At 66.1% G+C, this 56,983-nt stretch carries 49 protein-coding genes and 1 tRNA gene (1 of these 50 cut by a window edge); 20 read left to right on the top strand and 30 right to left on the bottom strand.

The features are described from left to right. Positions 1-119 precede the first annotated feature (119 nt). Entirely contained in the window at positions 120-293 is a 174-nt protein-coding gene (locus BHE01S_RS38560) for a hypothetical protein (protein ID WP_165822956.1), read from the bottom strand. Between the two features lie 104 nt (positions 294-397). Here BHE01S_RS38560 and BHE01S_RS37355 point away from each other — a divergent pair, with 104 nt between their 5' ends. Beyond that, positions 398-595 (top strand): hypothetical protein, encoded by a 198-nt coding sequence (locus tag BHE01S_RS37355; RefSeq protein ID WP_084069443.1) that lies wholly within the window; start codon positions 398-400, stop codon positions 593-595. Positions 596-620: 25 nt separating this feature from the next. On the opposite strand, the gene BHE01S_RS31350 is transcribed toward BHE01S_RS37355, so the two are convergent. The 4 genes from BHE01S_RS31350 to BHE01S_RS31365 all read right to left on the bottom strand — a co-directional run bounded on the left by BHE01S_RS31350 (position 621) and on the right by BHE01S_RS31365 (position 4,767). Then, on the bottom strand, positions 621-1,973 hold the full coding sequence (locus tag BHE01S_RS31350; protein WP_042270975.1) for an MATE family efflux transporter: 1,353 nt from the start codon (positions 1,971-1,973) through the stop codon (positions 621-623). Further along, positions 1,970-2,278, bottom strand: a complete 309-nt coding sequence (locus tag BHE01S_RS39380) for a DUF2288 domain-containing protein (protein ID WP_042270977.1) — start codon at positions 2,276-2,278, stop codon at positions 1,970-1,972. Before BHE01S_RS39380 ends, BHE01S_RS31350 begins: the two co-directional genes overlap by 4 nt. Before the next feature lie 658 nt (positions 2,279-2,936). Then, the gene (locus BHE01S_RS31360; protein WP_042270979.1) at positions 2,937-3,668 is read right to left on the bottom strand and encodes a peptidoglycan DD-metalloendopeptidase family protein; all 732 of its coding nucleotides are present in this window, start codon (positions 3,666-3,668) and stop codon (positions 2,937-2,939) included. A gap of 184 nt (positions 3,669-3,852) precedes the next feature. Next, positions 3,853-4,767: an aldose epimerase family protein gene (locus BHE01S_RS31365; RefSeq protein WP_042270981.1), complete on the bottom strand. Its 915-nt coding sequence runs from the start codon at positions 4,765-4,767 to the stop codon at positions 3,853-3,855. Between the two features lie 499 nt (positions 4,768-5,266). Here BHE01S_RS31365 and BHE01S_RS31370 point away from each other — a divergent pair, with 499 nt between their 5' ends. Then, the gene (locus BHE01S_RS31370) at positions 5,267-6,097 is read left to right on the top strand and encodes an undecaprenyl-diphosphate phosphatase (RefSeq protein WP_042270983.1); all 831 of its coding nucleotides are present in this window, start codon (positions 5,267-5,269) and stop codon (positions 6,095-6,097) included. Between the two features lie 114 nt (positions 6,098-6,211). After that, a tRNA-Arg gene (locus tag BHE01S_RS31375) sits at positions 6,212-6,288 on the top strand. An 81-nt stretch (positions 6,289-6,369) separates the two neighbouring features. Here the strand turns inward: BHE01S_RS31375 and BHE01S_RS31380 are convergent. After that, positions 6,370-6,855, bottom strand: a complete 486-nt coding sequence (locus BHE01S_RS31380) for a PH domain-containing protein (RefSeq protein ID WP_167337725.1) — start codon at positions 6,853-6,855, stop codon at positions 6,370-6,372. A 206-nt stretch (positions 6,856-7,061) separates the two neighbouring features. Continuing rightward, the gene (locus tag BHE01S_RS31385) at positions 7,062-8,645 is read right to left on the bottom strand and encodes an acid phosphatase (RefSeq protein WP_407669575.1); all 1,584 of its coding nucleotides are present in this window, start codon (positions 8,643-8,645) and stop codon (positions 7,062-7,064) included. 283 nt (positions 8,646-8,928) lie between these two features. Here BHE01S_RS31385 and BHE01S_RS31390 point away from each other — a divergent pair, with 283 nt between their 5' ends. The 3 genes from BHE01S_RS31390 to BHE01S_RS31400 all read left to right on the top strand — a co-directional run bounded on the left by BHE01S_RS31390 (position 8,929) and on the right by BHE01S_RS31400 (position 11,306). Continuing rightward, on the top strand, positions 8,929-10,347 hold the full coding sequence (locus BHE01S_RS31390) for a cytochrome-c peroxidase (protein ID WP_084069451.1): 1,419 nt from the start codon (positions 8,929-8,931) through the stop codon (positions 10,345-10,347). A 103-nt stretch (positions 10,348-10,450) separates the two neighbouring features. Beyond that, entirely contained in the window at positions 10,451-10,849 is a 399-nt protein-coding gene (locus BHE01S_RS31395; RefSeq protein ID WP_042270987.1) for an RT0821/Lpp0805 family surface protein, read from the top strand. 7 nt (positions 10,850-10,856) lie between these two features. Next, positions 10,857-11,306, top strand: a complete 450-nt coding sequence (locus BHE01S_RS31400) for an NUDIX hydrolase (RefSeq protein WP_042270989.1) — start codon at positions 10,857-10,859, stop codon at positions 11,304-11,306. A gap of 86 nt (positions 11,307-11,392) precedes the next feature. On the opposite strand, the gene BHE01S_RS31405 is transcribed toward BHE01S_RS31400, so the two are convergent. Further along, a complete protein-coding gene (locus BHE01S_RS31405; RefSeq protein ID WP_042270991.1) occupies positions 11,393-13,111 on the bottom strand; it encodes a glutamine--tRNA ligase/YqeY domain fusion protein in 1,719 nt (572 codons plus the stop codon). A gap of 150 nt (positions 13,112-13,261) precedes the next feature. Here BHE01S_RS31405 and BHE01S_RS31410 point away from each other — a divergent pair, with 150 nt between their 5' ends. Next, positions 13,262-13,825 carry an RBBP9/YdeN family alpha/beta hydrolase gene (locus BHE01S_RS31410; protein ID WP_084069455.1) on the top strand — a complete coding sequence of 188 codons (564 nt, stop codon included), beginning with the start codon at positions 13,262-13,264 and terminating at the stop codon, positions 13,823-13,825. Positions 13,826-13,840: 15 nt separating this feature from the next. On the opposite strand, the gene BHE01S_RS31415 is transcribed toward BHE01S_RS31410, so the two are convergent. Further along, positions 13,841-15,061, bottom strand: a complete 1,221-nt coding sequence (locus tag BHE01S_RS31415; RefSeq protein ID WP_042270993.1) for a CaiB/BaiF CoA transferase family protein — start codon at positions 15,059-15,061, stop codon at positions 13,841-13,843. 325 nt (positions 15,062-15,386) lie between these two features. On the opposite strand from BHE01S_RS31415, the gene alaS reads away from it, so the two are divergent. After that, positions 15,387-18,011, top strand: coding sequence for an alanine--tRNA ligase (alaS, locus tag BHE01S_RS31420; RefSeq protein WP_042270995.1), 2,625 nt, complete (start codon positions 15,387-15,389; stop codon positions 18,009-18,011). A gap of 82 nt (positions 18,012-18,093) precedes the next feature. On the opposite strand, the gene BHE01S_RS31425 is transcribed toward alaS, so the two are convergent. Further along, positions 18,094-19,035 carry a LysR substrate-binding domain-containing protein gene (locus BHE01S_RS31425; protein ID WP_042270997.1) on the bottom strand — a complete coding sequence of 314 codons (942 nt, stop codon included), beginning with the start codon at positions 19,033-19,035 and terminating at the stop codon, positions 18,094-18,096. Positions 19,036-19,132: 97 nt separating this feature from the next. On the opposite strand from BHE01S_RS31425, the gene BHE01S_RS31430 reads away from it, so the two are divergent. From BHE01S_RS31430 to BHE01S_RS31440, 3 genes are all read left to right on the top strand, one after another. Continuing rightward, on the top strand, positions 19,133-20,350 hold the full coding sequence (locus tag BHE01S_RS31430; RefSeq protein ID WP_042270999.1) for a YbfB/YjiJ family MFS transporter: 1,218 nt from the start codon (positions 19,133-19,135) through the stop codon (positions 20,348-20,350). A 93-nt stretch (positions 20,351-20,443) separates the two neighbouring features. Next, positions 20,444-20,974, top strand: coding sequence for an NUDIX domain-containing protein (locus BHE01S_RS31435; RefSeq protein WP_042271001.1), 531 nt, complete (start codon positions 20,444-20,446; stop codon positions 20,972-20,974). A gap of 52 nt (positions 20,975-21,026) precedes the next feature. Continuing rightward, a complete protein-coding gene (locus BHE01S_RS31440) occupies positions 21,027-21,467 on the top strand; it encodes an acyl-CoA thioesterase (protein ID WP_042271003.1) in 441 nt (146 codons plus the stop codon). On the opposite strand, the gene BHE01S_RS31445 is transcribed toward BHE01S_RS31440, so the two are convergent. From BHE01S_RS31445 to BHE01S_RS31455, 3 genes are all read right to left on the bottom strand, one after another. After that, on the bottom strand, positions 21,464-22,384 hold the full coding sequence (locus tag BHE01S_RS31445) for an ATP adenylyltransferase family protein (protein WP_042271005.1): 921 nt from the start codon (positions 22,382-22,384) through the stop codon (positions 21,464-21,466). The genes BHE01S_RS31440 and BHE01S_RS31445 overlap by 4 nt on opposite strands. Before the next feature lie 6 nt (positions 22,385-22,390). After that, positions 22,391-22,876: an adenosine-specific kinase gene (locus BHE01S_RS31450; RefSeq protein ID WP_042271007.1), complete on the bottom strand. Its 486-nt coding sequence runs from the start codon at positions 22,874-22,876 to the stop codon at positions 22,391-22,393. A gap of 199 nt (positions 22,877-23,075) precedes the next feature. Further along, a complete protein-coding gene (locus BHE01S_RS31455; RefSeq protein WP_042271009.1) occupies positions 23,076-24,338 on the bottom strand; it encodes an MFS transporter in 1,263 nt (420 codons plus the stop codon). Positions 24,339-24,775: 437 nt separating this feature from the next. On the opposite strand from BHE01S_RS31455, the gene BHE01S_RS31460 reads away from it, so the two are divergent. Next, entirely contained in the window at positions 24,776-26,458 is a 1,683-nt protein-coding gene (locus BHE01S_RS31460; protein WP_042271011.1) for a methyl-accepting chemotaxis protein, read from the top strand. 75 nt (positions 26,459-26,533) lie between these two features. On the opposite strand, the gene iolB is transcribed toward BHE01S_RS31460, so the two are convergent. The 7 genes from iolB to BHE01S_RS31495 form a co-directional block, all read right to left on the bottom strand. Then, positions 26,534-27,337, bottom strand: a complete 804-nt coding sequence (gene iolB / locus BHE01S_RS31465; RefSeq protein ID WP_042271012.1) for a 5-deoxy-glucuronate isomerase — start codon at positions 27,335-27,337, stop codon at positions 26,534-26,536. After that, a complete protein-coding gene (gene iolE, locus BHE01S_RS31470; RefSeq protein ID WP_042271014.1) occupies positions 27,334-28,248 on the bottom strand; it encodes a myo-inosose-2 dehydratase in 915 nt (304 codons plus the stop codon). The genes iolB and iolE overlap by 4 nt, the downstream gene beginning before the upstream one ends. Positions 28,249-28,278: 30 nt before the next feature. Next, positions 28,279-30,270, bottom strand: coding sequence for a 3D-(3,5/4)-trihydroxycyclohexane-1,2-dione acylhydrolase (decyclizing) (gene iolD / locus BHE01S_RS31475; RefSeq protein ID WP_042271016.1), 1,992 nt, complete (start codon positions 30,268-30,270; stop codon positions 28,279-28,281). Further along, on the bottom strand, positions 30,267-32,282 hold the full coding sequence (locus tag BHE01S_RS31480; protein ID WP_042271018.1) for a bifunctional 5-dehydro-2-deoxygluconokinase/5-dehydro-2-deoxyphosphogluconate aldolase: 2,016 nt from the start codon (positions 32,280-32,282) through the stop codon (positions 30,267-30,269). The genes iolD and BHE01S_RS31480 overlap by 4 nt, the downstream gene beginning before the upstream one ends. 35 nt (positions 32,283-32,317) lie before the next feature. Continuing rightward, positions 32,318-33,118, bottom strand: a complete 801-nt coding sequence (locus BHE01S_RS31485; protein ID WP_084069457.1) for an ATP-binding cassette domain-containing protein — start codon at positions 33,116-33,118, stop codon at positions 32,318-32,320. 22 nt (positions 33,119-33,140) lie between these two features. Beyond that, positions 33,141-34,304, bottom strand: a complete 1,164-nt coding sequence (locus BHE01S_RS31490) for an ABC transporter permease (RefSeq protein ID WP_042271022.1) — start codon at positions 34,302-34,304, stop codon at positions 33,141-33,143. A gap of 237 nt (positions 34,305-34,541) precedes the next feature. Further along, positions 34,542-35,603, bottom strand: a complete 1,062-nt coding sequence (locus BHE01S_RS31495) for a sugar ABC transporter substrate-binding protein (RefSeq protein ID WP_042271065.1) — start codon at positions 35,601-35,603, stop codon at positions 34,542-34,544. A 275-nt stretch (positions 35,604-35,878) separates the two neighbouring features. Here BHE01S_RS31495 and BHE01S_RS31500 point away from each other — a divergent pair, with 275 nt between their 5' ends. The 4 genes from BHE01S_RS31500 (at position 35,879) to BHE01S_RS31515 (ending at position 39,211) form a co-directional block, all read left to right on the top strand. Continuing rightward, on the top strand, positions 35,879-36,769 hold the full coding sequence (locus BHE01S_RS31500) for a MurR/RpiR family transcriptional regulator (protein WP_042271067.1): 891 nt from the start codon (positions 35,879-35,881) through the stop codon (positions 36,767-36,769). Beyond that, positions 36,762-37,784: an inositol 2-dehydrogenase gene (gene iolG / locus BHE01S_RS31505; RefSeq protein ID WP_042271024.1), complete on the top strand. Its 1,023-nt coding sequence runs from the start codon at positions 36,762-36,764 to the stop codon at positions 37,782-37,784. The genes BHE01S_RS31500 and iolG overlap by 8 nt, the downstream gene beginning before the upstream one ends. Before the next feature lie 25 nt (positions 37,785-37,809). Next, entirely contained in the window at positions 37,810-38,877 is a 1,068-nt protein-coding gene (locus BHE01S_RS31510) for a Gfo/Idh/MocA family oxidoreductase (RefSeq protein WP_042271026.1), read from the top strand. Between the two features lie 106 nt (positions 38,878-38,983). Then, the gene (locus BHE01S_RS31515; protein ID WP_042271069.1) at positions 38,984-39,211 is read left to right on the top strand and encodes a sulfurtransferase TusA family protein; all 228 of its coding nucleotides are present in this window, start codon (positions 38,984-38,986) and stop codon (positions 39,209-39,211) included. 74 nt (positions 39,212-39,285) lie between these two features. Here the strand turns inward: BHE01S_RS31515 and galU are convergent, their stop codons facing one another. After that, positions 39,286-40,167 carry a UTP--glucose-1-phosphate uridylyltransferase GalU gene (gene galU, locus BHE01S_RS31520; RefSeq protein ID WP_028214641.1) on the bottom strand — a complete coding sequence of 294 codons (882 nt, stop codon included), beginning with the start codon at positions 40,165-40,167 and terminating at the stop codon, positions 39,286-39,288. Between the two features lie 79 nt (positions 40,168-40,246). Beyond that, positions 40,247-43,114, bottom strand: a complete 2,868-nt coding sequence (locus BHE01S_RS31525) for a valine--tRNA ligase (RefSeq protein ID WP_042271028.1) — start codon at positions 43,112-43,114, stop codon at positions 40,247-40,249. Positions 43,115-43,363: 249 nt separating this feature from the next. Here BHE01S_RS31525 and BHE01S_RS31530 point away from each other — a divergent pair, with 249 nt between their 5' ends. Both BHE01S_RS31530 and BHE01S_RS31535 read left to right on the top strand, forming a co-directional pair. Further along, the gene (locus BHE01S_RS31530; protein ID WP_042271030.1) at positions 43,364-45,754 is read left to right on the top strand and encodes a UvrD-helicase domain-containing protein; all 2,391 of its coding nucleotides are present in this window, start codon (positions 43,364-43,366) and stop codon (positions 45,752-45,754) included. A 43-nt stretch (positions 45,755-45,797) separates the two neighbouring features. After that, complete coding sequence (locus BHE01S_RS31535) at positions 45,798-46,616, top strand: 5'-methylthioadenosine/adenosylhomocysteine nucleosidase (RefSeq protein WP_042271032.1); 819 nt, start codon at positions 45,798-45,800, stop codon at positions 46,614-46,616. Positions 46,617-46,635: 19 nt separating this feature from the next. Here BHE01S_RS31535 and BHE01S_RS31540 read toward each other — a convergent pair whose 3' ends face one another. From BHE01S_RS31540 to BHE01S_RS31565, 6 genes are all read right to left on the bottom strand, one after another. After that, positions 46,636-48,534: a propionate--CoA ligase gene (locus BHE01S_RS31540; protein WP_042271033.1), complete on the bottom strand. Its 1,899-nt coding sequence runs from the start codon at positions 48,532-48,534 to the stop codon at positions 46,636-46,638. A gap of 206 nt (positions 48,535-48,740) precedes the next feature. After that, a complete protein-coding gene (locus BHE01S_RS31545) occupies positions 48,741-49,376 on the bottom strand; it encodes a hydrogenase maturation protease (protein ID WP_167337726.1) in 636 nt (211 codons plus the stop codon). Positions 49,377-49,632: 256 nt separating this feature from the next. Beyond that, on the bottom strand, positions 49,633-50,496 hold the full coding sequence (locus tag BHE01S_RS31550; protein ID WP_042271035.1) for an efflux RND transporter periplasmic adaptor subunit: 864 nt from the start codon (positions 50,494-50,496) through the stop codon (positions 49,633-49,635). Positions 50,497-50,536: 40 nt separating this feature from the next. After that, on the bottom strand, positions 50,537-50,737 hold the full coding sequence (locus BHE01S_RS31555) for a DUF1656 domain-containing protein (protein WP_042271036.1): 201 nt from the start codon (positions 50,735-50,737) through the stop codon (positions 50,537-50,539). Then, entirely contained in the window at positions 50,727-52,973 is a 2,247-nt protein-coding gene (locus BHE01S_RS31560) for an FUSC family protein (protein ID WP_042271038.1), read from the bottom strand. The genes BHE01S_RS31555 and BHE01S_RS31560 overlap by 11 nt, the downstream gene beginning before the upstream one ends. An 11-nt stretch (positions 52,974-52,984) precedes the next feature. Beyond that, positions 52,985-54,613 carry an efflux transporter outer membrane subunit gene (locus tag BHE01S_RS31565; protein ID WP_084069453.1) on the bottom strand — a complete coding sequence of 543 codons (1,629 nt, stop codon included), beginning with the start codon at positions 54,611-54,613 and terminating at the stop codon, positions 52,985-52,987. 156 nt (positions 54,614-54,769) lie between these two features. Here BHE01S_RS31565 and BHE01S_RS31570 point away from each other — a divergent pair, with 156 nt between their 5' ends. Together BHE01S_RS31570 and BHE01S_RS38565 are read left to right on the top strand one after the other, a co-directional pair. Further along, positions 54,770-55,708, top strand: coding sequence for a LysR family transcriptional regulator (locus BHE01S_RS31570; protein WP_042271040.1), 939 nt, complete (start codon positions 54,770-54,772; stop codon positions 55,706-55,708). A gap of 156 nt (positions 55,709-55,864) precedes the next feature. Beyond that, complete coding sequence (locus BHE01S_RS38565; protein ID WP_165822954.1) at positions 55,865-56,008, top strand: hypothetical protein; 144 nt, start codon at positions 55,865-55,867, stop codon at positions 56,006-56,008. A 35-nt stretch (positions 56,009-56,043) separates the two neighbouring features. On the opposite strand, the gene BHE01S_RS31575 is transcribed toward BHE01S_RS38565, so the two are convergent. Both BHE01S_RS31575 and BHE01S_RS31580 read right to left on the bottom strand, forming a co-directional pair. Beyond that, positions 56,044-56,850: a metallophosphoesterase gene (locus BHE01S_RS31575; RefSeq protein ID WP_042271075.1), complete on the bottom strand. Its 807-nt coding sequence runs from the start codon at positions 56,848-56,850 to the stop codon at positions 56,044-56,046. Positions 56,851-56,880: 30 nt separating this feature from the next. Then, positions 56,881-56,983 carry the 3' end of an FAD-binding oxidoreductase gene (locus BHE01S_RS31580; RefSeq protein ID WP_042271042.1) on the bottom strand. 1,328 nt of this gene lie beyond the right edge of the window, so 103 of the gene's 1,431 nt are visible here — the last part of the coding sequence; its start codon lies beyond the right edge, outside the window; it ends in the stop codon at positions 56,881-56,883.

Consider the following 56,983-nt stretch of genomic DNA (forward strand, 5'->3'; position numbering starts at 1 on the left):
CGCGGCAAATAGAGGCCGGCTGATCATCCATTGAATGATGCAGCACCCCCCACAGCCAGTTCGACTGGCCGCGATGAGATTCAGGCAAGGGGCGCGCCGACGCGATGCCGACGCTGGGTTCAGTGCCTGCGGCGTACCCGGTCGAGCACGTGATGCTCGGCTAGCCAGTGATGCATCATGCCTTCGCCGTCGTGCTCTTTCCGGTAGGCACGCGATTCAAAAATCGATAGCCCAAGCAGAACCAGCAGACCCACAGCAAGACCGATCAGACCCGCAATAGTTTCGGCATCCATGGCAGCCTCCTGTCGATTGCAGCCATGTCCGTATCTTAGAACAGTGTCGCAACGGAACAAATAGCGAGTTCGGCCGCTTCGCTACCGGATGGAGCGTCGGACGGATGACCATTCGGAAAGGATTTGAGACGATGTACCGTGTTTATCTGGCCCTTGCAATGGCCGCTTTGCTTTCGGCGTGCGCCGACAACGCAACGACCCACCGCCATGGCACCCCGCCGCAGGATCCGCCCGATTACCATGGTGTGCCGACCGATGATCGGCCGCCAATGATGATAGACAACCCGTCGCCTGCTCAGTAAGCGCCGACGCCCGGCGCGAGCGCCGTCAGCGCAACTGCACAGAGACGGGCACGATCGCGCCGCTGATGCGGGGCAGCAAAGGCGAAAGCGTCAGACCGCGCGCGGCCATGAAGACGAGCAGGGCGATCCACAACCCATGATTGCCGAGCGGCCCGACCAGCGCCCAAGATGCGCATAGAAACACAGCCAGCGACACCGCCATGGCTTGCATGAGTTCGCGCGTGCGCGTCGCGCCGATGAAAACGCCGTCCAGCAAAAAGCCCCAAACGGAGATGAGCGGCGAAAGCGCGGCCCATGGGAGGAATGCCTGGGCGGCGGCGCGCACTGCCGGCTGGTTGGTTAGCTGCCCGATGATCCACGGACCGCAGGCCCAGTAGACCAGAGAAAAACCGAAGGCACCCAGCGCGGCCCAGAACAGATTGACTTTCACGGCCTGGCGGAACGCATGGCGATTACCTGCGCCGATCGCCGCGCCTACCAGCGCCTCGGCCGCATGGGCGAACCCGTCGAGACCATAGGCCATGAAGGTCTGGAAGTTCAGGAGCAGGGCGTTCGCGGCAAGGATCGCGTCGCCCTGCTTCGCGCCGAGATGCGCGAACCATCCAAACGAGCCCAACAGACAAAGCGTTCGGAGAAAGATATCGCGATTGATTGCGACGAGGCGCTTGAGCGCTGCCGGCTCGAGCACGGTTTGCAGCGCGAGCGGCGCGAGGGCGCGAGGACGAAGCATCCACAGCACACTGGCGCCGAAGACGAACCCGAGTGTATCGGCCGTAGCCGTCGCAGCGCCGATCCCGGCGATGCCCCACCGCAGCCCATACACATAGGCGAGCACCGCACCGACGTTCGTCAAATTGATAAAGATCTGCGAAAGCAGCGCGATGCGCACGCGCTGAGTGCCGAGGAGATATCCGAGCACGACGTAGTTCGCCAAAGCGAAAGGCGCAGAGCCGATACGCGCAAGGCAGTAGATCCCGGCATTACGTTGGACGTCTGCGCTACCGCCAATGGCGGCAAGCGTGTACCGGATCAAGGGCGATTGAATCAGCAGGATCGCCGCGCCGATCGCAAATGCCAGCAGCAGAGCGCGCACGACATTCGCGCGCAATGCGGGGAGGTCGCGGGCGCCGTAGGCCTGTGCAACGAGTCCCGTCGTTCCCATGCGCAGGAAGCCGAAACCCCAAAACACGAAGTTGAAGAACAAGCCGCCCAGTGCAACGCCGCCAAGATCGGCCGCGCTGCCGAGGTGGCCCGCCACAGCCGTATCGACGGCGCCGAGAATCGGCTGCGTGAGATTGGCGAGGACGATGGGAAACGCGAGCGTCAGCACGCGTCGATGCCAGTCTCGCCGGTCGGGCAGGGCCTCGGCGCTGCTCAAGCGCGTTCCTGCACGCACACCCAGGGCGAGACGACGACCGCCCACAACTCCGGCTTGCGCGCCGCGTAATCGGCTGCGGTTTCTCCCGGCATGCGTGCGACGAGGCCCGAAGACAGCCATTGCATGACGACCGCACTGTCGTCGTTGGCGATGGCCTCCGCCACGCTGACGAGGTCGAGGTCGCGCGCCACGCTCAGCAACTTGCCTTGCGCGAAGAAACGTTCGAGATCCTGCCAGTCGATCCTGGCGGTTTCGCCGAGCAGCTTGGCGTACGTCGAACTGGGGTTGGCGTCTTCGATAGTCATGGTGATTGGAAATTCGTTGCGGCCAATACTATAAACGATAGTCCGTCTGCCGACCGGCGACCGGATGGCGAACGCCGAATCTGCGGTATTAATCACATTAATAAGTCGATATCCAGGCTCGTGGCGGCAAAATACAGACAATAAGACACATTAAATCAGCCAAACATCTGATCTAAGCGCGCTGCGAATTGGTGTTTCAAATCTGTACGCCACACCGAATAAATGCATTGTTGCGTGCGCTTGCACACTAAAGCCGGTTGCTTCGAAAATGCGAAAAGCGCCGCACTTTAAACCGGCGATCCGGCCTCGCAAAATCCCTCGGCAAGGCTGTGTGCTTCAGCCGGATTGGCCCGTCCAGCAAGCCTTTGCACCGTTCGTTGACTTGTCGCGATGTGTCAATGAGGCGTGCGATCTTATGCGCATCCCCCCTTGATTCGGCATCCTCATTCGTTGCTGAAAAGTGATGCGACACATAATCCGTGCGCCGTAGCACATTTTCGCGCTAATTAAGTGATTGCGCCGCAGGAAGCGCGTTGATAGATTGCGATTCGGCGCATGGTAAACCGGTCCTTTGCCGATATGCGCCAAACCCCCGTTAGCCCGGCGCCATGCCGGGCTTTTTTTTGTCTATTGATTTGGCTACCCGTAACGGCGCGTCTCAACGTGCGGGAAGTTCGCGAGTCGGATCGATCGAGCGTCCCTGATATCGCAGCTCGAAATGCAGCATCACGCGATCGTTGTCGCTGCTGCCCATTTCCGCAATCTTCTGCCCCTGGGCGACGCTCTGACCTTCCTTCACGAACAATGCCTGATTGTGCGCATAGGCCGTCAGGTAATCGCCGCTGTGCTTGATGATCAGCAAGTTACCGTAGCCACGCAGCCCATTGCCGGCATAGACCACGGTGCCGGGCGCGGCGGCGACGATGGGCGTGCCGGCGGCATTGGCGATGTCGATACCCTTCGAGTTGCGGCCGTCGAAGCTGTGGATGACCTGGCCGCTGGTTGGCCAGACGAGCGAAATCGACGGTGCGGCAGCCGTCGAAGTTGCGGATGAAGGCGCGGATGTCGCAGCCGCCGTGTCGGCACTCTCGCGCGGGGCAGTCGCTGCGCCACGCGGCACGCCACCAGTGCGGGCGCTCGCTGTGCCGGCGGGCGGTTCGACGCGCAGGACCTGGCCGACTTCAATGGCGTCGGGGTTCGACAGATTGTTCCAGCGCACGATGTTCTGCACGGACTGACGATTGCTGCGCGCGATCTTGTACACGGTGTCGCCGCGCTCCACGCGATAAAAGCCAGGGCCAACCGGAGCCGATCCGCACGCCGCGAGTAGCGCAACGAGCGCAGCGCATGCAACCCGTCTAATTCCTGGTGCCAATATTGAACCTCGCATGACCTTACCTCGACGGACTACGATCCGCCGTGCTGGCAAAACGTCTGATTTTAGCGGGTTTGCAAACGCAACTGGGGCTTTGCCTGACGAATGACTGACGAGAACGGCAACATCTATACCGGCACCGGCACCGGCACCGGCACCGGCACCGGCCCCAGCACGGCACGGCACCGGTGCCGCGTGATCAGCCGCCGAGCGCCTCGACACCGATGCGCAGCGTCGCCGTCTCCGTCTGACCCGGTGCGAGCCAGCGCAGGCCGAGGCCGTTGTGGATCGCGTTGGGCAGACCAAGCCAGGGTTCGACGCAGTAGAAGTCAGAGTCCGCGGCTTCCGTCCAGGTCGTGACCGCATACCAGGGAAGCGAACCGGGCCGGTTCAGATCGATCGTCACCGCGCGGGCGAGTCCTGGTGCTGCGAGGCGCACTGGCGTGGTGGGCGGCGTTGGCTCGAGCACATGGAAGCGGTCGATGATGCTTGCATCGTCGAGCCTGTATTGCGCCTTGCCGGGTTCGGGCGCACTGATCGAACCGTCCGCGAGTTGATAACGGCACTGGCTAGCCGGCAGGTCGAGCGTCGTCTGCGCGCGCTGGGCATGGGGCAAGGCGAAATAAAAGTGATGGCCCGCGTACCAGGGAAGCGGATCCGGGCCGGTATTGGTCGCGGCGAGCGTTACGTCGAGCGTATGCGCGTCGGCCAGCCGGTAGGCCGCTTCGAAGCGAAAGGAGAACGGGTAGCCTGCGCGCGTGTTTTCTGAGTCGACGAGCGTCATCCGCAGGCCGTGCCCATCGTGGTCGACTTGCGCCGCGAACGGCAGGTCGCGCGCGAAGCCGTGCATCGGCAGATCGCGAACCACGCCTTGGGCGTCGCGCCAGCGTCCGATCTGGCCGTCCACGCGATGGCGGCCAAGGAAGGGGAAGAGCAGCGGGTTGCCGCCGCGCACGCGTGCCGGCTCGGTCCAGTTCGCATTTTCAGGCCACACGATGACGGGCTGGCCGCCGACGTGCCACGAAAGCAAACGGCCGCCGGCCCACGGCGCGAAGCGCAGCGTCGAAGCACCGCGAGTGAGGGTGAGTATGTCCTGTTCTGGATGGGCGTTCATGGGCGGGCCTGGAATGGATGGAAGGAGAGTGGCGCGTTTGCGCTGGGCAGACGCGGATTTTGCGCCGCTTTCTGATGCGTGAAAACCCTCGTCGGGAAAGCGTGGGTGTCGTTGACCGACCAGAGTCAGCATAATTCGCATGACCGTGCGGTAGCGCACAGAGCATTTTCGCAGGAGACCTCCCCATGGACCTCGCAATGGCAATGAGCATGGCTCTGTTCAGCCTCTTTGTCGGCAGCAGCGCGTATTTCTTCTACAAAATGGCGCGCTGATCGCGCCGCGTTCCGTCCCTCCCTCGTTTGATTCCCGCGAGCGCGACACGCGCGTTCGCGCCAGAACCCCTGCATTCGCAGCCAATTTTGTTGCGACGCAGTAACTTTTCTGACAAATCCATCTTCATGCTTGGCGCTGCAATGCGGCCCAGGCATAATCGGTGCGCTTTGCCGCACCGGCTCCGCAACGGTCCGGCCCCTTACACCATCATTACGAGGATCCGCGCGTGAGTCTCTGGTTTCTATTTTTCCTGAGCGTGCTGCAAGGCGTCACCGAACTGTTTCCCGTGAGCAGCCTTGGCCATACGCTGCTCGTGCCGGCATTGTTCGGCATGCACATCGACAAGCACGCGCCGCAATTGCTGCCGTTCCTCGTCGCATTGCACCTGGGGACCGCCATTGCGCTGCTCTGGTATTTCCGTGAGCGCTGGGTCGCGTTGATCAGCGGCTTCTTTGCCTCGCTTGGCGGCCGCAAGAATGACGACGGGCACATGATGTGGGCGCTCATCATCGGTACGATTCCGACGGGTATCGTGGGCCTCGTGCTCGAAAAGCGCATCGAAGCCATCTTTCACGATCTGCGTATCGTCGCGGCTGCGTTGATGGTCAATGGCGTGTTGCTGTGGTTCGGCGATCGCCTCCAGCGTGCGCGCGCGCATCGTCCGCCCGAAAAACTCACGTTCCGCCAGGCATTTCTCGTCGGCCTTGCGCAGATTGGCGCGCTCATTCCTGGCTTTTCGCGCAGCGGCCTCACGATGATTGCCGGCAATGCAGCGGGCCTCACGGCAGAAAAGGCTGCGGAGTTCTCGTTCCTGCTCGGCACGCCGATCATCTTTGCGGCTGGCGTGCTCGAACTGCCCAAGCTTTTTCACGCCCGCGATCAGCTGATGACTGCTGTCGTTGGCGGCGTGCTCACGGGTATTGCGGCGTGGCTGAGCGTGAAGTTCCTCATGAGCTATTTCGAGGGACGCGGGCGCCTCGCTTCGTTCGGTGCGTATTGCCTGATCGCCGGCGCGATTTTCCTCGGCTGGTTCGCGTTGCATCAGCAGCCGGTCTGATTCGGCCGCGAAGGCCTTGGCAGGTGCGGCGAGCGAGGCGCGACCGCATGAGACGATCGCGGTATAATCCAGCCCCGTCTTGGCGAGGCCCGCTTGCGGCCTGCGCACTTTCACGCGACAGTAGCTCAGCTGGATAGAGCATCGGCCTTCTAAGCCGAGGGTCGGGGGTTCGAGCCCCTCCTGTCGCGCCAGATCAATAAACAAAAAGCCCGGCCTTCACCGCTGGGCTTTTTGCGTTTTCACACATCGCGAATCCGCCCGATTCAAACCTCTCACGCTACGAGCCGCAACGGCACCGGCTCCTCGGCCGCCTGCGCGAGAAAAACCATGCGGCGAAACTCGTGCGGGTTCGCAATGCCGGGAATCGATGTAGCAATCAAGCCCCCGCCGCCAACGACGAGCGAACCATAGTCGAATATCCGGCCGATCAGGCTTTGCTCGATCCGCACGCTCTCAACTCGCGCGAGCGTCAACTCCACCGTTTGGCGGCGCACCACGCCGAACCTGGCCACCACGCGCTTGTTGGTCACGGCAAATTCCGTCTTCCACCAGGCGAGTAGCGACGCGCCGAATAGTCCCAGCCCTGCGGTAAAAAAACTCACCGCTGCGAGCGGCGACGTCCCCATGGTGCCGATGAGCACGCCCCAAACCATGAGCAAAAGGCTGAGTGTGATACGCGGACCCACCGCCCAGAAGCAGGGGTGTCCCTCGCAGACGATCCTTTCGCCTGCCAGGAGAGTCGATTCGACGTATTTCACAATGACCTCCGTCAAGTTTGTTGCAGTAATTAATTTGTAAGGTAATGCATCTTGTGGCGTAGGATCCGTGGTTAAACGTCGCGGTTCAGCGCCCCCGCTGGCGCATGATGCGCGCGAAAGCGACGAATCCGCGGAGCAATAAAAAGGGCAGCCCGTGGGCTGCCCGTCAAACCGGACAAGCAACGTCCGGCGCTCCATGGGAGCGCTTAGAGCTTGACGTCGAGTGCGTTAGTCAGATCGCCCATCGGCGGGGCGCCGTTGCTCTTGAGCGCGGCGTCGCGGTTGGCAAGTCCCGGCAGCGTGGGCAGCGAGAAGCGGCGCGTGATGAGGCGCAGGATCGAGGACGTGTCGTACTGGGTATGGTCGACGTAACCCTTCTTCGCGTACGGCGAGATGATGAGCGCCGGAATGCGCGAGCCCGGACCCCAGCGATCGCCCTTGGGCGGCGCAACGTGGTCCCAGAAGCCGCCGTTTTCGTCGTAGGTGACGACCACGACCATGTTGTTCCACTGCGGGCTCTTCTGCAGATGCGCGATGACGTCCGCGACGTGCTGGTCGCCGCTAGAGACGTCTGTGTAGCCCGGGTGCTCGTTCAGGTTGCCCTGCGGCTTGTAGAACGCCACGGCCGGCAGCGTGCCGGCGTCGATCGCCTTGATGAACGCCGTGCCGTCCATGCCGCCGTCGAGCAGGTGCTTCGCGCGCGCGTCGGTGCCCGGCGCGTAGTTCGCGAAGTAGTTGAACGGTTGGTGGTGCGGCTGGAAGTTCGGCGCCGTCATGTTCGCGCCATAGATCACGCCCGAGGTGCTGTTCTGCGCGGCGCTCACGGCTGCGCCCCAGGCACCGCTGTACCACGCCCACGTCACGCCCGCGTTCGAAAGCAGATCGCCGATGGTCTGGGCCGTTTGCGCGGGCAGCGTGGAGGCGTTCGCCGGGTCGGCCAGGTTCGCGTCGCCGCCCGGAGCCGGTGCGTTGCCGCTCGGCTGATACGGCGGCTGCATCGTGTTGACCGCGTAGAAGTCCGGCGTCAGATTGCCCGACGTCACGAACTTCGGAGGGCCAATGAGCGCCGACTTCGGCGAGTTCGATGCGAGGGTGAGCGAGACGCCGTCGGCGTCCACGATCGAAATCGTCGGCTTGGCCGGGTTCGTGTCCGCGTTCGCGTAGTACGGCGTGCACGCGCAAATCAGCCACTGGTGATTCAGGAACGAGCCGCCGAACGCGCCCATGAAGAAGTTGTCGGCGAGCGTGTATTGCTGAGCGATCTTCCAGAGCGGCAGTTTTTCGGCACTCGTCGTGTAGCGTCCCATCACGAGACCGCCGGAGTCGCCGTAGGCAGCGAACATGTCGTTCTTGCCGCCGTGAATCTGCATCTGGTTCTCGTAGAAGCGGTGATAGAGGTCGCGCGTCGTGACCGAGAGCGGCACGTTGTAGCCCTTCGCGTCGTCGATGGCGAAGGGCGCATTCGGCATGTTCGCGGTCATCGCCGCGGTCACGGCGGGCGTGACACCCGTTTGCGTGAGACCGTTCCAGACGGTCGGCAGCGTGGCCAGCACGGAGCCGTCGCGGTCGAGCTGTTGCGCGCTTTGCGCGCTCACGTTCTGCAAGCCGTTGGCGCCTGGGAAGCTGCCGTACAGGTTGTCGAAGCTGCGGTTTTCCGCGTAGATCACGACGATGTTCTTCACCGACGAAAGGCCGGGCTTGCTGCTGTCGTTGCCGCCGCAAGCCGCGACGACCAATACCGACGCCGCTACGGCGATCGGCGTGGCATAGAACCATTTTCTGTTGATCATTTTTCTCTCTCGCGTTGGGGGCCCGCATGGAGGCCGGCGCGAATGACACCGGCCTTCGGGCGAGGCGCAGTGTCGCAATCGATTTTGACAGCGATATGTAAAAAATTACATTTAGCTTTTTCATTGCCTGTGAATGCATGACATCCGTCTTACGTCATGTCATTGGAGCGTCATATCCCTGACATATGCTTTCGCGACCTCGATGCGCGGATCAGCGCATCGGCATTCGCACTGCAGCGGCGCGCCACGCGCGCGGGCCGCGCTCAAGCTTCGGGGACCAGGCATGTTGCGTAGATTGGCGCGTCGTTCGACGCGAACGGAAGGTGAGGCGCGGGTTCGATCGCGTAGCGGCGCGCGCCGCCACGCGGGGCGCTTCGTGGCGGCGGCGGGACTGTCGTTGCTGCTGACGGCATGCGATGGCAGCACGTCCGCCTCCGCCGGCACCGAAGCGGCGGCCGGCGCTTCCGGCAGCGCTTCGCGCGCGCTCGATGCCAACGGGAATGCGCGCGCCGTACAGGGCGTGAAGCCGATAAAGATCGCGGCGTCGGCGCAAGGCGGACAGACGCGCGCCGAAGTCTATGCGCAGGTGCGCCGCATGACGGCGCTCGGCAAGCAGATGTTCTTCGACCCGTCGCTCTCGGGCTCCGGCAAGATGGCGTGCGCGTCGTGCCACAGCCCGGACCGCGCATTCACGCCGACGAACTCGCTCGGCGTACAGATCGGCGGCGCCGACATGCGGCGCCAGGGCATGCGCGCCGTGCCGACGCTCAAGTATCTGCAGGCGGTGCCGGCGTTCGCCGAGCACTACCACGACTCCGATGACGAAGGCGATGAAAGCGTCGATGCCGGTCCGACCGGCGGACTCACGTGGGATGGCCGTGTCGATCGCGCCTCGGACCAGGCGCGCATCCCGTTGCTCTCGACGTTCGAGATGGCGAGTTCGCCGAGCAAGGTCGCACAAGCCGTGCGCGCGGCGCCCTATGCCGGAGCGTTTCGCGAGGCTTTTGGCGCGAGCGTCCTCGCTGACGACGACGCGACTTTCAAGGCAGTCCTGAAATCACTGGAGACATTCGAGCAATCGCCCGAGGTGTTCTATCCGTACACGAGCAAGTATGACGCGTACCTGGCCGGCAAGGCCACGCTCAGCGCCGCCGAATTGCGCGGGCTGCAGCTCTTTAACGACGAGAAGAAGGGCAATTGCGCGAGCTGCCATATCAGCCAGCGCGCAAAGAACGGCGCGCCGCCGCAGTTCAGCGACTTCGGTCTGATCGCCGTGGGCGTGCCGCGCAATCGTGCGCTTGCCGTCAATCGCGACCGCAAGTTTTTCGATCTCGGCGCGTGTGGTCCGGAGCGCACGGACCTCGATCACCGCGCGCAATTTTGCGGGCTCTTCCGCACGCCGACGCTGCGCAACGTCGCGCTCAAGAAGTCGTTCTTCCACAACGGCATCTATCACTCGCTGGAAGACGTGCTGCGTTTCTACGCGCGGCGCGACACGAATCCGGAGGAGTTCTATCCGGTTGTGAAGGGCAGGGTACAGAAGTTCGACGACCTGCCGCAGCGTTACTGGGCGAATCTCAACACGGATCCGCCGTTCGATCGCAAGCCGGGGGACGAACCGGTGTTCAGCAACGCCGAAATCAAGGACGTGATTGCGTTTCTCGATACGCTCACCGACGGCTGGCAGCCGGGCGGGCATTGAGGAACTGGCCGCCGCCGGGTAGGCGGCCTTGCAGGGCGAGCCGAAAAAAGGGCGCGTGTTATGCTTTTCGCCGATTCGTTCAGTCCGCCGAGGAGAACACACGATGTCCAGCCTGCCCCGAACCCTTCACACGCTGAGCGCCCTGGGCGCGGCGCTCTTTGTCGCCGTTGGCATGGGCAGCGCGCATGCCGCCAATCTGGGCTTCCTGAACAACACGCCCATGTCGTTCATGAACCAGGCAGACTACAGCTCGCTGCAGAACGCCGTGCGCGATGCCGTCGAGCACAAGGCCGACGGCGAGGTCATGAACTGGTCGAACGAAGGTTCGCGTAACAGCACGCGCATCACCTCGACCATCACGCCGTCGAATACGCAAAAGGAAGGCGACAAGACGTGCCGCGATACGGAGGTCGTCATCAACGCGAAGGGCCAGTCGATGACGCTGCGTCCGCACTTCTGCCGCACGGGCCAAGGTGCCTGGGTTTTCCAGAAGCAGCACTGAGCGCGCGGTGAACGGCAAGATCGTTTCGTGCGGCATCGTGCTGCTCGATCCTGAAGGCCGCGTGCTGCTCGCGCACGCTACCGGCACGAATCACTGGGACATTCCGAAGGGACAGGGCGAGCCGGGCGAGACCGAATCGCAGAGCGCGCGCCGCGAGATGGTCGAGGAGACCGGCATCGACGTCGCGCCGTCGCGGCTCGTCGACCTCGGGCGCTACGTGTACCGGCGCGACAAGGACTTGCATCTCTTTGCCGCGCGCGCGGGTGCCGATGAACTCGATCTCTCCCGCTGCGTTTGCGTGTCGCTGTTTCCGCGCCGCGAGGACGGCGTGATGATTCCGGAGATGGACGCCTGGCGCTGGACCGCGCCCGGCGAAGTCGATCGCTACGCGAGCCGCAGTCTCGCGCGGCTCTTTAACACGGCGCTCTCGCTCGCGGAACTGCACCGCGGACTTTAGGCCGCTATCGTTAGCCGCTGCCGAAATGAAAAGGCCCGCACTCGTTCGTGCGGGCCTTTTGCTTGCCGGCGGACGCGGCGAGTCGCTTACTTGCCCCAGCTGTCGCGCAGACCGACGATGCGGTTGAATACCGGCGCCCCCGGCTTCGAATCGTAGCGGTCGGCGACGAAGTAGCCATGGCGCTCGAACTGGTAGCGGTCTTCCGGTGCGGCGTCGCGTGCACCCGGTTCCAGATACGCCTGCACCACGCGCTTCGAATCCGGATTCAGCGCTTCGAGGAAGTCGCGGCCGCCCGCGTCGGGCTGCTCTTCGCGGAACAGGCGATCGTAGAGACGCACTTCCGCCGGGCACGCATGCGCCGCGCTGACCCAATGAATGTTGCCCTTCACCTTGTAGTTGTTCGCGCCTTCCGTGCCCGACTTGCTGTCCGGGAAGTAGTTGCAGTGCACGGCGATCACGTTGCCGTTCTCGTCCTTGTCCGCGCCGGTGCATTCGATCACGAAGCCATAGCGCAGACGCACCTTGTTGCCCGGGAACAGGCGGAAATAGCCCTTCGGCGGCGTTTCGTTGAAGTCCTCGCGCTCGATCCACAGCTCGCGCGAGATCGGGAACGTGCGCAGGCCGCGTTCCGGATGATGCGGATGCACGGGGGCCGTGCAGTCCTCGCTCCGGCCTTCGGGATAGTTGTCGATGATGAGCTTGAGCGGATCGAGCACGGCGGCCGTGCGCGGCGCCTTGTCGTCGAGGTCGTCGCGCAGGGCGCCTTCGAACACGCTCATGTCGATCCACGAATCGACTTTCGTCACGCCGATGCGCTCGCAGAAGAGCTGGATCGCTGCGGGCGTGAAGCCGCGGCGGCGCACGCCGACGATGGTCGGCATGCGCGGGTCGTCCCAGCCTTCCACGTGGCCTTCGGTCACCAGTTGCAGCAGCTTGCGCTTGCTCGTGATCGCATAGGTCAGGTTCAGGCGCGAAAACTCGATTTGCTGCGGCAGCGGGCGCGTGAACACGCCGGCGTCGGCCAGTTCGTTGAGCACCCAGTCATACAGCGGGCGATGGTCTTCGAACTCGAGCGTGCACAGCGAATGCGTGATGTTTTCCAGCGCGTCCGAGATGCAGTGCGTGTAGTCGTACATCGGGTACACGCACCACTTGTCGCCGGTGCGGTAGTGATGCGCGAAGCGGATGCGATAGATCACCGGATCGCGCATGTTGAAGTTCGGCGACGCCATGTCGATCTTCGCGCGCAGCACATGGGCGCCTTCCTCGAATTCGCCCGCCTTCATGCGGCGGAAGAGGTCGAGATTTTCGTCGACGGAGCGATCGCGGAACGGCGAGTTCTTGCCGGCTTCGGTGGCCGAGCCGCGGTTCGCGCGCATCTCTTCCGGCGACTGGCTGTCGACATACGCGCGGCCGCGCTGGATCAGCAGTTCGGCGAACTCGTAGAGCTTGTCGTAGTAGTCGCTCGCGTAGAAGAGGTATTCCTTGTCGCCCTTCTTCCACTCGAAGCCGAGCCACTCGACGGCGTCGATGATGGAGTTGACGTACTCGACGTCTTCCTTTTCCGGGTTCGTGTCGTCGAAGCGCAGGTGGCACACGCCGCCATAGCGCTTCGCCACGCCGAAGTTCAGGCAGATGCTCTTCGCGTGGCCGATGTGCAGATAGCCGTTCGGCTCCGGCGGGAAGCGCGTTTCGACACGCTGCGCCCACTTGCCCGACTGGTTGTCGTCGTCGATGATGTTGCGGATGAAATTGGATGCCGCAGGCGCGTCCGTGCGGTCGGCGTCTTTACGTTCGGTATTCATGCGAAAAGGGAGTCGTTCGAGGGCACCCGTCAAAAGGATAAAAGCGCGTAACCGGGCACCCGATGGTGTCTTCCATTCTACCTGACGCGACCGGCGGTGCCAGTCCCGGTGCCGGATCGTCGCGCGGACCACAACAAGCGAGGCAAAAAGGTGACAACGAGTAACACGGCTGTGCTGGTGCTGCCGGGCTATATGGATTCGGGACCGGGGCACTGGCAGACGCGCTGGGAAGCCGCCCACGCGGGCTTTGCACGGGTGCAGATGCCCGACTGGATGCACCCGGACTGCGAGGCGTGGTGCGCGGCGCTGGAGGTTGCGGTACAACGCGCGCCTGCTGGCGTGCGCTTCGCCGCTCACAGCCTTGGCTGCCTGACCGTGGCGCATTGGGCTGCGCATCACGCGAGCGCGGCGACGCGCGCGAAGGTGGCCGGCGCGCTGCTGGTGGCGCTGCCCGATCCGCACGGTCCCGAATTTCCGCGCGACGCGCGGGGCTTCGATCCTGTGCCGCTGGCCGCGTTGCCGTTTCCGGGCGTCGTAGTCGCCAGCAGCGACGATCCGTACGGCGCAGTGGCGTTTTCGCAGCGCTGCGCGCAGGCGTGGGGAAGCCGCTGGATCGACATCGGCGCGCGCGGGCACATCAATGCGGACAGCGGGCTCGGGGACTGGCCGCAGGGGCTGGCGTGGCTGATGTCGATGGGCAGGGAGGGCGGCTAGGCGGGCGCCCACGCGTTACACGACGCCCTTGCTGCGCAATGCCGCCACCTGCTCCTCGCCATAGCCGAGCACTTCGCGCAGTACCGCCTCGGTATGCTCGCCGAGCGTGGGCGGATGGCTCGCCACGCGCGGCGGCGTTTCGCTCATGCGGATGGGATTGCCTACGAGCCGCGCCATGCCGCCCGAAGGATGCGGCACGTCCACCTGCAGCCCGCGCGCGATCACCTGCTCGTTCTCGAACACTTCGGCGAGATTGTTGATCGGCCCGCACGGCACGCCTGCGGCTTCGAGCATGCCGATCCAGTCGGCTTTCGTGCGAGTGCGGATCAGGTCGGCGACGATCGGCACGAGCGTATCGCGATGGCGCACGCGCGCCGGATTGGTCGCGAAGCGTTCGTCGTCGGCAAGCTCGGGCCGGCCCGCCACTTCGACGAACTTGCGAAACTGCCCGTCGTTGCCGACGGCGAGGATGATCCAGCTGTCGCTCGTCTGGAACGCCTGATAGGGCACGATGTTGGGATGCGCGTTGCCCCAGCGCGTGGGCGGATTGCCGCTCGCGAGGTAGTTCGAATTCATGTTCGCGAGCATCGCCACCTGCACGTCGAGCAGCGCCATGTCGATGTACTGGCCCACGCCCGTGCGGTCGCGGTGCGCGAGCGCCGTCAGCACGGCGATGGTCGAATACATGCCGGTCATGAGGTCGGCGATCGCGACGCCGGCCTTTTGCGGACCGCCGCCGGGCAGCGCGTCGCGCTCGCCGGTGATGCTCATGAAGCCGCCCATTCCCTGCACGATGAAGTCATAGCCCGCGCGCGAGGCGTAGGGCCCGGTCTGGCCGAAGCCGGTGACCGAACAGTAGACGATGTCGGGCTTCACCTCGCGCAGCGACGCGTAGTCGAGGCCGTATTTCTTCAACTGGCCTGCCTTGTAGTTTTCCAGCACGACATCGCTTTGCGCAGCCAGCTCGCGCACGATGCGCTGCCCCTCCGGGGTGGCGATATCCACCGTCACCGAGCGCTTGTTGCGGTTCGCGGCGAGGTAGTAGGCGGCCTCGGCGGTGTCCGCGCCATCGGGCGTCTTCAGGTAGGGAGGGCCCCAGTGGCGCGTGTCGTCGCCGGCGCCGGGGCGCTCCACCTTGATCACGTCGGCGCCGAAGTCGGCGAGCGTCTGGGCGCACCATGGGCCGGCGAGGACGCGGGTGAGGTCGAGTACGCGGATATGGCTCAGAGCGCCCATGCTGTGTCTTCCAATGTCGTTTCAAAGCGGGCCGCAAGCGCGAGTTGCGCGCCGGCCGATGCCGCCCATGGTAAGCGAAAAGGCGCGGTCTGCGTCAATATTCGGTACGGGGTTTCGCACCGCGGAACAAGTCGCTCGGCCGTTGCGTTGCCGCGCGCCCTGTCGCGCCCGTGCAAACCGCGCCGGACGCGCCGCCGCGAGCGCGCGGCGATCCCGTATAATCGTTCGATTCAGCAGCGGGGTTTGCATGAGCAAAGCGAGCCCCGAGCGCGACCACGACAAAGATTGCAGCACCGTACGCCCCAGGAAGGACCCAACGCACGCCATGAAAGCCGCCGACATCCGCGAGAAATTCCTCAAGTTCTTCGAATCGAAGGGCCACACGATCGTGCGCTCGTCGAGCCTCGTGCCGGGCAACGACCCGACACTGCTCTTCACCAACTCGGGCATGGTGCAGTTCAAGGACGTGTTCCTCGGCACCGAGAAGCGCCCGTACACGCGCGCCACGACCGCGCAGCGCAGCGTGCGCGCGGGCGGCAAGCACAACGACCTCGAGAACGTCGGCTACACGGCGCGTCACCACACGTTCTTCGAGATGCTCGGCAACTTCTCGTTCGGCGACTATTTCAAGCGCGACGCGATCCACTACTGCTGGGAACTGCTGACCCAGGTCTACGCGCTGCCGGCGGAGAAGCTCACGGTCACCGTCTACAAGGAAGACGACGAAGCCTTCGACATCTGGGCGAAGGAAATCGGCGTGCCGGTGGAGCGCATCATCCGCATCGGCGACAACAAGGGGGCGCGCTACGCCTCGGACAACTTCTGGCAGATGGCCGACACCGGTCCCTGCGGTCCGTGCTCGGAAGTGTTCTACGACCACGGCCCGGAAATCTGGGGCGGTCCCCCGGGCTCGCCCGAAGAAGACGGCGACCGTTTCATCGAGATCTGGAATCTCGTGTTCATGCAGTTCAACCGCGACGCCCAGGGCAACATGACGCCGCTGCCCAAGCAGTGCGTCGACACGGGCATGGGGCTCGAGCGTCTCGCCGCGGTGCTGCAGCACGTGCACAGCAACTACGAGATCGACCTGTTCCAGAATCTCATCAAGGCGGCTTCGCGCGAAACGAACACGCCTGACCTCACGAACAACTCGCTGAAGGTCATTGCCGACCATATCCGCGCGTGCTCGTTCCTGATCGTCGACGGCGTGATTCCCGGCAACGAAGGCCGCGGCTACGTGCTGCGCCGGATCGTGCGCCGCGCGATCCGCCACGGCTACAAGCTCGGCCAGAAGAGCGCGTTCTTCCACAAGCTGGTCGCGGATCTCGTCGCGGAAATGGGCGCTGCCTACCCGGAACTCGCCGAAGCGCAGCAGCGCGTGACGGACGTTCTGCGCCAGGAAGAAGAGCGCTTCTTCGAGACCATCGAGCATGGCATGTCGATTCTCGAAGCCGAACTCGCGGACCTCGAAGCCAAGGGTCACAAGACGCTCTCGGGCGAACTCGCGTTCAAGCTGCACGACACGTACGGCTTCCCGCTCGACCTCACGGCCGACGTATGCCGCGAACGCAACGTCACGGTCGACGAACCGGCGTTCGACGAAGCGATGGCGCGTCAGCGCGAACAGGCGCGCGCGGCAGGCAAGTTCAAGATGACCCAGGGCCTCGAATACTCGGGCGCGAAGACGACGTTCCACGGCTACGAGGAAATCGCGTTCGACGACGCGAAGGTCGTCGCGCTCTACGTGGACGGCGCATCGGTCACCGAAGTGAAGATGGGCCAGGACGCCGTGGTCGTGCTCGACCACACGCCGTTTTACGCGGAGTCGGGCGGCCAGGTGGGCGACCAGGGCGTGATCTCGAATGCGAGCATCCGTTTCGCCGTGGCCGATACGCTGAAGGTCCAGGCCGATGTGAGCGGCCACCACGGCACGCTCGAGCAGGGCACGCTGAAGGTGGGCGACGTCGTGAAGGCGGAAATCGACGCCATCCGCCGCGCCCGCACGGCACGCAACCACTCGGCTACGCACTTGATGCACAAGGCGCTGCGCGAAGTGCTCGGTTCGCATGTGCAGCAGAAGGGCTCGCTCGTCGACGCGGACAAGACCCGCTTCGACTTCGCGCACAACGCGCCGATGACGGACGACGAAATCCGCCGCGTGGAGCAGATCGTCAACGCGGAAGTGCTCGCGAACGCGCCCGGCATCGTGCGCGTGATGTCGTACGACGATGCGGTGAAAGGCGGCGCGATGGCGCTGTTCGGCGAGAAGTACGGCGACGAAGTGCGCGTGCTCGACCTCGGTTTCTCGCGCGAGCTGTGCGGCGGCACGCACGTCACGCGCAGCGGCGACATCGGCTTCTTCAAGATCGTGATGGAAGGCGGCGTGGCAGCGGGCATCCGCCGCGTGGAAGCGATCACGGGCGACAACGCCGTGCGCTTCGTGCAGGAGCTCGACGCGCGCATGAACGCGGCCGCAGCGGCGCTCAAGGCGCAACCTGCGGAACTGACGCAGCGTATCGCGCAGGTGCAGGACCAGGTGAAGTCGCTGGAGAAGGAACTCGGCGCGCTCAAGTCGAAGCTCGCATCGAGCCAGGGCGATGAGCTCGTGGGGCAGGCCATCGAAGTGAACGGCGTGCACGTGCTGGCCGCGACGCTCGATGGCGCCGATTCGAAGACGCTGCGCGAGACCGTGGACAAGCTCAAGGACAAGCTCAAGAGTGCGGCGATCGTGCTGGCGGCTGTGGACGGCGGCAAGGTCAGCCTGATCGCGGGCGTGACCGCGGAGGCGAGCAAGAAGGTCAAGGCCGGCGAACTGGTGAACTTCGTCGCCCAGCAGGTCGGCGGCAAGGGCGGTGGCCGTCCCGACATGGCGCAGGCAGGCGGCACCGAGCCGGCCAACCTCCCGGCGGCGCTCGCCGGCGTGAAGGGCTGGGTCGAAGCGAAGCTGTAATCCGCGCGGCGCGGCGTGAACGCCGCTTTGCGACGCAGAAGGGCTGTCCACGAGGACAGCCCTTTTTTGTTTCCCGCGCGGCTTATATGGCCGGAAGGCCCGCGGGCGCGGCTGCAGCTTCCCCCGCCCATGGCGACGCCGCGCTGCCCGTGCGCTGCGCGTGCTCGAGCAGCGCGTCCTTCAACGCGCCGAGCGCGGGCGAAAAGTGGCCCCGCCGCCAGGCGAGCAGCGTGTCGATCTGGCCGAGCTTGCCGAGCGAATGCGTCGTGACCTCGTCGGCGCCGCGCTGCAGTTCGAGCACCGAGCGCGGCGCGACGGCCACGCCCGCGCCCGCCGCCACACATGCGACGATCGCGTGATACGACCCCAGTTCCAGCACGCGCGAAGGCCGGATGCCGTGCTCGAGGTACCAGCGCTCGACATAGGCGCGATACGTGCAGCCACGCTCGAACGCGACGAGCGTGGAGAGTGCGATGTCGCCCGGCTGGCGGATCGGCCGATGGCCGCGCGGCGTGAGCATCACGAGGTCTTCGCGATAGACCGGCACGAACTCGAACACCTCGGCGTTCGGGAGACCGTCGAGCGGAGTGGCGATCAGCGCGGCATCGATTTCGTATTCGCCCAGGCGCTCGATCAGCGTGCCGGTCGTGCCCGTTTCCAGTTCGAGCGTGACTTCGGGCCAGGTCTGGTGATAGTGCGCGAGCAGGCCGGGCAAACGGCTTGCTGCAGCGCTCTCCATGGTGCCCAGGCGCAGGCGTCCCGCCGGGCGCCCGGCCTTGAGCGCATGGCGCGCTTCGTCGGCGAGCGCGAGCAGGCGCTCGGCGTAGGGCAGCAGCGTTTCGCCGGCGGGCGTGAGAATCAGGCGGCGGCCCGCGCGCGTGAAGAGCGGCGTGCCGAGCTGATCTTCGAGCTGCCTGATGCGCGTGGTCACGTTCGACTGCACGCGGTTGAGCTTGGCGGCGGCCCGCGTCACGCCGTTTTCCCGCACGACCGCCCGGAAAATCGCCAGTTCGGCGAGGTCCATAGTTCTCTCCTCGGGATGCATCGATTCATGATAATTCATTTTTCGTGAACGATAGAATCGCCTACGATGGTCGGCAGTGACTTGATCCGCTGATCTCATGAACGACTACGTCCCCGGTACCGTCCACGTTTGCGAGCCGCGCCCGCATGCCGGACGCCGCGCGGCGCTGGCCTGCATGGTGACGCTCGCCGTCGCGCTGGGCGTCGGGCGCTTCGCCTTTACGCCGCTCCTGCCGCTGATGCTGCACGGCGGCGCGCTCGACCTGCGCCACGGCGGCTGGCTCGCCTCGCTGAACTACGCCGGCTACTTCGTTGGCGCGATCAGTTGCGCCGCGCTGCGCATGGCGCCCGCGAAGATCGTGCGCGCGGGCCTCGTGGCCACCGTGCTCCTTACGCTCGCGATGGGCTTCACGCAGCAGTTCTGGATCTGGGCGGCAGTGCGCTTCGTGGCGGGCGCGGTGAGCGCGTGGACATTCGTATTCGCCTCGCAGTGGGGCCTGCGGCGGCTTGCGCAGCTCGGCGCGAACGAGTGGGCAGGCGTGATCTACACCGGTCCCGGCATCGGCATCATCGCGACCGGGCTGTTCGTGAGCGCGGCCGGCGGTCTCGGCGCGCGCGCGGGCTGGATCGGCTTCGGGCTGATCAGCGCGCTCTTCGCCGCGCTCGTCTGGTCGGTGTTTGGCGATGACATGCGCGCGCTCGCGCCGCGTTCCGCCACGCGTGCCGCGGCAAGCGTCGCGCACGCGCAGCGCGCCGACGCCTTCTGGCTCGTGCTGCTCTACGGCGTGCCGGGCTTCGGCTACATCATCACGGCGACGTTCCTGCCCGTGATCGCGCGCCACGCGCTGCCCGGCTCGGCCTGGCCCGACCTGTTCTGGCCGATGTTTGGCGCAGCGCTGATCGCCGGCGCCCTGCTGGCTGCGCGCCTCCCGTTACATTGGGACAACCGGCTGATGCTGGCGCTCGCCTACGTGCTGCAGGCCGTGGGCATCGCGCTCGGCATCATCTGGCCCAACGCGGCGGGCTTCTCGTTCGGCAGCGTGTTGATCGGACTGCCGTTCACGGCGATCACACTCTTCGCGATGCGCGAGGCGCGTCTACTGCGCGGCGAGCGTGCCGCCGCGCTGATGGGCTATGCGACGGCCGCCTATGGCGTCGGGCAGATCGCGGGGCCGCTCGTGGCTGCGCCGCTCACGGCGTCGACAGGTTCGTTCTCGCCTTCGCTCTGGCTCGCGGCCGGTGCGCTCGTGGCCGGCGCAATCGGGCTCGTATGGCGGGCCCGGCATACACGCGAGGTCGCACGCCGACTCCGATAGCACACTAGAATGGACGCTTTCGCGCGAGGCCGCGAGCGTGTCCGCCGGGCCGCGCGGCCGGTTTCCAGCGCCATCGACCCGTGCCTTTTCCTCATGAGCGACTACCAGTTTTGCCCGCGCTGCGCCACGCGCCTGACCGAGCGCACCGATCCCGCCCACGAAGGCGGCCGCGTGCGTCTTGCCTGCCCGGACCACGCCTGCGGCTACGTGCACTGGAACAATCCGCTGCCCGTCGTGGCGGCGATCATCGAGTATGAGGGCCGCATTCTGCTCGCCCGTAACGCCGCCTGGCCCGAAGGCATGTTCGCGCTCATCACCGGCTTTCTCGAAAACGGCGAGACCCCCGAGGAGGGCATCGCGCGCGAAGTGCACGAAGAAACCGCGCTGCGCGCCGAGAGCGTCGAACTGGTCGGCGTGTACGAGTTCATCCGCAAGAACGAGCTCATCATCGCGTATCACGTGAAGGCGTCGGGCACGATCGCGCTGTCGCCGGAATTGCTCGAATACCGCCTCGTCGAGCCCGCGAAGCTGCGGCCGTGGCGCGCGGGCACGGGCCAGGCGCTCGGCGAATGGATGCGCCGGCGCGGCCTGCCGTTCGAGTTCGTCGAGCGTCCAGGCCAGTGACGGCCGCGCGCCGGCAGACGCTTTCCCTCCACGCCTTCCCTGGATCGCTTCGATGAACCGACCCGTCACCGTCCCCCGCTCCGGCTATCGTCATTTCCTGCCAATCGGCACGCGCTGGATGGACAACGATGTCTACGGCCACGTGAACAACGTCGTCTACTACAGCTACTTCGACACCGTGGTGAACGAGTATCTGATTCGCGCGGGCGCGCTCGACATCGAGCACGGCACGACCATCGGGCTCGTCGTCGAAACGCAGTGCAACTACTTCGCGCCGCTCGTGTTTCCGGAGCGCGTGGAGGCGGGGCTGCGCGTCGCGCGTCTCGGCTCGTCGAGCGTGCGCTACGAGGTCGGGCTTTTTCGCGAAGGCGAGGGCGCGCCCGCGGCGCAGGGCCATTTCGTGCACGTCTACGTCGAGCGGGCGACGCGGCGGCCCGTGAGCGCGTTGCCCGACGCGCTGCGCGCGGCGCTCGAGCCGCTCGTCGTCGGCTAGGCGCCCCTCAGCGGCACGCTTACGCGTTCGAGCGCCGTCATCGGCCCGAGCCGTGCGAGCGTCTGCAGTTGCGCTGCATCGCGCACGAAGAACGAGCCGGCAAAGCCGAGCGAGTTGACCGAGATCCCTTCGACACATTCCGTCGTGCGGGGCACCACCAGCATCCACCGGCGCGTGACGAGCAGGTTGTAGGGCGCGCCCTGATGCGCGAGCCCGTCCACGTCGATAGCGGGCACGCCCGCCGCGTCCAGCAGCGCGCGATAGCAGTCGAGTGCGACATGCGCGGCATCTTCCGCTGGGCCGAGGCCGGGACCGAGATCGAGGCGCGCGAACGCATGGCGAAACGCGAGCCCCGGAACGATCGCCATGGGACGCGCGCCGTGGACCGACTGCGCGCCGCCGAGCAGCGCTTCGAGTGGCGCCGCGCGAGGCGCATCGCCTGCGAGCGGCAGCGGCACCATCTGCAGATGCTTGTGCGGCTGGCTCGCGCCCGCGGCCGCGCCGCCGTTGTAGAACCCGAGTCCGTCGATCTCGCGCAGCACCGCTATGAGCGCGGTGAAGTCCGCCGCGTCGAGCAGCGCTTCCTGGGGCTCGTAGCGGCGCGTCACGATCAGCAGATGCCGGTCGATCACATTGAACTTGTTGAGCAGCGCAACGTGTGTGGGCGAGAGGTCGCCGACGAATAGATCGGGCTCGTAAGGCAGGAACGGGTCGCGCGGGGGCTGCGGAACGGACGAGATCGAAGTCTGCGGCGTGAGCCGCGCCGCCTCCTTGCGCGCGAGATTCTCCGCCACCCGCACGGAGAAACGCATGCCGCCATCGTCGATGAAGGTATGCGCCGTCTCGATGGGATGGAGCGCGCCGCACGCGAGCGCGTGCGCCGTCTGCCGCTCGATCGCCGCGCACAGCGTCGTCATCGGCGCTCAGGCCTTGTAGCCGATTGCGCGCAACAGGTCCTTGCGCCAGCGCACGTCGTCTTCGGCCTCGACGCCCAGCGGCGGCATGCCGTCCACCACGCCGACGATGCCGCGCCCCTGATCGGTTTGCGCGATCAGCACCTGCGTGGGGTTCGCGGTGGCGCAGAAGATGCGGCAGACCTCGGGCACGGCCTTGATCGTGTTGAGCACGTTGACGGGGAAGAAGCCGTCGCCGAGAAAGATGATGAAGCTATGGCCCGCCGCGATGCGCAACGCGTTCTGCGTCGCCATTTCGATGAGCGCGTCCTGCGTGCCCGAACGCCGCACGAGCCGCTTGCCCGACGCTTCGCAGAACGCGATGCCGAACTGGATGCCCGGCACCGTGCCGTAGAGCGCCTCGTGCAGATCCTCGACGGATTTGATGAAGTGGGTCTGACCGAGGATGAAGTTGGTGGCTTCGGGCTTTTCGATCTCTACCGTGGACAGTTGCATGGCGGACCTCGCGCGCGGGCGTCTCGAAAGCGCCGTCTTTCGCCGGGCCGAAGGGGCTGGCTGGCGGGTGGCGGCGGCCAACCACAAGCCTAGTACGAAGTCGCCGCAAGGCAAAGCGTGTGCAGGCGCACAACGAACAACGGCCGGCGCCCCGAGGGGCGTCTGGCCGTTTTGCCGGGCGACGCGCGCGCCGCTGCGCCTACGCGGTCTTCTTCGCGCGCCTGCCTTCCACCTCGGGCAGCATCACGGTGAGGATGCCGATGAGCGGCAGGAACGAGCAGACCTTGTAGACGAAGCCGATGCTGGTGGCGTCCGCCAACTGGCCGAGCACCGCCGCGCCGATGCCGCCGAGGCCAAACGCGAAGCCAAAGAAGAGGCCTGCGACCATGCCCACCTTGCCCGGAATCAGTTCCTGCGCATACACGAGGATGGCCGAGAACGCCGAGGCCAGCACCACGCCGATGATCACCGTCAGCACGCCGGTCCAGAACAGGTTGGCGTAGGGCAGCAGCAGCGTGAAGGGCGCGACACCGAGAATCGAACCCCAGATTACATACTTGCGGCCGATGCGGTCGCCTACCGGACCGCCGATGATCGTACCCGCGGCAACGGCGGCGAGGAACACGAACAGATGGATCTGCGCGGCCTGCACGGAGAGGTGGAAGCGGTCGATCAGATAGAACGTGAAGTAGCTGTTGATGCTCGCGAGGTAGAAGTACTTCGAGAACACGAGCAGCACGAGTACGCTCATGGCGATCGCCACGCGCTTGCGCGAGAGCGTGACGAGCGGCACCTCGGCGCGCTTTTTCTTCATCGCGGGATGGGCCTTGTACCAGCGGCCGATCTGCGTGAGCACGACCATGCCGACGAGCGCCGCCACCGAGAACCACGCAATGCTGCGCTGGCCGTGCGGAATGACGATCGCGGCGGCAAGCAGCGGCCCGAGCGACGTGCCCGCATTGCCGCCCACCTGGAAGAGCGACTGCGCGAGGCCGTGGCGGCCGCCCGATGCCATGCGGGCCACGCGCGACGACTCCGGATGGAACACCGACGAGCCGCAGCCAACCAGCGCCGCTGCCACGAGCAGCACGCCAAAGGTCGGCGCAACCGACATCAGCAGCAGGCCGCACAGCGTGAAACCCATGCCGACGGGCAGCGAGTACGGCAAGGGCCGCTTGTCGGTGAACACGCCCACGAGCGGCTGCAGCATCGAGGCCGTGATCTGGTAGGTGAGGGTGATGAGACCGATCTGCGTGAACGACAGCGAGAAGTTGTCCTTGAGCATCGGGTAGATGGCGAGGATCAGCGACTGGATCATGTCGTTGAGCAGGTGCGAGAAGCTGATCGCACCCAGCACCGAATAGACGGTGCGTTGCGCCGCGCCCGCAGCGGGGGCGGCAACGGCCGCGGACGAACCCGCGGCGGCGCCGGGCAAGGCGCGCTTGTCGAGACTGGTTTCCATGTTTTCGGCAGCAGCAGAGAGTATTCAGCGGGCACCACGCCAGGCGGGCAGCGGCGACGGCATGAAAGGACATGTATAAGAGTTATGAGCGCAGTGTAATGTGTCTTGCTCGAACCGTACGGACAAGATTTGTCGAGAATCGGACACCGATGGGACACGGTTGCCCTGCGGCCCAATGTCGCAAAGGCTGGAGCCAAACCCGAAAATGGGTCCGTTATTTTTGGCGTCTCATTTTGGCCGTGTATAAACCGCCGATGTGCGCGCCCACGAGGTGCGCAATACGGGGCCGGAATACGAGCCGCACCGCGCGCCGCAGGGTTGACGGCGGGGTTAAAGATTGCGCGACGGTGTGCCGTAGACCGGAGTTGAGGCGTAACGCAAATCACGAACGATGGCGTTAGGCCGGACAACGAGCAGAGACGCTGGAGACCGAAAAGATGAAAGCAGTATCGCAAGGCGGCAGGCACGCGGGTTTCGTGCCGCAGGATCCGGCAGGCAGCGCAGCGCATGCGCAGCCACGCAAAACGGGACGCGCCGGTGCGGCAACGCGCAGCTCGCGGCTTTCCGTGAAGGTCACACTGCGCCTCGCCTTCGCGCTGGTGCTGATCGGCACGCTCGCCATCGGCGCCATCTCGCTTGCGCAAGTCAGCCGTCTCAACGGCTCGACGCAATCGATCTACGAACAGGGCTACGTCGCGAGCCGCGCCGCCGAGGAGGCGCGCGGCCACGTGCTGCGCGCGAGCCGCGCGCAGAAGATGCTGCTCACCGCGACCACGGCGCGCGAGCGCGACGAGCTGGGCCAGGACATCGACAAGGATCTTGGCGCGCTGGAGCACGGCATGGGCCAGCTGCAGCAATACGCGCAGGAGCAGGGCGGCGACGCGCTCGCACTGCAAAAGAAGCTCGCCGATGCGACCACGGCGTGGAGCGGCCATCTGCGCGATTTCGTGACGCTCGTGAAGCAGCAGCCACTCGATCTCTCGCAGATGAGCTGGCAGGTGGGCACCCAGGACGTCTCCTTGCTCGTGGAGACCGGCAAGCTCGAAACGCTCGTCGACGACCTCGTCGCGCAGCGCGGCACGGCCGCGAAGGCGACCCTCGCGAAGGCCGAGTTCATCTTCAAGTCGTCGTTCGTGATGATGGCCGTGGCGACTGCGGCCATGTTCGTGCTCGCGTTCTTCGTGAGCGAATGGGTCGTGCGCCGCATCGCCCGGCAACTGGGCGGCGAGCCCGCGCACGCCAAGGCCATCGCGGCCCGTATTGCCACTGGCGATCTCGCCCAGCCCGTCGCGCTTCACGCACGCGACGCGGCGAGCATGCTGGGTGCGCTGCGGGACATGCAGAAGGGGCTCTCGGTCACGGTGGCCGAGATCGCGGCCAGCGCCGAGGCGATCGCCTCGGCCTCGGGTGAAATCTCGACCGGCAATCTCGATCTGTCGCGCCGTACCGAGGAACAGGCCATGGCGCTCGAGCGCACGGCGAGCAGCATGGAGCAACTCACGTCCACGGTGCGCCTGAACGCCGAAAACGCCGAACAGGCCAGCACGCTCGCGGGCAACGCCTCGGCCATCGCGGAGAAGGGCGGCTCGGTGGTGGGGCGCGTGGTCGCGACGATGCAGGAGATCAACGACAGCGCGAAGAGCATCGCCGACATCATCGGCGTGATCGAGGGCATTGCGTTCCAGACCAACATTCTCGCGCTCAATGCGGCCGTGGAAGCCGCGCGTGCGGGCGAAGAAGGGCGCGGGTTCGCCGTGGTGGCGGGCGAGGTGCGCAGCCTCGCGCAGCGCAGCGCCGCGGCGGCCAAGGAGATCAAGGCGTTGATCGGCGCGTCCGTCGAGCGCGTGTCCAATGGCTCGACGCTCGCGCAGGACGCGGGTTCGACGATGGACGAAGTCGTGAAGGCCGTGCGGCGCGTGAACGACATCATCGGCGAAATTTCGGCGGCTTCGCGCGAGCAGCGCTCGGGCATCGAGGAAATCAGCCGCGCGGTCACGCAGATGGACGCCGGCACGCAGCAGAACGCGGCGCTCGTGGAAGAGGCGACTGCCGCCGCGCAATCGCTCGACGATCAGGCGAAGGTGCTCAAGCGGCTGGTGGGGAAATTCCGGCTGGCTTGATGCCCTAGCCGCTCGTTGCGGAACAACGAAAAAACGCCGCGTGGTTGTGTGCACGCGGCGTTTTTTATGGGGACGTCACTTCGCGTCGCGCCCGATGATCCACTCGTGCGCCGGGTCGTTGTGGAAATGCCACTCGCGCCTGGGGCCCGCCATCACGTTCAGGTAGTACGAGTCGTAGCCATACGGGACGACGACAGGGTGATAGCCGCGCGGCACCATCACGACGTCGTGATTTTCCACGGCCATCGTTTCGTCCAGGTCGCGCGCATCGGTGTAGACGCGCTGGAACGCGAAACCCTGCTGCGGATCGAGCCGGTGATAGTAGGTTTCTTCGAGCGCGCTTTCGTCCGGCAAGCGGTCGGCGTCGTGCTTGTGCGGCGGGTAGCTCGACGAATGGCCCGAAGGCGTGCGCACTTCGACCACGAGCAGCGATTCCGCGGGCGAGTCCTGCGGCAGGATATCGCACACATAGCGGGTATTCGCGCCCTTGCCGCGCGTGGAGCGCTTCATCTGTGCAGGCTCGATGAGGCGAACGGGCAGCGTGCCCTTGGCGGGCGCGCTCGCCACGCCCACTTCGGCCGTCCGTGTGGCGCGCACGGTCGCCTTCACGCCCGGCGGCACGTAAAGGGCGTACGGCGCGGCGTCTTCGAAGACGCTGTCGCGCGAGCCGAGGCTCGACCAGCGCTCGCCGCCCGCCTCGATGTCTACCGCGCCCGAGAGCACGACGATGCAGCTTTCGCGATCGGGCTCGCTGACGTAGACGAGTTCATCCGGCTCGAGCCGATAGGCGGCGAAGCCGACATAGCGCCAGCCCGCGGTGTCGGGCGTGACGCGCGCGATGGTCTGGCCTTCGCGCGCGGCCTTGACTAGCAGAGTCATGCGGCCTCCTTCGATGGGGTGTCCGACGCATCGACGAGCGTGCGCAGCGTGCGATAACCCTTTTGCGCATAGGCGTACGACGGTGCGATCACAGGATCCTGTTCGGCTTCGACGACGAGCCAGCCGCGATAGCCGTGACGCTTCAGGCGCGCAATGAGCGCGGGAAAATCGACGGCGCCGTCGCCCGGCACGGTGAACGCGCCTGCGAGCACGGCGTCGAGAAAGCTCCAGTTGCGGTTGCGGGCGAGCTTCATGACGGCGGGACGCACGTCCTTGCAGTGCACATGGCACACGCGGGCAATGTGCTTGTCGAGTTCGACGAGCGGGTCGCCGCCTGCAAACGTCATATGGCCCGCGTCGAACAGCAGGCCCACCGCCTCGCCCGTGCGCGCCATGAGCTTGTCGACGTCGGCGGGCGTTTCGACATAGGCGCCCATGTGATGGTGGTACGCGAGGCGCACGCCGCGCGAGAGCGTATGGCGCGCGAAGGCGTCCACGCGCGCGGCGTATTGGTCCCATTGCCTGTCGCTGAAAAAGCGCGGGCGCTGATAGAGCGGTCGCGGCGCGCCCTGGATCGAATCGGCGACCTCGCCGTAGACCATCACGGTTGCGCCGTTCTGCGCGAGCAGTTCGAGATGTTTCTCGACCGCGGCGATCTCTTCGGCCACGCTGCGCCGCGCGAGCATGCCCGAGTACCAGCCGGAGACGAGCGCAAGATCGTATTGTGCGAGGAGCGTCTTGAGCGCCTGCGGCTCGCGAGGAAACTTGTTGCCTAGCTCGAAGCCCTCATAGCCGATCTCGCGGCCCTCGGTCAGCGCCTGGGACAGCGGCGTCTCGCCGCCGAGCGAGGGCAGGTCGTCGTTCATCCACGACAGCGGGTTGATGCCGATGCGTACTTCAAATGCGCTCATGTGCGCTCCTCGATGTCTGTGTCGCCGGCGTTATGCGTTGCCGGGTTCGTCGTCGCCGGCGGGCGTATCTTCGCTCGCCGGCGCACGTCCGCTGCGCTGCGCGACCTGTTCTTCATAGCGCTCGCGCGCCTCGCGCACGCCAGCGCGCGTGGACACTTCGGGCACCGCGACTTCCCACCACCAGCCGCCTTCCTCGGTCGTGCGCGCGGGGTCCGTGTCGATGCAGACCAGGTAAGTGCGCGAAGAAGCGCGCGCGCGCTGCAGCGCCGCTTCGAGTTCCGCCACGTTCGCCACGTGCTCGGCCTGTGCGCCGAGCGAGCGCGCATGCGAGGCGAAGTCGATGCGCGGCGCGCCGAGCGGGCCTTGCGCGCAGTCGTCGAACAGGTTGTTGAACGGCGCGCCGCCACAAGCCTGCTGCAGCCGGTTAATGCAGCCATAGCCGCGGTTGTCGAGCACGACGACGATGAGCTTCGCGCCCAGCATGACCGAGGTGGCGATCTCGCTATTCATCATCAGGTAGCTGCCGTCGCCCACCATCACGATGACCTCGCGATCGGGCCGCGCAAGCTTCGCGCCGAGGCCCCCCGCGATCTCGTAGCCCATGCACGAGTAGCCGTATTCCACGTGATAGGCGCCGGGCTGGCCCGCTCGCCAGAGCTTGTGCAGTTCGGCGGGCAGCGTGCCGGCCGCGCACACGACGATGTCTTCGGTATACGAACGGCTCGACGAGCGCTGCACGGCGCCGATCACATCGGCGTCGTAGGGCAGGCGGTTGCGTTCCTGCGGCGCGTGCGTGAGGCGCTCGATGCTCGCGCGCCAGTCGCCCGCGAGGCGCTGGGCGCGGGCGGTCCAGTTGGCGTCGGCGCGCCAGTTGATCAGTTCGTCGTTGAGCGCCGCGAGCGCCTCGCGCGCGTCGGCCTGCACGGCGAAGCCGTCGTGCTTCAATGCGTCGAAGCCGTTGGCGTTCACGCCGATCACATGTGCGTTCGCAAAGAGCGAGTTCGAGCCGGTCGTGAAGTCCTGCAAACGCGTGCCCACGGCGAGCACGCAGTCGGCGTCGCGCGCCAGTTCGTTGGCGGCGGGCGAGCCCGTCACGCCGAGCGCGCCGACGTTGAGCGGATCGTCCCACGCGAGCGAGCCTTTGCCCGCCTGCGTTTCGGCCACGGGAATGCCGCGCGCGGCGGCAAGCGTCTGCAAGGCCTGCGAGGCGCGCGAGTAGAGCACGCCGCCGCCCGCGACGATGAGCGGGCGTCTCGCGCGATGCAACTGCGCAAGCGCCGCGTCGATCTCGGCCTGCACGGGCGCGGGCGTGTGAAAAGTGACGAGGCGCGGCGTGAAGAAGCTCGCCGGATAGTCCCACGCCATGGCCTGCACGTCCTGCGGCAGCGCGAGCGTGACCGGGCCGCAGAGCGCGGCATCGGTGAGCACGCGCAGCGCGCGCGGCAGCGCGGTGAGCAACTGCGCGGGATGCACGATGCGGTCGAAGTAGCGCGACACGGGGCGCAGCGAGTCGTTCGCGGAGAGGCCGCCGTCGTGCAGATCCTCGATCTGCTGCAGCACCGGATCGGGTTCGCGCGACACGAAAATATCGCCGGGCAACAGCAGCACCGGCAAGCGGTTCACGTGTGCAAGCGCGGCCGCCGTGACGAGGTTCGTCGCGCCCGGGCCAATCGAGGTCGTCACCGCCATCATGCGGCGGCGAAAGTGCGCCTTGGCATAGGCGATCGCGCTGTGCGCCATGGCCTGCTCGTTGTGCGCGCGCAGCGTGGGCAGTTCGTGCCGATACTGATAGAGCGCCTCGCCGATGCCTGCCACGTTGCCGTGACCGAAGATCGCGAACACGCCGCCGAATAACGGCTCGGTGCGGCCCGAACCGTCCTCGCTCGCCACGCGCTGCGCAGCGAGATAACGCACGAGCGCCTGAGCCGCAGTGAGCCGCACTGTGCTTGCGTGCGCGCCGGGCGTCGCGTTCTGCGCGCCATCCTGCGAGGCGTAATCGCCTGGAGCAATGCGCTGGTTCATGCCGCCTTCTCCTCATGGTTGTCGTGCGTGCCTTGCGCTTCGGCGCGCGTGGCGCGCCACGCGCCGATCAGCGTTTCGAAGGCGCGGCGCGTGCGGGCGATCACTTCGTCGTCGCCGATTTCGCCCGAGAGCCAGGCGAGGCTCGGCTCGTAGAAGATCGAGCGGCCCACTGTGAAGCCCCGGCACGTGTTCGAGGCGGCCGCCGCGCGAAAGCCCTCCACCAGCTGGTCGATCGGCGCGGAGAGCCCGAGCAGCACGACGCCGCGGCAATATGGGTCGCGCTCGGCGATCAGCGCGTCGATCTCGCGCCATTGCGCGGCGCTCATCGGTTCGAGCTTCCACCACTCCGGATAAAGGCCGATGTTGTAGAGCCGCTTGAGCGCACGATAGACCGTATCGGGTGCGTTCGGCTTGCCGTCAAGCTTCGGCGGAATCACCTCGAGCAGCAGTTCGTGGCCGCTCGCCTGGGTGGCGTCGTAAAGCGCGCGCAGCTGCGCTTCCTGTTCGAGGCGCTGTTCGATCGGCTCGTCGGGATGGAACTGCACGAGGCATTTCACCGTGTGGTCGATGGGCCAGGAAGCGAGCGTCGTGCCGATCGAGCGGCCGTGATCGAACACGAGCGGCACGGACCCCGGCAACTCGACCGGGCGGCCGATCCACCAGCCGCGTCCGGTCGCGGCGTTGAGCGCGTCCTGGCCGTAGCGGTCGTCGATCAGGACACCGACGCGTCCTTGCAAGCCGAGCGTGTGCTCGGTCTGCGCTACGGCCTCGACGAAGAGATTCTTCAGATACGAAATGCGTGCTTCGCTCACGCCGGTTTGCTGCGCGAGATCGAAGAACTGGTTGCGATGGTCGAACGCGAAGCCGAGCACTTCGTCGTGCCGCTTGCGCGCGGGCGTGACGCGATGCAGGCGCGCGAGCGTCGCGTCGCGGTCGGGACGGCGCATGCGCGCGGGGTCGGCGGCGGCTTCGCGCAGGAAGTAATCGAGTTCGACGGGCGTCGGCATGGCGGGCGCGCAGCCATGCCGCGAGACGACGAGGGCGCCGCTTGCGTTGGCCGCGCGCGCGCAGTCTTCGAGCGAAGCGTCGCGCAGCCACCCAGACAGAAAGCCGGAGGCGAACGCATCGCCCGCGCCGAGCACGTTGAGCACTTCGACTTCCACGCCGCGCTGCATGGGCAGATCGTCCATCGAGGCGGGCACGGCGCCTTCCACGATCTGGCAGCCGAGCGGCCCGCGCTTGACGAGCAGCGTCGCGCCCGTGACTTCGCGCACGCGCCTGAGCGCATCGACGAGCGACTCCTTGCCGCCCGCGATGCGGAACTCCTCCTCGGTGCCGATCACGAGATCGAAGTGCGGCAGGATGCGCTGCAAATGCGCGCTCACGTCTTCGCTCGCGACGAAGCGCGTCTCGCCGTCGGCTTTGCCCGTGAGGCCCCAGAGCACGGGCCGGTAGTCGATGTCGAGCACGGTGCGCACGTTGTGGCGGCGCGCGTAGTCGAGCGCAGTGAGGCTCGTGCGGTTCACCTGTTCGGTCGAGAAGTGCGTACCGGTGATCAGCAGTGCTTTCGAGGAAGCGATGAAGGCTTCGTCGAAATCGCCCGAATCGACGGCCATGTCGGCGCAGTTCTCGCGGTAGAAAATGAGCGGGAACGTGTCGCGGTCTTTCAGGCCCAGCAGCACGAGCGCCGTGAGGCGTTCGTGGTCCACGCGCACATGGCTCGTGTCGCAGCCTTCCCTGGCGAGCGTTTCGACGAGGAAGCGCCCCATGTGGTCGTCGCCCACGCGTGTGAGCATGGCCGACTTCAGGCCAAGACGCGCGCAGCCGAAGGCGATGTTCGCGGAGGAGCCGCCCAGGTATTTCGCGAACGTAGAGACGTCCTCGAGCCGCGCGCCCACCTGTTGCGCGTAGAGATCGACGCCCAGGCGTCCGAGGCAGACGATGTCGCGGCTGCGTCCGGCGGCGAAACGGCCCGGCGTTGAACGGGGCGGGGTTGAATGAGTCAGGGCCATGTGTATTCCTGTTGTGTGCTGTGCCGTGCGCTCGTTCAGATGGTCGCGCCGTCGAGCTCGGCGATCATCTTCTGCATTTCCGCGCCGCCTGCCATCATGTCGAGCACTTCGTTCTTGCTGATCGTGTCCTTCGTGTAGGTCCCGAGCGAGCGACCGCGATTGAGCAGCGTGAACGAGTCGCCGATGGGGTAGGCGTGGTGCACGTTATGGGTGATGAAGATCACCGAAATGCCCTTGGCGCGCGCAGCGTGAATCAGCTTGAGCACGTTGAAGCTCTGCTTCACGCCGAGCGCGGCGGTCGGCTCGTCGAGAATCAGCACGCGTGCGCCGAAATGAATGGCGCGGGCGATCGCGAGACACTGTTTCTCGCCGCCCGACATCGTGCCGATGGCCTGGTGCGGGTCGCGCACGTTGATGCCCATTCCGGCGAGGCGCTCCTTCGCGATCGCCGCGCTCGCATCGAGGTCCATCACGTTGATGAAGCCGAACAGCTTCTTTTGCGGTTCGCGCCCCATGAAAAAGTTGCGCGCGACCGAGAGCAGCGGCACGAGCGCGAGATCCTGATAAACGGTGGCAATGCCGAGATCGAGCGCGTCTTTCGGCGAATCGAACGTCACGGGCTTGCCGTCCACGAAATACTGGCCGGAGGTCGGCTGGTGCACGCCGGCGAGCGTCTTGATGAGCGTGGACTTGCCCGCGCCGTTGTCGCCGAGCAGGCAGTGCACCTCGCCGCGCTTCAGGCGCAGCGTGACGCCGTTCAGTGCGATGACCTTGCCGAAGTACTTGCTGACGTTCTCGAGCGCGAGAATCGTGTCGCCGTTCGCGGTGGGTTGCATATCGGACATTTGAGCCTCCGGCTTACGATTGCGCGACGCGGCGGCGCACATAGTGATTGAAGAGCACGGCGATGAGCAGCATCACGCCGAGGAACACGCGGAACCAGTCCGAGTCGATATTCGTATAAGTGATGCCGATCTGCACGACGCCGAAGATAAGCGCGCCGAATGCCGCGCCGATCACGGAGCCATAGCCGCCCGTGAGCAGCGTGCCGCCGATCACCGCGGCAATGATCGCTTCGAACTCCTTCTGAAGACCGCGGTCGGCAGCGGCCGAACCGATGTCGCACACTTGCAGCACGGCGAACAGGCACGAGCAGAACGCGGTGAGCATGAAGAGCGAGATCTTCACGCGTTTCACGGGCACGCCCACGTTCTTCGCGGCGTTGGAGTCGCCGCCCACGGCGAGAATCCAGTTGCCATAGCGCGTCTTCGCGAGCACGAATGCGCCGATTGCCACGAGCGCGAACCACCAGAGAATCACCTTGGGCACGCCCGGCACGAGCGGCTGGCCGTTATCGAGCATCTTGCCGATGCCGACATGCGTGAGCGCCACGAACAGGCCCTTGAACGCCGTGCCGTGAAAGAGCAGGTTGGTCACGAAGTCGGCCTTGGCCACGTCGCCCACGCCCGAGACGATCGTGCGGTCGGCGAACATGATCGACAGCGCGAGCGTCAGGCCGCGCAGGATGAACAGAAACGCGAGCGTGACGATGAACGAAGGCAGCCGCGTGCGCATCACGAGGTAGCCATTGAGCGCGCCGAGCGCGGTGCAGCCCACGAACGCGAACAGGATGGAAAGCGCGATGGGCCAGTGGAAATACATCGTAGGGATCGCCACCATCATGCCGGCGAAGCCGATCATCGAGCCGATGGAGAGGTCGAACTCGCCCGCGATCATCAGCAGGCACGCGCCGACGCTCAGGATGCCGAGGTAAGCGGCGACCTGCGACCAGTTCATCACGCCGTCGAGATCGAACATGCCCGAGCCGCCCGCGCCGATCGCGAAGACAGCAAAGACCAGCACGGTGCCGGAAATCGCGGCGAATTCGGGGCGGCCGAGCAGATGGCCGAACCACGATTCGCGGCGCACGCGTTCGTCGCTGGCGCCTGGCTGCGGCGTGGGCGCGTCTTGTGCGCCGCTTTCCGGAGCGTGCGAGGGGAAGTGTTTGCCGGCTACACCCATGATGTCTCCTGTATCGACCCGAGTTGGCGCTTGAGCGTCCTACCCGGATCCTATGCACGGCGATCGGCCGTGTGAGGCGCATTCGCACCTGCGTTGGCTCAAATGCCCGAGCGCATTCCCCACAAGCGACGGCCTTGCAGTAGAAGCAACCCGGTGAATGGCGCGCGGCGGGGCTGGCGAGAGGCGATGGGCATCGGAAGATGCTGGCCGCCGCCGCGCGTGACTGACGAAAAATGCTTAGCGATACTGACCTGCGTACTTCACGACCTTGTCGAGGTTATCCTTGGTGATGAAGCCCGGACCCGAGCGGATATTCTTCGGCCCGTACGAGGGCTGCAGGCCGTAGGTTTCGAGGCGCTGCTTGAACTTCGGATTCGCTTCGAGGATCTGGCGGATCTTCTGCGGGTCCGTGGTGTGCTCCTTCTTCACGATCGCGAGCACGGCCACGGGGATATAGCCCTGCAGGTACGGCTGCTGGTCGATCGCGAACTGGATCGTGCCCGCGCGGATCGCCTTGGCAATCTCATCGGAGAAGTCGAACGTGCAGAAGTAGATCTTGCCCGCGAGGCCCATCTGGTCGACAGCCTTGAGCGCGGCGGCCGCCGGCACCGGGCCGAGCGTGAGGATCGCGCCCGTGTTCGGATGGTTGCGCAGATACGCGCTCACCTTCGACTGGATTTCCGTCGGGTCCTGGCCGGAGTCGATCGTCGAGGTCTTGTAGTCCACGCCGAGCGCATCGGCAAAACCGCGGCAGCGTTCGAACGACACGGCGTTGGTCGCGAAGTGATTCACGCACAGGAACGACTTCACGCCCGCGGCCTTGGCCTTTTCGCCGGCTGCGTGGCCCGCCACATATTCAGGTTGACCCACGTGCATGATCGCGCCGAGCTTCTCGCTCTGTTCTTCGGTGCCCGAGTTGATCGTCACGAGCGGGATTTTCTTTTGCGTGACCTTGCCGATGGAGCTCTTGAGCACGTCGTAGTCGGCGATGGTGACGATCACGCCGTCGTAGTTGCGCGCGGCGGCCTGTTCGATCAGGCGCGACATGTCGGCGATATCGCCGTTGGGTGGATTGCGGTAGTCGGTCTCGACGTTCCAGTCTTCGTCGGCCTGCTTGATGGCGTTCTTGATCGTGTTCCACCACGAGTCGGAATCGGGCGCGTGGCTGATCAGCACGAAATGCGCATCGGCGGCTTGCGCCGTTTGGGCGCTAAGGACGCTCGCGCCGGTCAGCCCCGCTGCCAGCGCGAGCGCCGCGGCCAACCTTCGGAGCAGGGTCTTGCCCTTGCGTTGAGTCATTGTCTCCACCTTTCTCGGTCTGTCGTTCGTTCTTGGGGTGAATGCCGCAGCCGTGCTTTTGCGATGCCGCTTGTTACCTGCACCGGCTGCAGCGCTCATCGACAAGATTAGGACATCGCCTCGCGACTTGCAACGAAAATTTCATTGCAAATAAAAATGGAAAATCTGTTCCATTCGTGTGACGCACTGCCTATAATCGGCTCCGTCGGCATGCCGTGGAATCAAGGCCTGGTAAGGCTTTGCGGCAGTGCGGCAAGCAGCCGGGGAAAACGATCATGGCGGATGACACAACCGACGCCGTAGCAGGCGTGGACGAATTGATGCAGCGCATTGCGCAGGACTACGAGACGCTGCCGCGTCAGCTGAAAAGCATCGCGACCTACATTGAGCAGCACCGCGCCAGCGTGATGATGGACCGCACGAGCGATATTGCCGCGAGCTGCGGCGTGCATCCTTCGGCGGTGGTGCGCTTTGCGCAGCGCTTCGGCTTCTCGGGCTTCTCCGACCTGCAGGCGGTGTTCCGTCAGGCCTACGCGGGGCAGGGCGCCTCGGCCACGAGCTATCAGCAGCGCATTCGCCAGTTGATCGACGCCAAGGAAGGCGAGGCGAGCCCGGACATGGGCGGCGCGGTGGCGCGCGAGTTCATCGGCGCGTGCCGCAGCGGGCTCGACGAACTCGAAGCGGGCCTCGACGGCGCGCAGTTCGACGAAGCCGTGAAGATGCTCGAGCACGCGGACAACATCTACGTGATCGGCGTGCGCCGCTCGTTTCCGGTGGCGAGCTACATCGTCTATGCCTTGCAGCACACGCGCAAGCGCGTGCACCTCGTCTCGGGGCTCGGCGGCATGTATCACGAACAGATTCGCGGCGTGAAGAAGGGCGACGTGGTGATCGCCATCAGCTTCGCGCCCTATGGCAAGGAGACGCAGTACTGCCTGCGCGTGGCGCAGCAGCATCACGCCAGGACGCTCGTCATTACCGACAGCCAGCTCTCGCCGCTCGCGCGCCACGCGAACGCGCAACTTTATGTGAAGGAGGGGAGCGCGTTCGCGTTCCGCTCGCTCACCAGCACCTTCTGCCTGTGCCAGGCGCTCTTCATTGCGCTTGCGTACCGGCTCGAACTCAACGTGGAAGAATCGACCGACACCGGAGGATACGATGACTAGTGCAGCAAGCGGCGCAGCGCAAACGCTGGATGTGGCGGTATTCGGCGCGGGGCGCATTGGCCGCATTCATGCGGGCAATCTCGCGCGCCAGCCGGGCGTGCGTCTGAAGTACGTAGTCGATGTCAATCGCGAAGCCGCCGCCGCGCTTGCCGCCCAGCACGGCGCGCAGGTCGTGGACGTGGACGCCGCGTTCGGCGACGCCTCGATCGGCGCCACGGTGATCTGCTCGAGCACCGATACGCACGCCGAACTGATCCTGAAGTCGGCCGCGGCGGGCAAGCCTATCTTCTGCGAAAAGCCCGTCGACCTGACCATCGAGCGCGCTCGTGCCTGCGCGCAAGCCGTTCAGCGCGCGGGCGTCGTGGCCATGATCGGCTTCCAGCGCCGCTACGATCCGACCTTCGCCGCGCTGAAGACCCGCCTCGACGCAGGCGAGATCGGCACGCCGGAAATGCTGATCGTCACGAGCCGCGATCCGGGCGCGCCGCCGGTGGAGTACATCAGGCACTCGGGCGGCATCTTCAAGGACATGCTGATCCACGACTTCGACATCTTCCGCTGGATCCTCGACGACGAGGCGTCGAGCGTGCATGCCACGGGCAGCTGCCTGTCCGATCCGGCGATTGCCGAGGCGGGCGACATCGACTCGGCGGCGGTGACGATCCGCACGAAGCGCGGGCGCCTTTGCCAGATCAACACGGCGCGGCGTGCGGCCTATGGCTACGACCAGCGCTTCGAAGTGCTCGGCAGCGAGGGCATGCTGCAGGCGGGCAACATGAAGCCGACCGAAGTCGTGGCGTGGTCGAAGACCGCTGTCGCGCAGGACGTGCCCGAGGCGTTCTTCCTCGAACGCTATCGCGCGGCCTATGCGCGCGAAATGGCGCACTTTCACGAAGCCGTGACGCAAGGCGTGCCGGTGCGCACGTCGGTCGCCGACGGCCTGAAGGCGCTGGAGCTGGCCGAAGCCGCCTCGCTGTCGTGGCGCGAGGGCCGGGTGGTGACGCTGGGTGACTGAAACGGATCAGGCGAGGAGAGCAAGGATGCAGGCAATCGATCGTGCCCGGCCGTTGCGTGTGGGCGTAGCGGGACTGGGGAGGCTGGGGCGGCGGCATGCGCAGAACCTCGCGTATCGCGTGCCGGGTGCAACGCTCGCGGCCGCGTGCAGTCCGCTCGAAGCGGATCTCGCGTGGGCGCGCGAGGCGCTGCCGGCGGCGCGGCTGTACGGCGAGTACGCCGACCTGCTGGCCGATCAAGCGGTCGACGCGGTGTGGCTCGTCACGCCTTCGGCATTGCACGCCCAGCAGATCGTCCAGGCGCTCGAAGCGGGCAAGCACGTGTTCTGCGAAAAGCCGCTCTCGCTCGACGTGGCCGAGTGCGAGCGGGTGGTGGACGTGTCGCGCCGCCATGCCGACCGGCAGGTCACCATCGGCTTCATGCGCCGCTTCGATCCAGGCTATCAGGATGCCTACGCAAAAGTGCAGGCGGGCTCGATCGGCAGGCCGTTTCTGGTGCGCTCGCAGACCTGCGATCTCAATGATCCAGAAGGTTTTTTCGTGCGCTTCGCGCCGACTTCGGGCGGCATTTTTCTCGACTGCACGGTCCACGACATCGACGTGGCGCGCTGGCTGCTCGGCAAGCCGAGCGCCACGCGCGTTTATGCCGCGGGGGCGATCGCGCTGCACGAAGGCCTGCGCGCATCGGGCGACGTGGACAACGGCGTGGCGATCTGCGAGTTCGAGGGTGGCCGCCTCGCGATGTTTTACGCCTCGCGCACGATGGCGCACGGCAACGACACGTCGAGCGAAGTGATCGGCACGGCGGGGGCACTGGCGATCGGCCGCATTCCGCGCGCGAATCGCGTCGATGTCTACGACTCGACGGGTGTGCGCAGCGTTTGCACGCCCACGTTCTTCGACCGTTTCGAAGAGGCGTTCCTGATCGAAGCGCAGGCGTTCGTCGCGGAAGTGGCTGGGCGCAAGGCAGGTGACGCGCAGAATGGAAGCCTCGGCGCGACGCTCGAAGACGCGCTGGAGGCCACGCGCATCGGCCAGGCGCTGCGCGAATCGCTGCACACGGGGGCGGCGGTCACGCTGCAAGCAGGCGCGTGACCGGGACGCAAGCGGCGGCGGGCGTGGCTGCGGTAAAATCGATGCCATTGCCAGCGCCGTCTCACGCCGCGACGGTGCGCCACCGAAGGATCCAACCCCGATGCAGATTCAGGTTCACAAGGAAGTGGATGCGCGCGGGCTGAACTGCCCGCTGCCGATCCTGCGCGCCAAGAAGGCGCTCGCCGACATGGAAAGCGGCCAGATCCTCAAGGTCCTCGCGACCGATCCCGGCTCGCAGCGCGATTTCGCCGCCTTCGCGAGGCAAACCGGCAACGAGATCGTGGAAAGCTCGAAGCAGGAAGAGACGTTCGTGTTTCTGATGCGCCGGCGCTAAGCGCATCGGAAGAAAAAAATGGCCCGCATGCGGGCCATTTTCATTTGCGCCGGGCCGGTCCTGGCCGGGGGCGTTTAGCCTTCCAGCACCGGCTTGCGCGTACGCAGATATTCTTCGAAATCCGCGCCGACTTCCGGGTGACGCAGCGCGAACTCCACCGTCGCCTTGAGGTAGCCGAGCTTGCTGCCGCAGTCGAAGCGCGTGCCGTGGTACTTGTAGGCGAGCACCTGCTCGTCGGCGAGCAGCGACTGGATCGCGTCGGTGAGCTGCAGCTCGCCGCCCGCGCCCGGCTTGATCGACTTCAGATGCTCGAAAATGCGCGGCTTGAGCACGTAGCGGCCGACTACGCCGAGGTTCGACGGCGCGACTTCCGGCGCCGGCTTCTCGACGATGCCCGAGAGCTTGACGATCGAGTCTTCCCACTCCTTGCCGTCGACAATGCCGTACGAGCGCGTTTCCGAGGGCGGAATCTCTTCCACGCCGAGCACCGAGCTATGGTAGTGATCGAACACCTCGACCATCTGCTGCATGACGGGCGGCGTGCCGTAGAGCAGGTCGTCCGCGAGGATCACGGCGAACGGGTTGTCGCCCACGAGCTTTTCCGCGCACAGCACGGCGTGGCCCAGGCCGAGCGCCTCGGGCTGGCGCACGTAGAAGCAGTCGACGTTGTTCGGTTTGATGTTGCGCACCAGTTCGAGCAGCTTGGCTTTGCCGCGCGCTTCGAGTTCGGCCTCGATCTCGTACGACTTGTCGAAATGGTCCTCGATCGCGCGCTTGCTGCGGCCGGTTACGAAGATCATTTCCGTGATGCCCGCAGCCACGGCTTCTTCGACCGCGTACTGGATGAGCGGCTTGTCGACCACGGGCAGCATTTCCTTCGGGCTGGCTTTCGTGGCCGGGAGGAAGCGCGTGCCGAGGCCCGCTACCGGGAATACCGCTTTTGTCACTTTCAGCATGTCTTTAGTCCCTGTCCTGGTGCTCGTGTGACGCCGCGGGTGCGGCATCACACGTGACAGCCTTTGGCCGATATGGCGCTCAGGCCGGCAACCGCGTGAGTTGCGCGGTCAGCTTGTCCAGCGTTGCCTGGTATTCTGCCAGTCTTTTCTGCTCCTGCTCAACGACCGCGGGCGGTGCTTTTGCTACGAAACTGTCGTTTCCGAGCTTGGCCTTGCACTTCGTGACCTCGTTGCCGAGGCGGGCGATTTCCTTCGACAGGCGTTCGCGTTCGGCGGCGACGTCGATCTCCACCTTCAGCACGAGCTTGTCCGTCCCAACAATAGCAACTGGCGCGCCTGCCGAGGCCGCGTCGAGCGCCGCTTCGTCGGCGATGATCTGGACCTCCGAAAGCTTCGCAAGCGCCTGCGCATAGGGCGCGAACGTCGCGAGGCGCCCGGCGTTGCCCGTGGCGAGCAGCGGCACCCTGGTGGCGGGCGAGAGGCCCATTTCGCCACGCAGGTTGCGGCACGCGTCGATCACGGCCTTTAGGTCGGCGGCCCACTGTTCCGCGGCTTCGTCGATCTTCTTCGCTTGCGCCACCGGGTAGCGCTGCATCATGATCGATGCCTCGCCTTCGGCGGCGCCCTCGGGGTACGCGTCGGTGAGCGGCGCCACCTTCTGCCACAACGCTTCGGTGATGAACGGAATCACCGGATGCGCGAGGCGCAGCACCGTTTCCAGCACGCGCAGCAGCGTGCGGCGCGTGGCGCGCTGCTGCTCGGGCGTACCCGTCTGGATCTGCACCTTCGCGAGTTCCAGATACCAGTCACAGTATTCGTCCCAGACGAACTTGTATATGGCGTTGGCCACGTTGTCGAAGCGATAGTCCGCGAAGCCCTTCGCGACTTCGGCTTCCACGCGCTGCAGCAGCGAGACGATCCAGCGGTCGGCCTGCGAGAAGTCCGTGTAGCCGCCGGGGCCGCAATCGCCCGGCTGGCACGCGCCCGGCTTGCTGAAACCGCAGTCGTGGCCTTCGCAGTTCATCAGCACGAAGCGCGTGGCGTTCCAGAGCTTGTTGCAGAAGTTGCGATAGCCCTCGCAGCGCGCGAGGTCGAAGTTCACGTTGCGCCCGAGCGTGGCCATGGAAGCCATCGTGAAGCGCAGCGCGTCGGTGCCGAACGCGGGAATGCCGTCCGGGAACTCCTTGCGCGTCTTCTTTTCGATGGTCGCGGCCTGCTTCGGATTCATGAGCCCCGTGGTGCGTTTGGCGACCAGCGCCTCGAGGTCGATGCCGTCGACGATATCGATCGGGTCGAGCGTGTTGCCCTTGCTCTTGGACATCTTCTGGCCTTCGGCGTCGCGCACGAGGCCGTGCACGTACACCGTGTCGAACGGCACCTTGCCGGTGAAGTGCGTGGTCATCATGACCATGCGCGCCACCCAGAAGAAGATGATGTCGAAGCCCGTGACCAGCACGGAAGAGGGCAGGAAGGCCTGTAGTTCGGGCGTCTGTTGCGGCCAGCCGAGCGACGAGAACGGCACGAGCGCCGACGAGAACCACGTGTCGAGCACGTCTTCGTCGCGCTTCAATGCGCCCTTGTAGCCACTCGCTTCGGCCTGCGCGCGCGCTTCATCCTCGCTCTTCGCAACGAAGATTTCGCCGTTCTCGCCGTACCACGCCGGGATCTGGTGGCCCCACCAGAGCTGGCGCGAGATGCACCAGTCCTGGATGTTTTCGAGCCACTGGTAGTAGGTCGTGGTCCAGTTTTCCGGCACGAACTTGATCTGGCCGTTGCGCACCACCTCGAGCGAGGTCTCGGTGATCGACTTGCCGGGGTGGAAGGTGCCCTCGGGCGCGGGCTTCGTCATCGCCACGAACCACTGGTCCGTGAGCATCGGCTCGATCACCACGCCCGTGCGGTCGCCGCGCGGCACCATGAGCTTGTGCGGCTGCACCGAGTCGAGCAGGCCCAGCGCCTCGAAGTCGGCCACCACCTGCTTGCGTGCCTCGAAGCGGTCGAGGCCGCGGTATTTTTCAGGTGCGTTGTCGTTGATCTTCGCGTCGAGCGTGAGGATCTCGATCATCGGCAAGCCGTGGCGCAGGCCCACCTGGTAGTCGTTGAAGTCGTGCGCGGGCGTGACCTTCACGACGCCCGTGCCGAACTCGCGGTCCACGTATTCGTCGGCGATGACGGGGATCTCGCGGTCCGTGAGCGGCAGCTTGACCATCTTGCCGATGAGGTGCGCGTAGCGCTCGTCCTCGGGGTGCACCATCACGGCCGTGTCGCCGAGCATGGTTTCCGGGCGCGTCGTGGCCACGGTCAGCGTGGCCGAGCCGTCCGCGAGCGGATAGCGCAGGTGCCACAGATTGCCGTTTTCCTCTTCGCTCGCCACTTCGAGGTCCGAGACGGCGGTGAGCAGCACCGGGTCCCAGTTCACGAGGCGCTTGCCGCGATAGATCAGGCCCTGTTCATAGAGCTGCACGAACACGTCGCGCACGGCGGCCGACATCTTGTCGTCCATCGTGAAGTATTCGCGCGACCAGTCGATCGAGGCGCCCAGGCGCCGCACCTGGCCCGTGATGGTCGAGCCCGACTGCTGCTTCCACTCCCACACGCGCTCGACGAACTTCTCGCGGCCCAGGTCGTGGCGCGAGATCTTCTGCGCGTCGAGCTGGCGCTCGACCACGATCTGCGTGGCGATGCCCGCGTGGTCCGTGCCCGGCACCCACAGCGTGTTCTCGCCGAGCATGCGGTGATAGCGCGCGAGGCCGTCCATGATCGTCTGGTTGAACGCGTGCCCCATGTGCAGCGTGCCGGTGACGTTGGGCGGCGGCAACTGGATCGAGAAGTTCTTGCGGCCGGGCTCGAAGGTCGCGGCGGCGTAGCCTCGACGCTCCCATTCGGGGCCCCAGTGGGCCTCGATGGTCTGGGGCTCGAAGCTTTTCGCTAGCGTGCTGTCGCTCATGGGTGGAATCTGCCGAAAAAAGGATGCGGAAACGTTCGATTATAAGGGGAAGTCCTCCCGGAGCCGACGCGCCAGCGGAGGGGGGCCGATGCGTGGCCCAATGCGCAGGCCGATGCGCGACGCGCCCAGGCGGCGCAAGCCGCCGCGTGCGTGCGCACTTATAATGGCGGTCTGCCATTCAACGGCGCGCCTGTGCCGCGCGCCACGTCCCCGGGGTCCCGCCCTTGGGGGCACGCTCCATTTCAGCCCATGCCCGAACTGCTCGCGAACCTGAACCCCGAACAACTCGCCGCCGTCACGTTGCCCAACGAACCGGCGCTCATTCTGGCCGGGGCCGGCAGCGGCAAGACGCGCGTGCTGATCACGCGCATTGCGTGGCTGATCCAGCAGGGCATGGCCTCGCCCTCGACCATCCTGGCCGTGACCTTCACGAACAAGGCCGCACGCGAAATGATGGGGCGCCTCCAGGCGCTCCTGCCCATCGACACGCGCGGCATGTGGATCGGCACCTTCCACGGCCTGTGCAACCGCATGCTGCGCGCGCACTTCCGCGACGCCGGCCTGCCGCAGACCTTCCAGATTCTCGACACCGCAGACCAGCTCTCGGCCATCAAGCGTTTGATGAAGGGCCTGAACGTCGACGACGAGAAATACCCGCCCAAGAACCTGCAGTACTTCATCAACAACGCGAAGGAGCAGGGCCTGCGTCCGAAAGACGTGGACGTGAGCGACGACTTCAACCGCAGGTTCGTCGAGCTTTACGAAGCCTATGACCAGCAGTGCCAGCGCGAAGGCGTGGTCGATTTCGCGGAGCTGCTGCTGCGCTGCTACGAGCTGCTCGCGTACAACCCGCCGCTGCGTGCGCACTATCAGGGGCGCTTTCGCGACATTCTGGTGGACGAGTTCCAGGACACCAACAAGCTCCAGTACGCGTGGCTCAAGCTGCTCGCGGGACCGGGCAACGCGATCTTCGCGGTGGGCGACGATGACCAGTCGATCTACGCGTTCCGCGGTGCGAACGTCGGCAACATGCGCGACTTCGAGAACGAGTTCCGCGTGAAGCACATGATCAAGCTGGAGCAGAACTACCGCTCGCACGGCCATATTCTCGATGCGGCCAACTACCTGATCGCGCATAACTCGCGGCGTCTGGGCAAGAACCTGCGCACCGATGCGGGCCACGGCGAGCCGGTGCGCGTGTACGAGGCGGCCACCGACTCGCAGGAAGCCGGCTGGATCGTCGAGGAAATCCGTGCGCTCATCAACCAGGGGCTGGCGCGCAACGAGATCGCCATCCTCTATCGCAGCAACGCGCAGTCGCGCATGATCGAGCACACGCTCGTGAACGCGGGCGTGCCGTACAAGGTTTACGGCGGCCTGCGCTTCTTCGAGCGTCAGGAAGTCAAGCACGCACTCGCGTATCTGCGTCTCATCGACAATCCGAACGACGACACGGCGTTCGCGCGTGTCGTGAATTTCCCCACGCGCGGCATCGGCGCGCGCTCGATCGAGCAACTGGCGGATGCCGCGCGCCTCTACAACTGCTCGATGGCCGCAGCCATTCCGTACGTCACGGGTAAGGCAGGCACGAGCCTGGGTTCGTTCGCCAGTTTGATCGCAAAGATGCGCGCCGAGACCGCACAGATGAGCCTGCCGGAAACCGTCGAATACGCGGTGCGCATGAGCGGTCTCGCCGAGTTCTATCAGAACGAGCGTGAAGGTCAGGATCGCCTCGAGAACCTGCAGGAACTCGTGACCGCGGCCACGGCGTTCGTGAGCGAAGAGGGCTACGGCCTCGACACGCCCGCGCGCTCGATTCCCCTGCGCCCCGGTGCGAGCGCGGTGCCCGAGATCGTCTCGCAGGACGGCGAGATCGAAGTGCTCGACGCGCCGGCGATCACCGACCCCGCGCAGAACCCCGACGTCATGACGCCGCTTGCGGGCTTCCTCTCGCATGCGTCGCTCGAAGCCGGCGACAACCAGGCGCAGGCGGGCCAGGACGCCGTGCAGCTGATGACGGTGCACGCCGCGAAGGGCCTCGAATTCACGGCGGTCTTCATCACCGGTCTCGAAGAGGGCCTGTTCCCGCACGAGAACAGCGCGATGGAAGCCGACGGCCTCGAAGAAGAGCGCCGCCTGATGTACGTGGCGATCACGCGCGCGAAGGAGCGGCTCTATATCTCGTTCGCGCAGAGCCGCCTGCTGCACGGCCAGACGCGCTACAACGTGCGCTCGCGCTTTTTCGACGAGTTGCCGCAGGAATCGCTCAAGTGGCTCACGCCCAAGGTCGAAGCGGGCGCGCGCTGGGGCGGCCGCTCCGACAACGCAGGCTGGGGCCGCGACTGGTTCGCGCGGCCGGGCGGCGGCGAGGGCGGCAACGCAGGGAATTACGGCGGCGGCCGCCGCGAGCGCGACGCCTATCTCGCGGACAAGAGCCCGGCGCCCGCGTTCGCCAACGAGCAGCGCGCCGCCGAGACGGGTTTTCGCGTGGGCCAGGGCGTGTTCCACACGAAGTTCGGCGAAGGCACGATCACGGCGCTCGAAGGCAGCGGCGCCGACGCCAAGGCGCAGGTGCGCTTCAAGCGTCACGGCGAGAAGTGGCTCGCGCTGGCGGTGGCCAGGCTGCAGCCGGTGGAGTGAGCGCGCGTCGGCCTCAAACAACCCAGACGGAAAACATTCGAAGATGAACCTCTCGACCCAGGCGAGCGGCAGTGCCGCCCGTCCCCTCGGCGTGCTCGCCGCGCTGCCCCAGGAACTCGGCGATCTGATCGCGGCCATGCAGGCCGAAGCGGGTGTCGTGACCCGCACGTTCGGCCGGCGCGACTATCACCTCGGCACCGTGCACGGCGCGCCCTGTGTGGTGACGCTCGCGCGCGTCGGCAAGGTGGCGGCGGCCGCCACGGCCAGCGCGCTGATCCATGCGTTCGATGTGGAAGCGATCGTCTTTACGGGCGTGGCGGGCGGCGTGGGCTCGGGTGTCCACGTGGGCGACGTCGTAGTCGGCGAAACGCTGCTCCAGCACGACATGAACGCCGAGCCGCTGTTCCCGCGTCACGAGATTCCGCTGCTCGCGCGCTCGCGCTTCGATGCCGATCACGCCCTGGCGCAAGCGCTCGCCGCCGCTTGCGAGCGTTTCATCGCGGAGGAGGGGCCGGAGTTGACCGCGCGCTTCAAGGCCGCGCTGCCTCGCTTCGAGACCGCGTTGCCGCAGGTGCATCGCGGGCTCGTGATCAGCGGCGACCAGTTCGTGGCGAGCGCCGCGGCCGTGGGCGCGCTGCGCGCGCTCTTGCCCGATGCGCTCGCCGTCGAGATGGAGGGCGCCGCGATCGCCCAGGTCTGTCACGAGTACGACGTTCCGTGCGCGATCGTGCGCACGATCTCCGACACCGCCGACGAGCACGCGAGCACGTCGTTCTCGAGCTTCCTCGCCGATATCGCGGGCACATACTCCACAGGCATCCTCAAGCGCTTTCTGGCCGCGTACCGGCCGCTCGCCCGCTGAGCGTGCGCACGCGCAGGCCTCAGCTGTCGCCTGCGCTCACCGCCTCGCGAATCGACTGCAGCGCCGAGGCATCCTCGATGGTCGGCAGATCGCCCGGGTCGCGCCCTTCGGCGAGCGCCGCAATCGCGCGGCGAAGCAGCTTGCCGGAGCGCGTCTTGGGCAGCATCGGCACGAAGTGCACGCGCGCGGGCCGGCCGATCGCGCCGAGCTGGCGGTCCACCGTCGCGGCGAGCGAAGCCGCGAGCTTCTGTGCATCGGCGGGACTGGCGGCGGCACCCGCGTCGCGCAGCACGACGAAAGCCAGCGCCGCCTGACCCTTTACCGCGTCGCTCACGCCCACCACGGCCACTTCCGCGACCGCCGCGTGCGAAGAGATCGCCTCTTCGATCTCGCGCGTGCCGAGGCGATGGCCCGCCACGTTGATCACGTCGTCGGTGCGGCCGAGGATCGTCACGTAGCCGTCGCTGTCCTGCACGCCCCAATCGAAGGTCGAATACACCTGCTGGCCGGGCACGCTTTCCCAGTACGTTTTCACGAAGCGCGCGTCGTCGCCCCACACGGTCTGCATGCAGCCGGGCGGCAGCGGATAGCCAAGCGTGATCACGCCTTTCTCGCCTTGCGCGCAGGGCTCGCCCGTATGTTCGTTGCGCAGCACGAGGTCGTAGCCGTAGCAGGGCACGCCCGGCGAGCCGAGCTTTTGCGGCAGCGGCTCGACGCCGCGCTGGATGGCCAGCATCGGCCAGCCGGTCTCGGTCTGCCAGTAGTTGTCGACGACGGGTTTGCCGAGCGCCCCGGAAATCCATTCGGCCGTGGGCTCGTCGAGCGGCTCGCCCGCAAGAAAGAGCGTGCGCAGGCTCGAAAGATCGGCACTGCGCAGCAGCGCCGGGTCCTGCTTCTTGAGCACGCGAATGGCCGTCGGCGCCGTGAACATCAGGTTGATGCGGTGCTGCTCGATGAGGCGCCACCAGATGCCGCCGTCGGGGCGCACCGGCGTGCCCTCGTACATCACTGTGGTCATGCCCGCGAGGAGCGGCGCATAGATGATGTAGCTGTGACCCACCACCCAGCCGATGTCCGACGCCGTGAACAGGGTGTCGCCGGCGCGCCCCTCGAAGATATATTCCATCGACGCCGCGAGCGCCACCGCGTAGCCGCCCACGTCGCGCTGCACGCCTTTGGGTTTGCCCGTCGTGCCCGAGGTGTAGAGGATGTACGAAGGCTCGTTCGATTCGAGCCATTCGCAGGGAATCTGCACGTCGTAGTGCTGCTCGCGCAGCGGCTCGTAGTCGACGAGATACGGCGCGTTCAGCCGCTCGGGCGCGAGCTGGCGGTCGATCAGCAGTACCTTGGGCGGCGCATATTCGGCGCGCGCCATGGCTTCGTCCACGAGCGGCGTGTAGTCGATCACCTTGCCGCCGCGCGCCCCGGCGTCGGCGCTCACGAGCAGCACGGGCTTCGCGTCGTCAATGCGCGCGGCGAGGCTCGGCGCGGCGAATCCGCCGAACACCACCGAGTGGATCGCGCCGAGGCGCGCGCAGGCGAGCACAGCGAACACGGCCTCGGGAATCATCGGCAGATAGATGAGCACGCGCTGGCCGCGCTTCACGCCGAGCGAGCGCATCACGGCGGCCATGCGGTTCACTTCGGCGTGCAGGTCGGCGTAGGTGTAGCGCCGCTCGATGCCGGTCTCGGTCGAGACATAGACGAGCGCGTTCTGGTGCGCGCGCGCCGTGAGGTGACGGTCCACGGCATTGAAGCACAGGTTCGTGCGGCCGCCGCAGAACCAGCGCGCGAACGGCGGGTTCGAGCGGTCGAGCACCTGATCGAACGGCGTCTGCCAATGGATGCGCCCGGCCTCGCGGCGCCAGAAGTCGTCGGGGTTCGCGACCGACTCGCGGTGAAAATCGCGGTAACGCATGACTCCCTTCCTCCCGTGCGGATGGTGCAGCCGTTGGCCGGATCCGGCGCAGTTTTTCAGGATAGTGCAGTGCAATGCACGCGGGCAACGCGGGTTCTCCCGCGGGTTGTCCGGCAGATTTGCGGCGGATTTCCGGCTACGGGGGGCAGCGGTGCGCCTTGCGCCTCGCGCTCGCGTGTCAACCCCGCGCAACCCGCGTGCTGCGCTCAGCCGCCGATTTCGGGATGCTCGAGACGCGGCAGCGGCGCCGCGCGCCAGCGGCGCAGCCGCAGCCGGGCGGCTTCGACAGTCGCATCGAGCTGCGCGCGCACCGTGCTCGACAAGCCCGCGCCGTAACAGTCGCTGGCCTGCGGCTGCACGCCGATCAGCACGATCTCGCGCGGCGAGCGGCCGCTCAACCGCGCGCAGGCGAGCGCGTCGGCGAAGCCCATGCCGGGCCGGCCCGGACGGAGCGTGTAGAGGTATTCGGCCGCCGCATCGCCGGTGAGGACGCGCCGTGCGCCCGGCGCGAGCCCGAAATCGATTGCGCTGAGCACGAGCAAACGCCGCGTGGATTCGACGACGGGCACGAGTGCACGGCCGCGCGTGCCGCCTTCCACGAGTTCGACCTGCTCGGGGCATTGCCAGCTCGCCTTCAGCCGCTCGAGCGCGAGCACGCCTATGCCGGCATCGCCCCATTGAACATTGCCGAGGCCGAGCACGACCACCCGTTGCGGTGCGAGGGCCTGGCGTTTTGCGAGCCCGGCCAGTGCGCGGCGCGCGAAGGCGCGCACTGCGCCGTCGTCGCGCGATGCCTGCGGCATGGCGCCGATTTCGTCAGGTCGATGGAGGCGAAGGATCACGTTGATGGCTGCTTGGGAGAGTGCGGGAGTAGGAATAATCCGAGTAACTCGAGATACCTCTGTTGATGTGTGTCAATCGAGATAGGTTTAATCGTGATAAAAGCGATGTTTTGCCCTACTCATTGGTTCGCTGTCGGATCAATGTGTGGCAACCTCTAACACTTCGTCCACGCGCAGCAAAAAAAAGGGGAACGCCAAACCGGCGTTCCCCTTTTGCGTGCGTTTTGCGCGGTCGGCATGCCGCGTCACTGCGCCATCACGTGCCCGGTTTGACGACCACCGTGCAAGTCGTGCCCGCGGCGAGCACCATGTCGTCCGGCACCTTGTCGATGTGGATGCGCACCGGCACACGCTGTGCGAGGCGCACCCAGTTGAAAGTCGGGTTCACGTCGGCGAGCAGTTCGCGGCTTTGCGGATTGTCGCGGTCGTAAATGCCGCGCGAGATGCTCTCGACGTGACCCTGGAGCGTGCCGCCGCTCATCAGCTTGATGTCGGCCTTGTTGCCCACCTTCACATGCGGCAGCTTGGTTTCCTCGAAGTAGCCGTAGACCCAGAACGAATGGCTGTCCACCACGGCGAGCTTGGCCTGGCCCGAGATCGCGTAGTCGCCCTGGAACACCTGCAGGTTCGTGATGTAGCCGTCCACCGGCGAGATCACGCGCGTGCGCTCGAGGTTGAGCCTGGCGGCGTCGAGTGCGGCGACGGCCTGCTGGTACTGCGCCTGCGCCGAGTTCGCGGTATGCGAGGCGTTTTCGCGGTTTTCGGCCGAGACCACTTCGCTGTCCATGTCGGCGCGGCGGCGCGCGTCGTCCTGGCGCATTGTCAGTTCGGCCTTGCGCGCGGCCACGGCGGCCTCGGCCTGCTCGACGGCGATCTGATAATGCGACGGGTCGATCTGCATGAGCAGGTCGCCCTTGTGCACGAACTGGTTGTCCTTCACGGGCAACTCGACCACGGCGCCCGAGACGTCGGGGGCGATGTTCACCACTTCGGCGCGCACGCGGCCGTCGCGGGTCCACGGCTCGTCCATGTAGTGAACCCACAGGACGCGCCCGACCAGAATGGCGACGACGAAGATGATGGCCGTCGCGATAAAGCCAATGAGGTTGCGGATTGTCATGATTCGGTTGATTCGTTCAGCGATGCATTCAGCGATACATTTAGTGATAGACCGCGAGACCGAGCAGGCAGCATACGACCACGAGCAGGCTCACGCGAAAGAGGGACGGGTGCCAGACGACCCGGTAGAGGCCGGTTCGGGCCAGTACGGAATCGAGCACCCAGGTGATCGCCGCGCCCAGAATGAAGAGCAGCACGATCGCCGGGATATAGGCGTCCAGAAACGCGACGTCACGAGGCATGGTTGGCTCCTTGGCTCGCGCCAGGGTTCGCGCTGTCGTTGCCCGCGTGTGCCGCGAGCGGCGATTGCGGGTCGATGAGCGCGGTGCGGATGAAATGCAGATGGCTCTGGATGCGCTGCAACTGGTGGCGCTCTTCGCGCGGCGGCGCGTCGCCACGTGCGGCTGCGCTCGTCGCCTCGGGCTTCCACATGCCTTGCAGCACGACCTGGCTGGCGTCGATTGCGCGCGCCGTCGCCGCGAGCGCATCCCGGTAGCGCGCCTCGCCCGGGCGCTCGAAGAGCGCGCTCACGGCCTTGAGCGTCGCGTCGATCGCCACGCGCCACGCCGTCCCCCGCGCGTACTGTGGATGCGCGGGCAGCGTGGCCAGCTCGTGGCGCAGATCGAGCGCGGCGTTGCCGACTTCGAGCGTGGAGAAGAGCCAGCGCATCGTGTCGCGGCGTTGTGCGTCGTCGTTGCCCGCGATCGCCGAGAGCTGGAACATCAGGTCGCGCGCGCCGCTCTCGAAGCGGTTGCGCAGCCCCTTCAGGCGCGCGCGGCAAGCATGCACGGCCCCGCCGCGCAGGTCGGCGAGCAGGCGCCGGCGCAGCCACGGCGTGGAAGGCGGCAGGAGCACGGCGAACGCGAGAGCGGAGACCGCCATCGAGGCGACGAGCGCGAGCGCGTCGTTCATATAGCTGCCCGGGTTGTACTGCACGACGTTGTCCGGCCCCGCGAGAAAGCACAGGAAGATGCAGTAGCCCACACCGTAGCCGGCGTACTTCGGGCGCGTCGTGACGAACACGCCGAACGCGAGCGCGGGTGCGAGCGCGACGCACAGCATGACGAAGCCGTCGATATGCGGAAACACGCCGAACGTGAGCATCATGCCGACGAGCGATGCGAGCACGGTGCCGAGCGCCATCTGCGCCGCCATGCGCGCGGGCTGCGGCGCGGATGAGGCGAGCGCGCAGGTCGCGGCGGCATTGAGCACGAGGTTCGTGCCGCTCGGCCACGCGGTGGCGATCCAGAACGCGCCGAGCAGCGTCATCACGACCGCGGCGCGCAGTCCGGCGACGCCCGCTGCGATCAGGTTCGTCTTCGGCACGTAGCGCGCGAGCCATTTTTCGCGCGCATGCGTATCGACGGCGAGCGACGCGTAGGTGGCGGTGTACTCGGTCATCTCGTGCACGAAGCGGTAGAACAGTTCCGTGGCGGTGTCGAAGTCGAGCAGGCGCGCATCGCCTTGTGCCTCGAGTTCCGCGCGCGTGGCGCGCACGCGCCGGGGCAGCGCCGCGCGGTAGTCGTCGAGTTGCTTCGAGACATGCGTCGCGTCGGCGGCCGTGAGCACCGGCTCGCCCGCTTTGGCGAACAGCGGCGCGATCTCGCGGAAGTACGGTTCGAGCGCATCGACGGTGGCCGGGGAGCCATCCGCGCGCAGACGGTTCATCAACTGATGCAGCGCGTGAAAGCGCGTGGAGACCGTCATGAACTCGGTGTTCAGGCGCGCGAGGCGCCCCGAGCGCATGCGCGCGTCCGGCGACTCGAACACCGCCGTGCTGCGGCTCGCTTCGAGGCCCACGACGTCGGCGACGAAGCGCGCATTGCTCGCTTCGATATGCGAACGATCGATACGCCCGGCAAGCGCCGCCGAAACGTAGTCGACGAACGACGAGAAACGGCGCCGCACGTTCGAGCGCAGCAGTTCGCCCGTAAACTGCGGAAACACCACAGCGCTGACGAAACCCGAGCAAAGGATGCCGATCGAGATCTCGCTCACGCGCGTCATCGCCGACATGAACGCGCCGTCGGGATGCTGCGAGGCCGGAATGCCGATGAGCGCCGCCGTGTAGCCCGCGAGCACGAAGCCGTACGAACGGAAGTTGCGGTTGCGCGCGGCGCCGGCGGTGCACAGGCCGACCCACAGCGCCGTCGAGACGATGAAGAGCTCCGGCTGCTGCGCGAAGAGGCCGATCAGCGCGAGCATCACGACGAGGCCCACGAGCGTGCCGCAAAGCCGGTAGAAGCTCTTGGCGAACACGGGACCGCTGTGCGGCTGCATCACGATGAACACGGTGGTCATGGCCGTGCGCGGCTGCGGCAGATCGAGCTTCATGGCGACGCCGAGCGCGAGCAGCGCAGCGGCGACCGCCTTGAAGAGATAGATCCAGACGAGGCCGTCGGTACGCGCCCAGTCGACGAGCGCGGCGCAGAGGTTTTGACCGCCCGGCTGCGAGGGGGAGGAGGTGGACGCTTGCATGGCCGGCTGCCTCAGTGCGCCGCGCCGGTCGCGCCGGCGTTGCCCGATGCGCCCGCATCGGCGGCGTCGGGCCCCGGCGAAGCGTGCGAGCCGTGCGGCGCGAGCAGCGCCGCGGGCATGAGCGGCACGTCGCGCGTCTTCTTGCCGTGCGCGGGGAGTTGCTCGGCTTCGGTCGGGCCCTTCGCCGCGGCATCGCTCGATGCGTCGATCATGCCGCCGCCCAGCGCGGCGACGAGCGTGGCGTGTGCGGCGAGGCGCTCGGCCTGCACGTGCGCGACGCCTTCCTGTGCGCGCAACAGCTGCGTTTGCGCAATCAGCACGTTGACATAGTCGGTCAGGCCGCGGCGGAAGCCTTCCTGCGCGAGATCGTAATTGCGCTGCGCGGCCGCGACCGAGCGATGCGCGTCGTCTTCCTGCGTCGCGAGCGAGCGCATGCGCACGACCTGATCGGCGATTTCCTTGAGCGCGGTGACGATCGTCTGGTTGTACTGATCGACGGCGATGTCGTAGGAGGCGGACTGCGCGCCGAGCTGCGCGCGCAGGCGTCCACCGTCGAAGATCGGCAGCGACAGCGCGGGACCCGCGGAGTAGCTGCCGCTCATCGATTTGAGGAACTGGAACAGCGGGCCGGCCGCTGCGTAGCCGCCCATCGAAACGAGCAGGTTCACGTTCGGATAGAAGTCGGCCTTCGCGACGTCGATGCCGCGCGCCTGCGCGGCGACGAGCCAGCGCGCCGCGACCACGTCGGGGCGATAGCCGATCAACTGGGCCGGCAATGCCGAGGGCAGGCCCGCGGGCGCAGCGAGCGAGAGTGCAGGGCGCGCGATCGATTCGCCGGCGCCCGGACCCTTGCCCGCGAGCGCCGCGAGCTGGTTTTTGCCGAGCGCGATGGATTCTTCGAGCGCGTCGATCTGGCGCTCGTATTCGGGCAGCGGCGTTTGCGCCTGGCTCACTTCGAGCTGGGTGCCGATGCCGCCCGCCAGGCGCTTTTGCGCGAGCGTCAGAATGCGCTGCTGCTGGGCAAGCGTTTGTTTCGCAATGTCGAGCAGCGCGTAGTTCATCGACATCTCGATGTAGGTGCGCGTGACATTGACTTCGAGTTCGAGCTGCGCTGCGCGCGCGTCTGCAGCTGTGGCGTGCGCCACGTCGAGCGCGCGCTCGGCGTTGTTCCTGTCCTGACCCCAGAGGTCGAGGTGATACGAGAGGCCGAGCGTCGCCGTGTTGTTCCACGTATTCGCGCCCGCGAGCGGTCCCGGTCCGTAATAAACGTTGTCGGACCATTGCTGACGCTGAATGGACATGCTGCCGTTGATTTGCGGCAGGAGTCCGGCCTGGGCCACGCCCACCATCGAGCGCGCCTCGCGCACCCGCGCCTGGGCGGCGGCAAGCGAGGGGTTGCCGGCCACGGAGGCTTCGATCCAGGCGCTCAGTTGAGGGTCGTTATAGCCGCGCCACCAGTCGCTGGCGGGCCAGGCGGCGTCGGTGTCGGCCGCGCGGATCGCCGCTCCGGCGTCGAGTTGCGCGGCTTGGGCCTGCTTCGCTTGCGGTGCGATGCCCCCGGTACTGGCGCAGCCCGCGATTATCAACGAGAACGTAAGAACCGTGAGTGCGGCTAGTCCTTTCGGTACCGGAGACTGCACGATTTACTCCTTATCTTGACTATGAATCACTGAGCGCCATTATATTTTTTGCGCAATTGGTGAATAACCGGTAAGGATGCAAGGCATTTTTACGAATAGTGAGACAATCGATCTTGCGAAATATGAAACAATTCGTGTGTCAGATAGAGGATTGGTATGGATACGCTTCAAAACATGCGTGTATTCGTCCGGGTGGTGGAGGCGGGCAGCTTCACGGGCGCGGCGCAATACTTGAACACGACCACGGCTTATGCTTCGCGCGCGGTCTCCGATCTGGAGGCGCACCTGCGCACGCGCCTGCTGAACCGCACGACGCGCCGCATCGCGCTCACCGAGGCGGGCGAGCGCTACCTCCAGCGCTGCGAGCAGATCCTCGCCTACGTGGATCAGGCTGAAGCGGAAGCCGGCGACGCGCATGCGCGCCCCTCGGGCAAGCTCAAGGTCCACGCCATGACGAGCTTCGGCCAGCACTATGTGGTGCCGGCGGTGGGGCAGTATCAGCAGCGCTATCCTGACGTGCACGTGGAGCTCACGCTCGCGCAGCGCATGCCGGACCTGCTCGACGAGGGTTATGACGTGGCGCTCGTGGTCGCGACCGATCTGCCGGATTCCGGTTTCGTCTCGCAGCGGCTCACGAGCGCGTTCAGCATCGCGGTTGCCTCGCCCGCATACCTTGAAAGGCGCGGCGTGCCGCAAAAGCCTGCCGATCTCGCGAGCCACACCTGCCTGCAGATGGTGACGCCCGTGTTCCCGACCGCGCAGTGGCAGTTCACCGGCCCCGAAGGCGAGACCACCGTCGAGCTCGGCGCGGCGACCTTCCAGGTGAACGTGGCGGAGGCGATGGCGGTGGCCGTGCGCGAAGGCATGGGCGTGGGCCTGCTGCCGATCTATTCGGCGATCAGCGGTCTGCGCAGCGGCGAGCTGCAATGGATCCTGCCGGAGTACAAGTCGCAGGAGATGAACGTCTTCGCGGTGTATCCGTCACGCCAGTATCTCGACGCGAAGATCCGCACGTGGGTCGAGCTGCTGCGCGAGAGCATGCCTTCGACGCTCGCGCGGGATCAGAACGAACTGCGCCAGTTCGCGCGCACCTGAGGCGCTGCGCCAGGCGCCCGGGCGGAAGGCGGCCGGTGACAGCCTGTTACAGCTTGCGCAGATGGCAACATTTCCTTACGCCCGGCGGCACGGCGGCTTGGTAAGGTAGCGGGACTGTTTCACGCAACCCTCTATTTGCCAACACCGGGAACTTACATGGATACGCATCTGATGATCGGCATCGCTGTGATGATGGGCCTGATCGGCATCGCGGCGTCGCGCGATCTGCTGCGCATGCGCCGCGCGCAGCTCCAGCCCGTGACGCTGCGCGTGCGTCGCGACGACGCTCGCATGCAGTAAGCACGCGTGCCAGTCAAGCGGGCACGTTTGCCGCGCTAGATTTCCACCACCTTGTCCCACGCAAAGGCCGGATTCTCCGGTCGCCCTGTGCGGCGGTCGCGATAGCCGCGCGGATTGCACACCACGCGCGTGCCGTTGACCGTGTAGTCGAAGCACGTATGCGTGTGGCCGTGAATCCATAGCGCGACAGGCGCGCGCACGAGCGCGTCGAGATCGCTCACGAATCCCGCCGACACGAGATCTTCCGCGTAACGCGGCGCGAGGCTCTGCCTGTGCGGCGCGTGGTGCGTGACGACGATCGTCTCGCCCGCGAAGGGCTTTGCCAGCTCCGCTTCGAGCCACGCGCGCGAACGCGCATGGAGGGCGAGCGAGTCGGCCGGCGTGAAGTCGCGTGCGAGCGCTTGCGGGCTATCCGGCCAGGACACCTGGATCAATCCGCGAAAGTCCAGCATCACGCGCATGGCAGCCGCAATGGCGGCCTCGCGCGCGGCATCGTCGGCGCCGAAGAGGGCGAAGTCCGCCCAGAGCGTGGTGCCGAGCACGCGAAAGCGGCCCGCCGGATCGACATGCACGCCGTCGTTGAGAAAGTGCACGTTGTCGAGCGTGGAGGCGGCGTCGCGCATCGCCGTTTCCAGCGCGCCGAGGTCGCCGTCGTAGTACTCGTGATTGCCGGGCACGTACACCACCGGCACCTGCGGATCGAACGTTTGCGCCGCCCAGCGCAGCCCCAGCCCATGATTGTGGATGTCGCCCGCGAGCACGACGAGATCGGCCTGCGCATGCGGGATCGTGTCGGGCTCGTCGTTTTCCAGATGCAGGTCGGACAGCACGCGGATCTTCAGCACAATGTCGGCTCCTTGCGGTCTGCGCGTTCAGCGCAGCACTTTCCCCGGATTCATCAGGTTCAGCGGGTCGAGCGCGGTCTTGATCGCGCGCATCAGCGCGAGTTCGACCTCGCTCTTGTAGTGCAGGTTC

This window comes from Paraburkholderia heleia NBRC 101817, assembly GCF_000739775.1.
GTDB lineage: Bacteria > Pseudomonadota > Gammaproteobacteria > Burkholderiales > Burkholderiaceae > Paraburkholderia > Paraburkholderia heleia.

What these genes read in the sequence shown, in the direction of transcription:
- BHE01S_RS38565 (WP_165822954.1), top strand. Translation starts at nt 55,865, where the DNA reads ATGGATACGCATCTGATGATCGGCATCGCTGTGATGATGGGCCTGATC.
- BHE01S_RS31435 (WP_042271001.1), top strand. Translation starts at nt 20,444, where the DNA reads ATGAGCGACTACCAGTTTTGCCCGCGCTGCGCCACGCGCCTGACCGAG.
- BHE01S_RS31445 (WP_042271005.1), bottom strand. Translation starts at nt 22,384, where the DNA reads ATGACGACGCTGTGCGCGGCGATCGAGCGGCAGACGGCGCACGCGCTC.
- iolD (WP_042271016.1), bottom strand. Translation starts at nt 30,270, where the DNA reads ATGAACCAGCGCATTGCTCCAGGCGATTACGCCTCGCAGGATGGCGCG.
- BHE01S_RS31450 (WP_042271007.1), bottom strand. Translation starts at nt 22,876, where the DNA reads ATGCAACTGTCCACGGTAGAGATCGAAAAGCCCGAAGCCACCAACTTC.
- BHE01S_RS38560 (WP_165822956.1), bottom strand. Translation starts at nt 293, where the DNA reads ATGGATGCCGAAACTATTGCGGGTCTGATCGGTCTTGCTGTGGGTCTG.
- BHE01S_RS31425 (WP_042270997.1), bottom strand. Translation starts at nt 19,035, where the DNA reads ATGGACCTCGCCGAACTGGCGATTTTCCGGGCGGTCGTGCGGGAAAAC.
- BHE01S_RS31510 (WP_042271026.1), top strand. Translation starts at nt 37,810, where the DNA reads ATGCAGGCAATCGATCGTGCCCGGCCGTTGCGTGTGGGCGTAGCGGGA.
- BHE01S_RS31365 (WP_042270981.1), bottom strand. Translation starts at nt 4,767, where the DNA reads ATGAACGCCCATCCAGAACAGGACATACTCACCCTCACTCGCGGTGCT.
- BHE01S_RS31390 (WP_084069451.1), top strand. Translation starts at nt 8,929, where the DNA reads ATGTTGCGTAGATTGGCGCGTCGTTCGACGCGAACGGAAGGTGAGGCG.
- iolB (WP_042271012.1), bottom strand. Translation starts at nt 27,337, where the DNA reads ATGACTCTGCTAGTCAAGGCCGCGCGCGAAGGCCAGACCATCGCGCGC.
- BHE01S_RS31525 (WP_042271028.1), bottom strand. Translation starts at nt 43,114, where the DNA reads ATGAGCGACAGCACGCTAGCGAAAAGCTTCGAGCCCCAGACCATCGAG.
- iolE (WP_042271014.1), bottom strand. Translation starts at nt 28,248, where the DNA reads ATGAGCGCATTTGAAGTACGCATCGGCATCAACCCGCTGTCGTGGATG.
- BHE01S_RS31440 (WP_042271003.1), top strand. Translation starts at nt 21,027, where the DNA reads ATGAACCGACCCGTCACCGTCCCCCGCTCCGGCTATCGTCATTTCCTG.
- alaS (WP_042270995.1), top strand. Translation starts at nt 15,387, where the DNA reads ATGAAAGCCGCCGACATCCGCGAGAAATTCCTCAAGTTCTTCGAATCG.
- BHE01S_RS31405 (WP_042270991.1), bottom strand. Translation starts at nt 13,111, where the DNA reads ATGAATACCGAACGTAAAGACGCCGACCGCACGGACGCGCCTGCGGCA.
- BHE01S_RS31460 (WP_042271011.1), top strand. Translation starts at nt 24,776, where the DNA reads ATGAAAGCAGTATCGCAAGGCGGCAGGCACGCGGGTTTCGTGCCGCAG.
- BHE01S_RS31540 (WP_042271033.1), bottom strand. Translation starts at nt 48,534, where the DNA reads ATGCGTTACCGCGATTTTCACCGCGAGTCGGTCGCGAACCCCGACGAC.
- BHE01S_RS31490 (WP_042271022.1), bottom strand. Translation starts at nt 34,304, where the DNA reads ATGGGTGTAGCCGGCAAACACTTCCCCTCGCACGCTCCGGAAAGCGGC.
- BHE01S_RS31550 (WP_042271035.1), bottom strand. Translation starts at nt 50,496, where the DNA reads ATGACAATCCGCAACCTCATTGGCTTTATCGCGACGGCCATCATCTTC.
- BHE01S_RS31500 (WP_042271067.1), top strand. Translation starts at nt 35,879, where the DNA reads ATGGCGGATGACACAACCGACGCCGTAGCAGGCGTGGACGAATTGATG.
- BHE01S_RS37355 (WP_084069443.1), top strand. Translation starts at nt 398, where the DNA reads ATGACCATTCGGAAAGGATTTGAGACGATGTACCGTGTTTATCTGGCC.
- BHE01S_RS31555 (WP_042271036.1), bottom strand. Translation starts at nt 50,737, where the DNA reads ATGCCTCGTGACGTCGCGTTTCTGGACGCCTATATCCCGGCGATCGTG.
- BHE01S_RS31530 (WP_042271030.1), top strand. Translation starts at nt 43,364, where the DNA reads ATGCCCGAACTGCTCGCGAACCTGAACCCCGAACAACTCGCCGCCGTC.
- BHE01S_RS31485 (WP_084069457.1), bottom strand. Translation starts at nt 33,118, where the DNA reads ATGCAACCCACCGCGAACGGCGACACGATTCTCGCGCTCGAGAACGTC.
- BHE01S_RS31495 (WP_042271065.1), bottom strand. Translation starts at nt 35,603, where the DNA reads ATGACTCAACGCAAGGGCAAGACCCTGCTCCGAAGGTTGGCCGCGGCG.
- BHE01S_RS31535 (WP_042271032.1), top strand. Translation starts at nt 45,798, where the DNA reads ATGAACCTCTCGACCCAGGCGAGCGGCAGTGCCGCCCGTCCCCTCGGC.
- BHE01S_RS31395 (WP_042270987.1), top strand. Translation starts at nt 10,451, where the DNA reads ATGTCCAGCCTGCCCCGAACCCTTCACACGCTGAGCGCCCTGGGCGCG.
- BHE01S_RS31570 (WP_042271040.1), top strand. Translation starts at nt 54,770, where the DNA reads ATGGATACGCTTCAAAACATGCGTGTATTCGTCCGGGTGGTGGAGGCG.
- BHE01S_RS31415 (WP_042270993.1), bottom strand. Translation starts at nt 15,061, where the DNA reads ATGGGCGCTCTGAGCCATATCCGCGTACTCGACCTCACCCGCGTCCTC.
- BHE01S_RS31385 (WP_407669575.1), bottom strand. Translation starts at nt 8,645, where the DNA reads ATGATCAACAGAAAATGGTTCTATGCCACGCCGATCGCCGTAGCGGCG.
- BHE01S_RS31430 (WP_042270999.1), top strand. Translation starts at nt 19,133, where the DNA reads ATGAACGACTACGTCCCCGGTACCGTCCACGTTTGCGAGCCGCGCCCG.
- BHE01S_RS31480 (WP_042271018.1), bottom strand. Translation starts at nt 32,282, where the DNA reads ATGGCCCTGACTCATTCAACCCCGCCCCGTTCAACGCCGGGCCGTTTC.
- BHE01S_RS31360 (WP_042270979.1), bottom strand. Translation starts at nt 3,668, where the DNA reads ATGCGAGGTTCAATATTGGCACCAGGAATTAGACGGGTTGCATGCGCT.
- iolG (WP_042271024.1), top strand. Translation starts at nt 36,762, where the DNA reads ATGACTAGTGCAGCAAGCGGCGCAGCGCAAACGCTGGATGTGGCGGTA.
- BHE01S_RS31455 (WP_042271009.1), bottom strand. Translation starts at nt 24,338, where the DNA reads ATGGAAACCAGTCTCGACAAGCGCGCCTTGCCCGGCGCCGCCGCGGGT.
- BHE01S_RS39380 (WP_042270977.1), bottom strand. Translation starts at nt 2,278, where the DNA reads ATGACTATCGAAGACGCCAACCCCAGTTCGACGTACGCCAAGCTGCTC.
- galU (WP_028214641.1), bottom strand. Translation starts at nt 40,167, where the DNA reads ATGCTGAAAGTGACAAAAGCGGTATTCCCGGTAGCGGGCCTCGGCACG.
- BHE01S_RS31560 (WP_042271038.1), bottom strand. Translation starts at nt 52,973, where the DNA reads ATGCAAGCGTCCACCTCCTCCCCCTCGCAGCCGGGCGGTCAAAACCTC.